Origin of the sequence: Pseudoalteromonas sp. SG43-3 (genome assembly GCF_014164385.1) — a bacterium.
Taxonomy (GTDB): Bacteria; Pseudomonadota; Gammaproteobacteria; order Enterobacterales; family Alteromonadaceae; genus Pseudoalteromonas; species Pseudoalteromonas distincta.
On the sequence record NZ_JACJFC010000010.1, the window covers coordinates 115343 to 173013 of the forward strand.

At 38.8% G+C, this 57671-nt stretch carries 51 protein-coding genes and 1 pseudogene (1 of these 52 cut by a window edge); 29 read left to right on the forward strand and 23 right to left on the reverse strand.

Annotation, left to right across the window (positions count from 1 at the left end):
* Nucleotides 1–123: 123 nt before the first annotated feature.
* The 7 genes from parC to H5157_RS11410 form a co-directional block, all read right to left on the reverse strand.
* Nucleotides 124–2418, reverse strand: a complete 2295-nt coding sequence (parC, locus tag H5157_RS11380) for a DNA topoisomerase IV subunit A (RefSeq protein ID WP_182724704.1) — start codon at nt 2416–2418, stop codon at nt 124–126.
* Between the two features lie 10 nt (nt 2419–2428).
* Nucleotides 2429–3523, reverse strand: a complete 1095-nt coding sequence (locus H5157_RS11385; RefSeq protein ID WP_024605067.1) for a sorbosone dehydrogenase family protein — start codon at nt 3521–3523, stop codon at nt 2429–2431.
* 29 nt (nt 3524–3552) lie between these two features.
* Nucleotides 3553–5442: a DNA topoisomerase IV subunit B gene (parE, locus tag H5157_RS11390; RefSeq protein WP_002961961.1), complete on the reverse strand. Its 1890-nt coding sequence runs from the start codon at nt 5440–5442 to the stop codon at nt 3553–3555.
* Between the two features lie 107 nt (nt 5443–5549).
* Nucleotides 5550–6110 (reverse strand): YqiA/YcfP family alpha/beta fold hydrolase, encoded by a 561-nt coding sequence (locus H5157_RS11395; protein ID WP_002961960.1) that lies wholly within the window; start codon nt 6108–6110, stop codon nt 5550–5552.
* Nucleotides 6095–6880, reverse strand: coding sequence for a metallophosphoesterase (locus H5157_RS11400; RefSeq protein WP_182724705.1), 786 nt, complete (start codon nt 6878–6880; stop codon nt 6095–6097). The genes H5157_RS11395 and H5157_RS11400 overlap by 16 nt, the downstream gene beginning before the upstream one ends.
* The gene (locus H5157_RS11405; protein ID WP_002961958.1) at nt 6867–7325 is read right to left on the reverse strand and encodes a DUF1249 domain-containing protein; all 459 of its coding nucleotides are present in this window, start codon (nt 7323–7325) and stop codon (nt 6867–6869) included. The genes H5157_RS11400 and H5157_RS11405 overlap by 14 nt, the downstream gene beginning before the upstream one ends.
* A 26-nt stretch (nt 7326–7351) precedes the next feature.
* Entirely contained in the window at nt 7352–7978 is a 627-nt protein-coding gene (locus H5157_RS11410) for an NUDIX domain-containing protein (protein ID WP_002961957.1), read from the reverse strand.
* A 151-nt stretch (nt 7979–8129) separates the two neighbouring features.
* On the opposite strand from H5157_RS11410, the gene tolC reads away from it, so the two are divergent.
* The 3 genes from tolC (at nt 8130) to H5157_RS11425 (ending at nt 11140) form a co-directional block, all read left to right on the forward strand.
* On the forward strand, nt 8130–9485 hold the full coding sequence (tolC, locus tag H5157_RS11415) for an outer membrane channel protein TolC (protein WP_002961956.1): 1356 nt from the start codon (nt 8130–8132) through the stop codon (nt 9483–9485).
* 111 nt (nt 9486–9596) lie between these two features.
* Nucleotides 9597–10526 carry an LpxL/LpxP family Kdo(2)-lipid IV(A) lauroyl/palmitoleoyl acyltransferase gene (gene lpxL / locus H5157_RS11420; protein WP_182724706.1) on the forward strand — a complete coding sequence of 310 codons (930 nt, stop codon included), beginning with the start codon at nt 9597–9599 and terminating at the stop codon, nt 10524–10526.
* A 41-nt stretch (nt 10527–10567) separates the two neighbouring features.
* Nucleotides 10568–11140 carry a toxin co-regulated pilus biosynthesis Q family protein gene (locus H5157_RS11425; RefSeq protein ID WP_002961954.1) on the forward strand — a complete coding sequence of 191 codons (573 nt, stop codon included), beginning with the start codon at nt 10568–10570 and terminating at the stop codon, nt 11138–11140.
* 50 nt (nt 11141–11190) lie between these two features.
* Here the strand turns inward: H5157_RS11425 and glnE are convergent, their stop codons facing one another.
* Nucleotides 11191–13986, reverse strand: coding sequence for a bifunctional [glutamate--ammonia ligase]-adenylyl-L-tyrosine phosphorylase/[glutamate--ammonia-ligase] adenylyltransferase (gene glnE, locus H5157_RS11430; RefSeq protein WP_165723829.1), 2796 nt, complete (start codon nt 13984–13986; stop codon nt 11191–11193).
* 77 nt (nt 13987–14063) lie between these two features.
* On the opposite strand from glnE, the gene H5157_RS11435 reads away from it, so the two are divergent.
* The 6 genes from H5157_RS11435 (at nt 14064) to ruvX (ending at nt 18491) form a co-directional block, all read left to right on the forward strand.
* On the forward strand, nt 14064–14957 hold the full coding sequence (locus H5157_RS11435; RefSeq protein WP_002961952.1) for a hypothetical protein: 894 nt from the start codon (nt 14064–14066) through the stop codon (nt 14955–14957).
* A gap of 65 nt (nt 14958–15022) precedes the next feature.
* The gene (locus H5157_RS11440) at nt 15023–15523 is read left to right on the forward strand and encodes a hypothetical protein (protein WP_082007357.1); all 501 of its coding nucleotides are present in this window, start codon (nt 15023–15025) and stop codon (nt 15521–15523) included.
* A gap of 68 nt (nt 15524–15591) precedes the next feature.
* The gene (rsmE, locus tag H5157_RS11445; RefSeq protein ID WP_002961950.1) at nt 15592–16326 is read left to right on the forward strand and encodes a 16S rRNA (uracil(1498)-N(3))-methyltransferase; all 735 of its coding nucleotides are present in this window, start codon (nt 15592–15594) and stop codon (nt 16324–16326) included.
* Between the two features lie 54 nt (nt 16327–16380).
* Nucleotides 16381–17331 (forward strand): glutathione synthase, encoded by a 951-nt coding sequence (gshB, locus tag H5157_RS11450; protein ID WP_002961949.1) that lies wholly within the window; start codon nt 16381–16383, stop codon nt 17329–17331.
* Nucleotides 17332–17446: 115 nt separating this feature from the next.
* Nucleotides 17447–18004 carry a YqgE/AlgH family protein gene (locus H5157_RS11455; protein WP_002961948.1) on the forward strand — a complete coding sequence of 186 codons (558 nt, stop codon included), beginning with the start codon at nt 17447–17449 and terminating at the stop codon, nt 18002–18004.
* 37 nt (nt 18005–18041) lie between these two features.
* Nucleotides 18042–18491, forward strand: coding sequence for a Holliday junction resolvase RuvX (gene ruvX / locus H5157_RS11460; RefSeq protein WP_002961947.1), 450 nt, complete (start codon nt 18042–18044; stop codon nt 18489–18491).
* Nucleotides 18492–18565: 74 nt separating this feature from the next.
* Here ruvX and H5157_RS11465 read toward each other — a convergent pair whose 3' ends face one another.
* The gene (locus H5157_RS11465) at nt 18566–19702 is read right to left on the reverse strand and encodes a PilT/PilU family type 4a pilus ATPase (RefSeq protein ID WP_002961946.1); all 1137 of its coding nucleotides are present in this window, start codon (nt 19700–19702) and stop codon (nt 18566–18568) included.
* Nucleotides 19703–19711: 9 nt separating this feature from the next.
* The gene (locus H5157_RS11470; RefSeq protein WP_024596218.1) at nt 19712–20752 is read right to left on the reverse strand and encodes a type IV pilus twitching motility protein PilT; all 1041 of its coding nucleotides are present in this window, start codon (nt 20750–20752) and stop codon (nt 19712–19714) included.
* 2 nt (nt 20753–20754) lie between these two features.
* Here H5157_RS11470 and H5157_RS11475 point away from each other — a divergent pair, with 2 nt between their 5' ends.
* The 8 genes from H5157_RS11475 to H5157_RS11510 all read left to right on the forward strand — a co-directional run bounded on the left by H5157_RS11475 (nt 20755) and on the right by H5157_RS11510 (nt 27782).
* Nucleotides 20755–21468: a YggS family pyridoxal phosphate-dependent enzyme gene (locus H5157_RS11475; protein ID WP_182724707.1), complete on the forward strand. Its 714-nt coding sequence runs from the start codon at nt 20755–20757 to the stop codon at nt 21466–21468.
* Between the two features lie 17 nt (nt 21469–21485).
* Entirely contained in the window at nt 21486–22307 is an 822-nt protein-coding gene (gene proC / locus H5157_RS11480) for a pyrroline-5-carboxylate reductase (RefSeq protein WP_039488316.1), read from the forward strand.
* A 26-nt stretch (nt 22308–22333) separates the two neighbouring features.
* Nucleotides 22334–22867 carry a YggT family protein gene (locus H5157_RS11485; protein WP_002962568.1) on the forward strand — a complete coding sequence of 178 codons (534 nt, stop codon included), beginning with the start codon at nt 22334–22336 and terminating at the stop codon, nt 22865–22867.
* A 60-nt stretch (nt 22868–22927) separates the two neighbouring features.
* Nucleotides 22928–23371 (forward strand): DUF4426 domain-containing protein, encoded by a 444-nt coding sequence (locus H5157_RS11490; protein ID WP_182724708.1) that lies wholly within the window; start codon nt 22928–22930, stop codon nt 23369–23371.
* 4 nt (nt 23372–23375) lie between these two features.
* On the forward strand, nt 23376–23975 hold the full coding sequence (locus H5157_RS11495) for an XTP/dITP diphosphatase (RefSeq protein ID WP_039488314.1): 600 nt from the start codon (nt 23376–23378) through the stop codon (nt 23973–23975).
* Nucleotides 23972–25108, forward strand: a complete 1137-nt coding sequence (gene hemW, locus H5157_RS11500) for a radical SAM family heme chaperone HemW (RefSeq protein WP_002962575.1) — start codon at nt 23972–23974, stop codon at nt 25106–25108. Before H5157_RS11495 ends, hemW begins: the two co-directional genes overlap by 4 nt.
* Nucleotides 25109–25187: 79 nt before the next feature.
* Complete coding sequence (locus H5157_RS11505) at nt 25188–27023, forward strand: DUF885 family protein (RefSeq protein ID WP_182724709.1); 1836 nt, start codon at nt 25188–25190, stop codon at nt 27021–27023.
* A gap of 90 nt (nt 27024–27113) precedes the next feature.
* The gene (locus tag H5157_RS11510; protein ID WP_182724710.1) at nt 27114–27782 is read left to right on the forward strand and encodes a hypothetical protein; all 669 of its coding nucleotides are present in this window, start codon (nt 27114–27116) and stop codon (nt 27780–27782) included.
* On the opposite strand, the gene H5157_RS11515 is transcribed toward H5157_RS11510, so the two are convergent.
* Nucleotides 27765–28208, reverse strand: coding sequence for a hypothetical protein (locus tag H5157_RS11515; protein ID WP_182712849.1), 444 nt, complete (start codon nt 28206–28208; stop codon nt 27765–27767). The genes H5157_RS11510 and H5157_RS11515 overlap by 18 nt on opposite strands.
* Nucleotides 28209–28216: 8 nt before the next feature.
* Nucleotides 28217–28933 (reverse strand): SIMPL domain-containing protein, encoded by a 717-nt coding sequence (locus H5157_RS11520; RefSeq protein ID WP_182671393.1) that lies wholly within the window; start codon nt 28931–28933, stop codon nt 28217–28219.
* A 114-nt stretch (nt 28934–29047) separates the two neighbouring features.
* Here H5157_RS11520 and H5157_RS11525 point away from each other — a divergent pair, with 114 nt between their 5' ends.
* Nucleotides 29048–31717 carry a bifunctional acetate--CoA ligase family protein/GNAT family N-acetyltransferase gene (locus H5157_RS11525; RefSeq protein ID WP_039488310.1) on the forward strand — a complete coding sequence of 890 codons (2670 nt, stop codon included), beginning with the start codon at nt 29048–29050 and terminating at the stop codon, nt 31715–31717.
* Entirely contained in the window at nt 31717–32670 is a 954-nt protein-coding gene (locus tag H5157_RS11530) for an ion transporter (protein WP_182692458.1), read from the forward strand. The genes H5157_RS11525 and H5157_RS11530 overlap by 1 nt, the downstream gene beginning before the upstream one ends.
* A 16-nt stretch (nt 32671–32686) precedes the next feature.
* On the opposite strand, the gene H5157_RS11535 is transcribed toward H5157_RS11530, so the two are convergent.
* Genes H5157_RS11535 through H5157_RS11545 form a run of 3 tightly spaced genes read right to left on the reverse strand, consistent with a single transcriptional unit; the run spans nt 32687 to nt 37834 of the window.
* Entirely contained in the window at nt 32687–37189 is a 4503-nt protein-coding gene (locus H5157_RS11535) for an EAL domain-containing protein (RefSeq protein ID WP_182724711.1), read from the reverse strand.
* A 25-nt stretch (nt 37190–37214) separates the two neighbouring features.
* The gene (locus H5157_RS11540) at nt 37215–37616 is read right to left on the reverse strand and encodes a GNAT family N-acetyltransferase (protein ID WP_182724712.1); all 402 of its coding nucleotides are present in this window, start codon (nt 37614–37616) and stop codon (nt 37215–37217) included.
* A 14-nt stretch (nt 37617–37630) separates the two neighbouring features.
* Nucleotides 37631–37834, reverse strand: a complete 204-nt coding sequence (locus H5157_RS11545) for a DUF3283 family protein (RefSeq protein WP_002962585.1) — start codon at nt 37832–37834, stop codon at nt 37631–37633.
* Between the two features lie 119 nt (nt 37835–37953).
* On the opposite strand from H5157_RS11545, the gene H5157_RS11550 reads away from it, so the two are divergent.
* Nucleotides 37954–38652, forward strand: coding sequence for an ABC transporter substrate-binding protein (locus H5157_RS11550; protein ID WP_182724713.1), 699 nt, complete (start codon nt 37954–37956; stop codon nt 38650–38652).
* Here the strand turns inward: H5157_RS11550 and H5157_RS11555 are convergent.
* Entirely contained in the window at nt 38649–38894 is a 246-nt protein-coding gene (locus H5157_RS11555) for a DUF1289 domain-containing protein (RefSeq protein ID WP_008170756.1), read from the reverse strand. The genes H5157_RS11550 and H5157_RS11555 overlap by 4 nt on opposite strands.
* A 105-nt stretch (nt 38895–38999) precedes the next feature.
* Nucleotides 39000–40133, reverse strand: coding sequence for a 1-acyl-sn-glycerol-3-phosphate acyltransferase (locus H5157_RS11560; RefSeq protein ID WP_182724716.1), 1134 nt, complete (start codon nt 40131–40133; stop codon nt 39000–39002).
* 389 nt (nt 40134–40522) lie between these two features.
* Between H5157_RS11560 and H5157_RS11565 the strand changes: the two genes are divergently transcribed.
* Both H5157_RS11565 and H5157_RS11570 read left to right on the forward strand, forming a co-directional pair.
* Nucleotides 40523–41467, forward strand: a complete 945-nt coding sequence (locus tag H5157_RS11565; protein WP_182712855.1) for a D-2-hydroxyacid dehydrogenase — start codon at nt 40523–40525, stop codon at nt 41465–41467.
* Between the two features lie 185 nt (nt 41468–41652).
* Nucleotides 41653–42033 (forward strand): DUF3192 domain-containing protein, encoded by a 381-nt coding sequence (locus H5157_RS11570; RefSeq protein ID WP_024596200.1) that lies wholly within the window; start codon nt 41653–41655, stop codon nt 42031–42033.
* A 68-nt stretch (nt 42034–42101) separates the two neighbouring features.
* On the opposite strand, the gene H5157_RS11575 is transcribed toward H5157_RS11570, so the two are convergent.
* From H5157_RS11575 to H5157_RS11585, 3 genes and pseudogenes are all read right to left on the reverse strand, one after another.
* The gene (locus tag H5157_RS11575; protein ID WP_024605076.1) at nt 42102–43001 is read right to left on the reverse strand and encodes a diguanylate cyclase; all 900 of its coding nucleotides are present in this window, start codon (nt 42999–43001) and stop codon (nt 42102–42104) included.
* Nucleotides 42985–46794 carry a PAS domain-containing hybrid sensor histidine kinase/response regulator gene (locus H5157_RS11580; protein WP_182724714.1) on the reverse strand — a complete coding sequence of 1270 codons (3810 nt, stop codon included), beginning with the start codon at nt 46792–46794 and terminating at the stop codon, nt 42985–42987. The genes H5157_RS11575 and H5157_RS11580 overlap by 17 nt, the downstream gene beginning before the upstream one ends.
* Before the next feature lie 51 nt (nt 46795–46845).
* Nucleotides 46846–47103: pseudogene (locus H5157_RS11585) on the reverse strand (PhoH family protein); the annotation flags it as partial.
* An 85-nt stretch (nt 47104–47188) separates the two neighbouring features.
* On the opposite strand from H5157_RS11585, the gene H5157_RS11590 reads away from it, so the two are divergent.
* From H5157_RS11590 to H5157_RS11620, 7 genes are all read left to right on the forward strand, one after another.
* Complete coding sequence (locus tag H5157_RS11590; protein ID WP_008113382.1) at nt 47189–48679, forward strand: site-specific integrase; 1491 nt, start codon at nt 47189–47191, stop codon at nt 48677–48679.
* Nucleotides 48663–51434 (forward strand): hypothetical protein, encoded by a 2772-nt coding sequence (locus H5157_RS11595; RefSeq protein ID WP_182724715.1) that lies wholly within the window; start codon nt 48663–48665, stop codon nt 51432–51434. Before H5157_RS11590 ends, H5157_RS11595 begins: the two co-directional genes overlap by 17 nt.
* Nucleotides 51431–53515, forward strand: coding sequence for a hypothetical protein (locus H5157_RS11600; protein WP_008113384.1), 2085 nt, complete (start codon nt 51431–51433; stop codon nt 53513–53515). Before H5157_RS11595 ends, H5157_RS11600 begins: the two co-directional genes overlap by 4 nt.
* Nucleotides 53512–53976, forward strand: coding sequence for a hypothetical protein (locus H5157_RS11605; RefSeq protein WP_008113385.1), 465 nt, complete (start codon nt 53512–53514; stop codon nt 53974–53976). The genes H5157_RS11600 and H5157_RS11605 overlap by 4 nt, the downstream gene beginning before the upstream one ends.
* A gap of 222 nt (nt 53977–54198) precedes the next feature.
* A complete protein-coding gene (locus H5157_RS11610) occupies nt 54199–54576 on the forward strand; it encodes a MerR family transcriptional regulator (protein WP_008464133.1) in 378 nt (125 codons plus the stop codon).
* Nucleotides 54577–54636: 60 nt separating this feature from the next.
* Entirely contained in the window at nt 54637–55026 is a 390-nt protein-coding gene (gene merC, locus H5157_RS11615; RefSeq protein ID WP_008109712.1) for an organomercurial transporter MerC, read from the forward strand.
* Nucleotides 55014–55232, forward strand: a complete 219-nt coding sequence (locus tag H5157_RS11620) for a GDCCVxC domain-containing (seleno)protein (protein ID WP_008109710.1) — start codon at nt 55014–55016, stop codon at nt 55230–55232. Before merC ends, H5157_RS11620 begins: the two co-directional genes overlap by 13 nt.
* A 22-nt stretch (nt 55233–55254) precedes the next feature.
* Here the strand turns inward: H5157_RS11620 and H5157_RS11625 are convergent, their stop codons facing one another.
* The 3 genes in view from H5157_RS11625 to qatC are tightly spaced (at most 51 nt apart) and all read right to left on the reverse strand, a layout consistent with a single transcriptional unit that may run on beyond the window.
* Nucleotides 55255–55794, reverse strand: coding sequence for a manganese efflux pump MntP family protein (locus tag H5157_RS11625; RefSeq protein WP_008109708.1), 540 nt, complete (start codon nt 55792–55794; stop codon nt 55255–55257).
* A gap of 51 nt (nt 55795–55845) precedes the next feature.
* Nucleotides 55846–56577 (reverse strand): Qat anti-phage system TatD family nuclease QatD, encoded by a 732-nt coding sequence (gene qatD, locus H5157_RS11630; protein WP_008109706.1) that lies wholly within the window; start codon nt 56575–56577, stop codon nt 55846–55848.
* A protein-coding gene (qatC, locus tag H5157_RS11635) for a Qat anti-phage system QueC-like protein QatC (protein ID WP_008109704.1) crosses the window boundary here: on the reverse strand, nt 56574–57671 show its 3' portion. It continues 237 nt past the right edge of the window; the window shows 1098 of its 1335 coding nt (coding positions 238–1335); the start codon falls outside the window, past its right edge; the stop codon is at nt 56574–56576. The genes qatD and qatC overlap by 4 nt, the downstream gene beginning before the upstream one ends.

A 57671-nucleotide genomic window follows, 5' to 3' on the forward strand; every position in this document is an offset into this window, starting at 1 on the left:
TATTTTGTGACACAGACGAGTCAATAGCGCACAAGTGTACGCTGAAATATGCAAGCTCTTTATTTTAAAACAAAAACGGCCTGCAAATGCAGACCGTTTTTATTTATACAAAAAAGTAATTGGTTACTCTTCGTTAATGGCTTCTATTGGTTCATCATCTTGTGGGGTTAGCTCAACAACGGCTTCGTCAACACGCTGTAAGCCGCGCGGTAGTTTATTACCCCTACGCCCTCGCTCACCATGATAATGCTCTAAATCAGATGGTTTAAGCGTTAGTTTACGCTTACCAGCATGAAGCGTAACACTGCTTCCTTGTGGCACAACAGCAAGCACTTTTACAAACTCTTCACGGGCTTGTACTTTAGCTCCAGGAATAGAAATAATCTTATTCCCTTTACCTTTGCTAAGTTTTGGTAAGTCACGTAGCGGGAATAAAAGCATGCGACCTTCGTTAGAAATAGCCATACAGTAATCACTAGCAACATCGTTCACCCTAATAGGAGAAAGTAATATTCCACCCTTAGGAACACTTACCAGCGCTTTACCATTTTTATTTTTACTCACTAAGTCTTTAAAGTCGGTAATAAAGCCGTAACCTGCATCTGACGCCATAAGCAATACTTGCTCGTCTTCACTCATTACCACGTGCTCAAAATTAGCACCTGGTGTTAAGTTAAAACGACCTGTCATTGGTTCACCTTGGCTACGCGCCGAAGGCAGACTGTGCGCATCGGTTGCAAATGCCCTCCCTGCTGAATCTAAAAATACAGCAGGTTGATTGCTCTTACCCCGAGCCGAGGCTCTAAAGCCATCACCTGAACGGTAATTTAAGCCTTGTACATCTAAATCATGGCCTTTACCAACGCGTGCCCAGCCTTTATCAGATAGCACAACAGTGACTGACTCTGATGGAATTAAATCTTTTTCGTTAAGTGCTTTCGCTTCTGAGCGCTCAATCACTGGCGAGCGACGATCGTCACCGTACATTTCAGCGGCTTCTTGAATTTCTTTTTTAAGCAGTGTCGACATACGACGTTCTGAGCCCAAAATTTGCGCTAATTTATCACGCTCTTTGGCTAGTTCATCTTGCTCACCGCGAATTTTAAACTCTTCAAGTTTTGCTAAATGACGAAGTTTTAATTCTAAAATAGCTTCTGCTTGCGTATCAGTTAAATCAAAGCGCTCCATTAATACAGGCTTTGGTTTGTCTTCGCTGCGAATTATCTCAATCACTTCATCGATATTTAAAAAGGCTGCTAATAAACCTTCTAAAATATGCAAACGTGCTAATACTTTATCTAAACGATACTGCAAACGACGACGCACTGTTTCGCGTCTAAATGTTAGCCACTCACTTAAAATACAGCGCAAGTCTTTAACTTGCGGGCGACCATCTAGGCCTAGCATGTTTAAGTTTACGCGGTAATTTTTTTCAAGATCGGTGGTTGCAAATAAGTACGCCATTAATGGCTCAGCTTTAATGCGGTTTGAGCGCGGAATAATTACAATACGCGTTGGATTTTCGTGATCTGACTCGTCACGTAAATCAGCAATCATAGGTAATTTTTTAGCGTTCATTTGCGCTGCAATTTGCTCAAGTACTTTACCACCTGAACATTGATGCGGCAGCGCTGTAATAACAATATCGCCATGCTCTTCGGTGTAAACCGCACGCATTTTGATAGACCCACGACCGGTTTTATATATTTTATGAATATCGGCTTTTGGGGTAATTATTTCAGCATCTGTTGGGTAATCTGGTGCATGTACAAGCTCAAGTAATTCTTCAAGCTCTGTTTTTGGTTTATCAAGTAATAAACAACATGCGCTAGCCACTTCACGTACGTTATGTGGCGGAATATCTGTTGCCATACCTACGGCGATACCCGTTATACCATTGAGTAAAATATGCGGTAAACGAGAAGGCAATACTACAGGTTCATCCATGGTGCCATCAAAGTTTGGCGTCCAATCAACAGTGCCTTGGCCAAGCTCTTTAAGCAGAACTTCAGAAAACTTAGATAAACGCGCTTCGGTATAACGCATTGCTGCAAACGATTTAGGGTCATCTGCCGCACCCCAGTTTCCTTGTCCATCTACCAAAGGATAGCGATAAGAAAACGGCTGCGCCATTAATACCATAGCTTCGTAACAGGCACTGTCGCCGTGTGGATGGTACTTACCAAGTACGTCACCCACTGTACGGGCTGATTTTTTGTACTTAGCGTTAGCTGACAAGCCCAGTTCGCTCATCGCATAAATAATACGACGCTGTACTGGTTTTAAACCATCACCTACATGCGGTAGGGCACGATCCATGATTACGTACATGGAATAATTTAAATAGGCGTCTTCGGTAAAACGCCCCATTGTTTGTTGCTCAATTCCTTGCATTAGCAAGGTATCTGTATCACTCATTAAAGCTTACCTAGTTTTTCTTATAGCTTACACGGTAGATTACATTGGCGTAATCATCGCTTACTAACAGACTGCCGTCACCTAATTCTGCAAATGCAACAGGGCGTCCAAATGTTGTTTCGTCTTTCATAAAGCCAGTAATAAATGGCGTATATTTAGTTACGCGACCTACTTCGATTGTTGCTAGGCCTACTTTATAGCCTGACTTTTTAGAACGGTTCCATGAGCCATGTTCAGCAACAAATAATTGTTGCTTATAACTTGCTGGAAATTGCTTACCGTTATAAAAATGAATACCTAGTGGCGCTACATGCGCTGGAAGTGCAAGTGCTGGCGATGTGTAATCGGCAATGTTTTTACCTTCCCCAAACTCAGGGTCAATAATTGCGCCGGCATGAACATATGGAAAGCCAAAATGCTCACCTTCTTGCGTTGCACGGTTTAACTCATCAGGCGGAATATCATCGCCCATCATATCGCGACCGTTATCACTAAACCATAAAGCTTGAGTAGCAGGATGAAAATCAAAACCCACTGTGTTTCTAACGCCTTTAGCTATTGTTTTTATTTGTTTTGTTTCTACATTAAGGGCAAAAATACGACCAAAACGCTCATCCTCAGCACAAATATTACACGGTACACCCACCGGAATGATTAATTCTCCCGTTGGTGCAAAACGTAAAAATTTCCAACCATGATGACGCTCACTCGGTAGTTTGTTATAGACCACATCAAATTTTGGATCTTTTAATTGGGTATCAATATTTTTAAAGCGAATAATACGATGCACTTCGCCTACATATAAATCGCCATCTTTAATTGCTATGCCAGAGGGCATGTTTAAGCCTTTAGCCACAACAATTTTTTTATCTGCTACGCCGTCGCTATTGTGATCAATAAGCGCATATACGTTGCCCGCTTTACGAGAGCCAACATACACAATACCTTTTTTTGAAACGGCTATTTGACGTGCATTTTCTACATCATTTGCAAATAAACTAATTTCAAACCCAGGTGCTACGGTGAGCTTATCAAGTATATTTTTAGCCATTGCAGGAGCGCTAGTCAGCCCAAGTAACAGCAAACTTCCTAGTAATTTTTTCATTCGTCTCTCCTAGTGTTAGGCACAAGCAATTAAACGAGCGCCTTGTTACCATGATCTTCTAACCATTGACGACGATCAGGCGATCGTTTTTTAGCAAGTAGCATATCCATCATTTCCATGGTTTCTACTTCTTCATCAAGCGTAAGCTGCACTAAGCGTCGTGTATTAGGATCCATAGTGGTTTCACGAAGCTGTAACGGATTCATTTCACCCAGACCTTTGAATCGTTGTACGTTTACTTTTCCGCGTTTTTTCTCGGCTTCTATGCGCGCCAAAATAGCGGTTTTCTCTTCTTCATCTAGGGCGTAATAAACTTCTTTGCCAATATCTATTCTAAATAATGGCGGCATTGCAACATACACATGCCCTGTTTTTACTAACTCTGGAAAATGACGAACAAACAGTGCACATAACAATGTTGCAATGTGTAATCCATCCGAGTCAGCATCGGCCAATATACAAATTTTATTGTAGCGCAGTCCCGACATATCTGTTGATTCTGGGTCAATACCCAGTGCCACTGAAATATCATGTACTTCTTGTGATGCTAGTATTTGCCCCGACTCTACTTCCCAAGTATTTAAAATTTTACCACGTAGCGGCATAATTGCCTGAAATTCACGGTCTCGCGCTTGTTTAGCAGAACCACCAGCAGAATCACCTTCCACTAAAAACAGCTCGGTTCGGTCATTATCGGCAGCACTACAATCGGTCAATTTACCTGGTAATGCAGGCCCTGCAGTAACTCGTTTACGTACGACCTTTTTAGCTGCACGCAAACGGCTTTGCGCGTTTGAAATACATAACTCAGCTAATAATTCTGCGGTATCGGTATGTTCATTTAGCCATAAACTAAACGAATCTTTTACAACACCCGATACAAATGCGGCACATGAACGTGATGAAAGTTTTTCTTTGGTTTGCCCTGCAAATTGTGGATCTTGCATTTTAACCGACAATACGTAACTACAACGTTCCCAAATATCATCCGGTGTTAGCTTTACGCCACGAGGTAGTAAATTTCTAAACTCACAAAACTCTCGCATTGCTTCAAGCAAGCCTTGGCGCAGACCATTTACATGTGTACCACCTTGCGCGGTAGGAATTAAATTTACGTAGCTTTCCGCTATTGATTCGCCACCTTCAGGTAGCCATACAACAGCCCAATCAGCGCCTTCAATTGAGCTTTTAAATTCACCTACAAATGGGTCTTGCGGTAATGTTTCAAACCCTTTAACGGCTTCAATTAGGTAGTCTTTTAAGCCAGTTTCGTAAAACCATTCTTTGGTTTCTTTCGTTTGCTTATTAACAAACTTAATACGCAGTCCTGGGCATAAGACCGCTTTGGCTTTTAATAAATGATTAAGTTTGGTAATTGAGTAGTTTGGTGAATCAAAGTAGCTAACATCAGCCCAAAAACGAACGGTGGTACCTGTATTGCGCTTACCAACAGTACCAATTACGCTCAAATCTTCTACTTTATCGCCATTTTCAAATGCCATTCTGTATTGTTGAGCGTCGCGCCTTACGGTTACTTCTACACGTGTAGATAACGCATTTACTACTGAAATACCTACACCGTGTAAACCACCCGAAAATTGATAGTTTTTATTAGAAAACTTACCACCGGCGTGTAACTTAGTGAAAATTAGTTCAACCCCAGGGATACCTTCCTCAGGGTGAATATCAATAGGCATACCACGTCCGTCATCGCTCACTTCGAGCGAGTTATCTTCGTGGAGAATTACGTCGATACGAGTAGCGTGGCCCGCCATAGCTTCATCGACACTGTTATCGATAACCTCTTGGCCTAAATGGTTTGGGCGTACGGTATCGGTGTACATCCCTGGGCGTCGTTTTACCGGATCTAATCCATTAAGTACTTCAATGGCTTCGGCGTTATAATTTTGATCACTCATAGTTTTTGTCTTTATATCCGCTAAGGCTCTAATACGTTTACTAGTTTTATTGTTATATGCGCTAAAGCGTTAATATAGTAACTAACCTCAGTTCAGGCTAACTAGTTTTACGTGATTTTAAGAAAATCTACAATACTTGCAAAGGTGCGTTCAAATTCAACGTAGCTATGATCGCCACCAAACTCTATCAATTGCTTGCATTGCGAATAATATTTTACTGCGTGTTGAAAGTTCAACACTTCATCGCCTGTTTGCTGTAATAAATACAGTAACTCAGGATGTGCTAATTTATCTACAGCGAGTAATTTCAGCGCCTCAATATGACTGTTATTTAAATCGTAATGATAATCTTGATACGGATTATAATTAGGCCCAAGTAACGACTGTAATAAATTATAAGGTGCGACCGCGGGATTAATGACCACTGCAGGAATTTGATAACGCTGCGATAAATACGTGGCAAAAAAACCACCTAACGAGCTACCTAATAAAACGGTATCTGGCGTTAGTAATTGTTCAAGCTCAATTATAGCTTGTAGGGGCTCGTGGTTTAAGTTCGGTACACAATAATCAACGTCATAGTTTGCCATAAGCTCACCAAAGCGCACAGCTTTATATGATTTTTGTGAACTATTAAAGCCATGAATATAAATTACGCGCTTAGCCATACCACTTCCGTTTTTACTTCAACTTTATCTTTTTTACTCTTTATATTTAGCATTCTGTAAGCAGGCCCTGCATTTTTTTGCTCCCACTTTGGAGTGTATTTTACAAACTGCACTGAACTGGCAGGACTTGCATATATAGGCAAGCCTCTAAAATTTTGTTCATAATCGTTGTGTACATGACCATGAAAAAGCGCAGATACATTATTACTATTAACTAAAATATTTAAAAGCTGTGGACCATTTTCTAATAAGTGCTTATCAAGATAGCCATTTATTGGCAGCGGATTATGATGACAAAAGATAACTTTACTATTATTCGAGTTGACTAAAGTATCAGTTATTTCATCTAAATGCGCGCCAGTAACCCATCCTGCGGGCGTGGGCCCTTTAGAATTAATAAGAAGCAGATCAACCCCGTTAGCAATAATATGTTTAGCCGAATTTATTTTTTCGCCACTTATGCGATTAAGCATTACTATTTCATCATGATTACCTGGCACCCAAAATACAGGGCCAGTGATGTCACTGGCATTTATAAGTTCGCTAAATAATAAGTACGATTCGAAACTATGGTCTTGTGTTAAATCACCACCAAAAATTACGCAATCTACTGGCTGCTCAGCGATGTGTGCCAAAGCTTGTTCAAAATGAGCTGCAGTATTTACATTAAAATATTCACCATTTTTATCTGCAAATAAATGGCTGTCGGTAATATGCGCAATGCACAAAGATGATTTATCAAATGTATATGTATCATCAAACCAAGCCATTATTTACATCCCAATTTAATGTTGCTTGCCCGTGCTCTACACAGGCCACTAACCAGTCGTATAAAAAAGCATTAAGTTGATACTTTTCATCTTTTTGATGCATTTTAGGGTTGGGGTATCCGTACGATGGTTTTATGCGTTGATGGTAATCGTGATGAATAATTTCAGCTACTTTCGCATCATGATACAAGCGAGCCGTTAAATACAGCGGCGCTATCCCTTTAACCATTCCTGTTAGCTGCTTAATTGAAATATCCATAGTGTATTTTGCGCTGCCATCAATTTTTGTAGCAAATTCACTGTTGCCAAGTTTTACTTCACGAATGCTTCCTATATTGCGCTCGCTCGGTAACAACTTTAATAGTCGCACATAGTTATGCTCACAAAGTGTTAAATACTTTGGGAGGCTTTGAATATATCGATTTGTTGCTAATTGTGCTGTCAAAGTTCCGCCATAATATTAGTAAGAGTTTATGCCCATTTGCTTGCCATTTTTTCGCGATTTAGCGCAAGCCACTGCATACAAATAACCGTTGCCGCATTATCCATTTCACCGTTATTGAGGCGCATTAGCGCATCATCAACCGATAAAATATGAGTTTTTATATCCTCGCCTTCAGTTTCAAGACCATATACACCTGATTTCACTTGGCTTAAATCAGCACGCGCTAAATATAAATGTAAGCGCTCAGTTGTACCGCCAGGGCTTGATAGGTATGAAAGCATAAATTCAAGTTCAGTTAATTCAAGCCCTGCTTCTTCATACGCTTCTTTTTTTACAACTGATTCGTAATCCGTACTGCCGTCAGTCATTCCGGCTATACATTCTAGTAGCCACGGCGAGTGCTTACTTTTAATAGCGCCAATACGTATTTGCTCAATTAAAAGAACAGTATCTGATATTGGATCGTAAGGGAGTACTGCAATTGCATCGCCACGTTCTAATATTTCTCGGCTAATTAGCTCTGATTTTCCACCCGCAAAAAGAGCATGTTCAAACTGGTATAAATCAACCTGAAAAAAACCTTTATAAAGGTTTTTTATTGGCTTTAAATTTACATCTTTATGTGTAAATTGAACGAGCTTTTTATCAACCACGTGCCTACCTCCTACTTATCTAAAGCTTTAAAATGCGTTAATATATTCTGTTACACTTGAACATACTGTTTTACTAATTATTTTTTTTGTTATGCAGTAAAACAGGTTAACATGCTTTTAGTACAAAAATTGTCTAAGGACCGAACCCCACATGAAAAAGAACATTCTTGCGGCGCTAGTTAGTTTATCATGCGCATTAGGTGCAACAGCAGTGAAAGCTGAAGATTTACTACAAGTTTTTGAAATAGCGACAGCTAACGATCCTACTGTTTTAAAAGCAAAAGCCCAAGCCGATGCGCAGTCTTACCAAAGCGATTTGGCGATGAGTGCACTATTACCTCAAATTGGTTTAACTATGGGTTATACGAAAAGCGATGCAACGTCGTACCAAAGCGTTGGCGACTTATCTAACCAAGTAAAAGTTGAAAGTGATACAGACCAATTCTCTCGCGGTGTAAGTTTAAGCCAAACATTATTTGATTTAGGTGCTTGGAACACTTTAGATATTGCCGATAAGCAAGCTCTACAAGCAAGCGGCCTATATGATGCAGCTAAACAAAATTTAATTGTACGCGTTGCTGAAGGTTATTTTAACGTATTAAGTGCCAGTGATAACCTTGAATTTGTCGAAGCTGAAAAACGTGCCATTGCACGTCAACTTGAGCAAACAAAACAACGTTATGCAGTAGGTTTAACAGCTATAACAGACGTACACGAAGCACAAGCTCAGTTTGATAACTCAGTAGCCCAAGAAATTATTGCCAGTAATGCTGTAGAAACTGCACGCGAGCAACTTCGTGAGATAACTGGTAAATATCACGAAAAATTAGACTTTTTAAATACAGATACTTTCTCAACAACTAAGCCAACTAAGCGCTCAAGCGACTTTGTTAAAGTAGCTGAAGATAAAAATATCAACTTACAAGTCTCTAAAGTAACGGTTGATATTGCAAAAGATCAAATTGAATTAGCAAAAGCAGGTCATTATCCAAAACTAACTCTAAGTGCAAGTTATGGTGACTCTCTTACAGACACTCAAATAAATGGCGCTAATTTTGATGACCAACCGCGTTCAGACTCAAGCTCTGTTGGGCTTAACTTTAGCGTACCTTTATATTCAGGTGGCGCAACGGTTGCTGCAACAAACCAAGCGCGTGCGTTTTACGTATCAGCGAGCCAAGATTATGAAACAAATTACCGCGCAGTCACTCGCACAGTAATTACATCTTATAATCAAGTTGTTTCAGATATTGCGACTTACAAAGCGCTAGAGCAAGCGGTTGTTTCAGCTCAAAGTGCCCTTAAAGCAACTGAAGCCGGTTTTGAAGTAGGTACTCGTACCATTGTTGACGTACTAGTGAGTACGCAAAATTTATACGATGCAAAACGTAACCTTGCTGATGTGCGTTACCGTTATGTGTTATCTACCCTTCGCTTAAAACAAGCTGCGGGTACACTAACAAGTGAAGATTTGGTTGCTATAAACCAAGGTTTAAAATCAGCTTAACTTTTACAGCTAAACATAATATAGATTTATTCGAAGCCAGCATGTAGCTGGCTTTTTGTATTTTATAGCGCTTAGCGTTAAACTATCGTTTTTATTCTCAGAGAGATTTTTGTGGTCACCTCATCTCCTTTTAAAGCATCTTTTTTAGGCCCTCGATACTGGCTAACGTGGGTTGGCGTTTTATTTTTATACTTAATTTCTTGGCTACCACAAAAGCTACAGCTGGCAATGGGTAAGCAACTTGGCCGCTTAGTCCATAAATTTATGAAGCGCCGTCGCCATATTGCAGAAGTAAATATTAAGCTGTGTTTTCCTGATATGAGCGAAGCAGATCAAAAAGACCTTGTACTCAAAAATATGGAAAACACCGGCATTGCAATGGTTGAAACCGGCATGGCTTGGTGGTGGCCGCAGTGGCGAGTAAAAAGTGTATATGGCTCAATCAAAGGTTTGGAACACTTTGAGCGCGTACAGGCATCTGGTAAAGGTGTTTTATTACTTGTACCTCATATTCTGCATCTTGAAATGGCGAGTCGTGTAATGGGATTAAAATGCCAAGGTTTAGGCTTTTACCGCCCTCACAACAACGCTCTAATGGAATACTTTACAACTAATGGCCGCCTTCGTTCTAACGAATACCTAATTGGCCGAAAAGATGTAAAAGGTTTACTAAAATCATTAAAAAACAAAAAAGTATGCTATTACTTACCTGACCAAGATTACGGCCGTAACCGCTGTGAGTTTGTGCCATTTTACGCCGTCCCTGACACAGCAACGACAACAGGTACTCTTATGTTTGCTGGCAGTAAAAACTGCGAAACTATGAGCTTAATCTCGCGTCGTGACGAAAATGGAAAGTATCATTTAGAGGTAGTACCTGAGCTTGAAAACTTCCCAAGTGGTGATGATAAGGCTGATGTTGCACGTGTAAATCAACGCATGGAACAATCTGTTAATGCAGCACCAGAGCAATACATGTGGCTACACCGTCGCTTTAAAACTCGACCGGATAAAAATACCCCTTCTTTTTACAAAAAGTAATGGTATAACAATAATAGGAACAAATAAGGTGGGTAATAATCATGTGGTTTTGGATTAGACATTTATCATTTGCAGCCGTGCTAATAGCACTCGCCGTATACTTCTTAGTGGGTGATGGTTCTGTATTTGATATTAAAAAATCTAAAAATGCAGCCGCCGAAGGATTATCACGCTTTTACTCCTCCATTCGTAACCAAGTAAAAAGTAATAAAGAACGAGATCAATTTGTTTTAAAACTTAAAACACCAGAACAAACCTTGGATAGAGTATTGGCTGAACGTGCGCGAACAGTAGATCCAATGCCTACAAATTGGACTGGAGAAGTTGAACCTAGGCGCTTTGAAAATGGCACGACTCTTAAAGATGTACTTAATCAATATGCTAAAAACGAGGGGATTGAGCTCTACTGGTACTTAAGTAAAGATTACGTAGTTAAAGATCATTTTAGAGTAGACAGTAACTTTACTTCAGCACTGTACCAAATTGGGCGCGCTATAAATGATGACTTTGAGCATGAGGTTTATACTTACTTTTGCCATAAACAAAGAGCAGCGGTTATTACCGAGTTACCATCAGAATTTGTACGTACAAACTGTTTAAAACTAAAGGTTTAAGGGTTTACACATACAAAAACCCAAGCAAGCGCTTGGGTTTTCAATTCAATTCAATTCAATTCAAAAATACTATTCCAAATATTAGTTACGTTAGTAATATCTTGTAAAAACGTTTCTCGCGGGATCAATTTGCCTTTTTGCTCCAAGCTCAACACGTGATAACACGAGCGGTAATCAATATACGCTTTTATCAACTGCTGCTTTTGCTCTTTAGTAATACAACCTATATTTGCCGCATCCGTTAATATTCTTACGTTATCTGAGTAAACTGTAAGCTGTTCAAACTCGTTTGCGTGTTTAAGTACTAAATATTGCGTAATAAACTCAATATCAGCCATGCCACCAACATCTTGTTTTAAATCAAATTGATCAATATTTCCCTTCGCTAGATGGTCGCGCATTTTTTCGCGCATTTTTATTACATCAGCTTTTAGCACGGTATCATCGCGTTGCTGGCAAAGTATATTTTTACGAATTTGTGAAAAACGATCTATCAGATCGTTTTGACCTAAAATTAATCGAGCCCGAACAAGTGCTTGATGCTCCCACGTCCATGCTTGAGTTTGCTGATAGTGATTAAAGCTCTCTAAATTGATAGCCAATAAACCAGAGGCTCCTTCAGGACGTAATCGTGTATCAAGCTCGTATAAAATGCCCGATGCAGTACGGGTATTAAATAAATGCATTAAGCGCTGAGCGAGCTTTAAATAAAACTGGCGAGAATCTATCGGTTTTTCACCATTAGTTAGGCTTGAGCCATCATGATTATGCACAAACACCAAATCTAGATCTGAGTCGTACCCGACTTCTAAGCCACCTGTTTTACCATATGCAATAACAGCAAAACCTTTATTTTCATCATCTGTGCCAGGGGGCATCCCAAAGCGCTTAACAGTGTTATGCCATGCAATATTAACAGCTTGATCAACAATCGCCTCTGCCAGTACGGTTAAATGATCGCTTACTTTCATTACGTCAAGAACACCGGTTGCATCGGCGGCAGCAATTCGTAATTGATGCGTTTGCTTAAATTGCCTAAGCGACTCCATTTGCAGTTCTAAATCGTCATGCTCTATTCGTAAAAAATACTGTCTTATTTCATCTTTATACGCTGTGAGCGGGGTTGGCTTATAAAGAACTGCGGGGTCTATTAGTTCATCAAGTAATATGGGGTAGCGAGAAATATGCTCCCCTATCCATTTGCTATGACAACACAGTAAAACAAGTTGCTTTAATGCACCTTGGTTTTCGTAAAGCAATTCTAAATAGGCAGTACGCGAAATTATCTTATTAAAAATTTGGCAAACCATTGTGAAAGCTGCTGCACTGGCATTAAAGTCATTTAATTGATTTAGTAAAACAGGCATTAACTTATCAAGAGTGTCACGCCCTCGGTTACCTATATTTACCTTAGACAGCCTTAATTTAAAATCGTTAAGGGGTGCTTGCCATTCATCTCTGGCCTCTTTTAAAAAGCTCACATCACCATGATCCCAAGCACTAATAAATGCGCCTTCACAGGTATCAAGTGGCACGGTTTCCTCGCCAATCACAAGTGCAAACTCACCGTTAACTTGTTTCATCACCTTTTCTATAGTGTTTAAAGTGGCAGAAAAATCAGCTTGTTCTAATAATAAATTTAAGCGCTGCTGATTCAATTCATCATCGGGGAGTGTTTGCGTTTGCTGATCGTCAAATATTTGAAGATACTGCTCAACTTTACGTAAATAAAGGTAATTGCGCCTCAGCTCGCTTGCTTCTTGCTCATCTATAACTTGGTTAAGTGCCAACTCATTTAATGCTTTGAGTAAAGATTGGGTTTGCAAATTAGCCTCTCGCCCACCTCTTACCATTTGCAGGGCTTGCACTATAAATTCAACTTCACGAATACCACCAGCGCCTAGTTTTATATTATTAGTTAAGCGTTTACGGCGAACCTCTTGTGCAATCATTAACTTCATTTTACGCAAGGATTCAATCACCGAAAAATCAATATACCGGCGGTAAACAAACGGCTTTAAAAGCTTAATAAATTCATCCCAATACTTATTAGGAGTGCCAATTAAGCGCCCTTTTAACATGGCGTAGCGTTCCCAGTCGCGCCCTTGTTCTTGGTAGTAATCTTCAATGGCATTAAAGCTCATAACCAAAGGGCCGCTTTCGCCAAACGGGCGTAGGCGCATATCAACTCTAAATACTTGCCCATCACCGGTGGCTTGGTTAAGTGCTGCAATCAGTTTTTGTGCAACTTTGGTATAAAACACTTGGGCCTCAAGGCTTCTGCGGCCACCTTGGGTTTTTGTGCTGCGCGGATACGCAAAAATAAGATCAATATCAGAGGAATAATTTAGCTCCTGTCCGCCAAGCTTCCCCATCCCCAATACCATTAGCGGCATTGCTTGGTTTTGCCCATCAAGCGGTTCACCATTTACTTTTGCCACCTGTGCATGCGCCCATTGGTTGGCGCTATTAATTAGCATGTCAGCCAGTTGGCTTATATAATTAATACTATCGGCAATGGGGTTATTACAGCATAAATCTAAAAAGGCGACTTTAAGCCAGTACTTTTCACGATATTGACGAAGTACTTTATGGCACTGTGCTTCATCAAGGTCAGCTAAATTCAGGTTTTTAAAAGGAGAGTCTATTACTCTATTTTGTATTTCGTCTTTGCATAATAGCCAGGTATTTAAATCAGGTTGTGACTCTAAACTGCGCCAAGCAAAGTCGCTTAATGCTAATAACCTTACAACTTCACTTTGTTTACTTTGCTGCGGGTATAACTGTTCAAAGCGCATCAAGCCAAGTTTTTGTAATTGAATAGGAAGTTGCTTTACGTTACTCATCAATCCTCTCTTTTATATCATCAATAACCGTACTAGAATGATTAAAACCTAGAAAGGTTAACTTAATTAGGATCACCATGTCATATTTGTCTTTATCTAACACTAGTTTTATTGCGATTGCCATTAGTTTTGCGGTTATTTGCATAACTATTTTTTGTTTACGAGTTGTCACTCAAATCAAAGCAAAACAAGCGCTTAAAGATGAGTTAGCGCAACACGACAACTTTGCCATGGGTATTAGTTTTGCATCTGAAATATCGGTTGTTATAGCCACTATAGCCTTTTTATTTGACGAAATAAGCGTAAGCACTGCACAGTCAAACCCGTTAAAAGTATTAATTATTATTGTTCTCTTATTCACTTTTATAAAAGTGGGCCATTTAATTCACAGAAAATGGATACTCCACAGATTTAATGAAGAAGCTGCCATACTAAAACAAAATGTATGTGCTGCATTGGTAGACTCAGGAATGTTAATCGCTAACTGTATTATTGCTCTGGGCTTGTACACGTGGACCCACACGCAAGGGTTTAGCAACTTACTTATTGCTTGCGTTAGCTTTTTTACACTTCAGGGGATGTTTGCACTTGATAGCAAAATACGAGAACACCGTTTTGCAAAAGCAAACCAAGGTGCGTCACTACAAAGTAACTTTAACCTAGAAAATACATCTATTGGTATAAGATATGCTGGAAAATCAATTGGCTTAGCGTTGGCTGTATATGCTGGTTTATCTAGCGCAGCATTTCAAAACGGTAAAATGGTTGAAAACATATTTACACTTGTAATGCATTGCGGTGTAATGTGGATACTACTTTACGGCTTAACGTATGTGATAAAAGTTATCTCTTTACCAAATATTGATACGGCTCTTGAAATAGACCATCAAGATAATATTGGGGTAGCATGCATAGAATTTGCTGTTTTTTGTGCTATAGGTTATTTACTTATTAGTATGTTTTCTCTTTAGACCTTTTTTACTGAAAATACAGCAATTAAAACGTCTGCATTTAAGTAATAATGGTAATTACTTAGATGCAACAAGGTCCTAGCTCTATGCCGCCTGAAATAACGAACTATTTGTTAATTGACATAGACAACGAATTTAGCCGCGCATTTGCCGAATACTATGTAAATAGTAATGGCATAACAAAAGCGAGTACACTTATTGCTGCAGGCAGTAATACCCGCCAATTAGTAAAAATGATGTTTGACGAGCTTATTAAAGACTACAGTTATTGCGATCTTGAAAACGAAATAAGCGTTTCTGAGTTAATTAATTATTTAAAAGATCATCACGATTTACACGGAGTCCTTTTCAATAGCACCGATTATTTACTCGCAAGTGATAAGCAGCGCTTTATTTATAACTCCTTACATGAAGAACGCTTTTTAATAAATCTTGATGATACAGGCTATACACTCAGCCGGGTTACCGACGAGACGTTAACGGAACCTTCGCAAAATCATCACGATATAGCACACACCCCACAAGATTTAATAGATCTCGCCGAACAACTTAATAAAAATAAATAATTGCGCACAGCCCCCAGCTTACTTACCATAGCAATATATATTTTACGCTATGTAGTAAGTGACGCCCTATGCGAGTTCCTCATATTTATCAAACATCGAGTATTGCCCTAAACACCCCTGTAACTTTAGATGACGATGCTGCAGGGCATATTGGCAGAGTGCTGCGCATGAAAGTAGGCGAGCATGTATCTATTTTTAATGGCGAAGGTGGCGAATACCTTAGTGAAATAATTGAGGTAACAAAAAAAACAGTCGTCGTAATGCCATTAGAACTTAACCCTCACGATGTAGAATCTCCACTTAAAATTCATTTAGGTCAATGTGTATCTCGTGGTGATAAAATGGATTTTACAATTCAAAAGTCAGTTGAACTAGGTATTACCGAAATCACCCCTATTTTTAGTCAACGCTGTGGTGTGAAACTAATGGGCGATCGTCTTGAGAAAAAACACCAACAATGGCAAAAAATTGCAATTGCTGCGGCTGAGCAGTCAGGGCGTAATTTTGTGCCAATTATTCACCCACCTATAGATTTAAAACAATGGCTTGCACAACAAACCGATGCAATTAAGCTCACTCTTCACCCTCGTGCTGAGCACAGCATTAAAACCATTACGGTACCTAAAGATGGCGTACGCTTTTTAGTAGGCCCCGAAGGTGGCTTTACCGACGATGAAATGGCACTAACCAAACAACTAGAGTTTGTAGATATTCGCTTAGGCCCGCGCGTTTTACGAACGGAAACAGCCGCTTTAACGGTCTTAAGTGCATTACAACTTCAATTTGGCGATTTAGCTAATTGAAATAACTAAAAGCACCCTCATATAAACAGTAACATTTATAGTAAGGCACAGCGCATGGCAATTAAGTTAGGTATTATTTCAGATCCTATTAGTGGATTTAACATCAAAAAAGACACCGGTTTTGCAATGATGATGCAAGCGCAAGAACGTGGCTACGAAATTTATTATATGGAGATGGACGATTTATCTCTTCGTAAAGGTAAGTCGTACGCTACAGCGTCTAAAGCGCAAGTGTTTAATAATGCAGAAAAATGGTATGAGCTTGAAGAAAAAACCACTATAGCCCTTGCCGATCTTGACGTAATTTTAATGCGTAAAGACCCTCCTTTTGATACTGAATACATTTACGCGACGTATATTTTAGAGCGTGCTGAACAAGAAGGTACGTTAATAATTAACAAGCCACAAAGCCTTCGCGATGCTAACGAAAAGCTGTTTACAGCATGGTTTAGCGAGCATACGCCAGACACACTTGTTACACGTAGCCAAAAACAAATTCGTGAATTTTTAGCACAGCATAAAGACATTATTTTAAAGCCGCTTGATGGCATGGGTGGCGCATCGATTTTTCGCATCAGAGAAGACGATGCCAACATTGGTGTAATTTGTGAAACGTTAACCGAGCACGGCAGCCGCTTCGCAATGGTGCAAAATTACATTCCAGAGATCAAACAAGGCGATAAGCGCGTACTAGTAGTTGATGGAGAAGTTATTCCATATTGTTTAGCGCGAATACCACAAAATGGTGAAACACGCGGTAATTTGGCTGCAGGCGGTCGAGGTGAAGCCCGTCCACTTAGCGAATCAGATTTAAAAATAGCGCAAGCTGTTGCACCAACGCTCAAAGAAAAAGGCTTAATATTTGTAGGTTTAGATATTATTGGCGATAAATTAACTGAAATTAACGTAACTGCACCAACGTGCGTACGCGAAATTGAAGCTGCTTATGATATTTCTATCACAGGTATTTTATTTGATGCAATTGAGCGTAAATTAGGTAAGTAATTACCACAATAAAAAGCCCATTAGTTTAAGCCTTTCATGCAATTAATGGGCTTTTTATGTCAATTTAAATAACTATGCCATACTCAAAGTTCATTAACTAAAAAGGGTGAAATCTATGCAGTCATTAGAAAATCATTTTTTAATCGCGATGCCGTCAATGCAAGACCCTTTTTTTAAACGTGCTGTTACCTATATTTGTGAGCACAATGAAGATGGGGCTATGGGCTTGGTAATAAACCAACCTATTGATGTTACTGTTGGCGAACTTTTAGATAAAATAGAAATTGATAACGACAAAACGCAAAACGCTGCAAAAGTAAGTGTGTTTGCAGGTGGGCCCGTTAAAACTGACCGTGGTTTTGTACTGCACTCTCCCCAATCGGGTTATTCAGCAAGTCAAAAACTCAGTAGCGATATTATGATCACTACCTCAAAAGACGTTCTAGCAAACTTAACCACTGCACAAGCACCAGAGCAGTTTATTATTACACTTGGTTATTCAGGGTGGGAGCAAGGACAACTCGAACAAGAGTTACTTGATAACAGCTGGTTGATCATAGAAGCCGATCCGAAGATCATTTTTGATACCCCCGTTGAAAAACGATGGGAAAAAGCAGTTTCAATGTTGGGCTTTGATATTAGCCAACTCAGCCCTGAAGCTGGTCACGCATAATAGTAACTAACCCTTAGCAAACTTAAACAAGATACACATGACAAAAAAATCGCTTAAGCCGCAAGGCGAACGCACTGTAATGGGCTTTGACTTTGGCACCAAAAGTATTGGTATTGCTATTGGGCAAGAGTTAACCGGCAGTGCGTCTAGCCTTAAGGCTGTAAAAGCACAAGATGGCATTCCTAACTGGGACCATATCGCCGTACAAGTAGCCGAGTGGCAGCCTGACTTAATGGTTGTTGGTTTACCACTAAATATGGATGGAACATCACAAGAGGTTACCTTTAAAGCAAAAAAGTTTGCCAACAGATTGCATAATCATTATGGCATTCCTGTGCAAACACAGGATGAGCGCTTAACGACAGCGGATGCTAAAGCGCGACTTTTTGAAAGTGGCGGCTATAAAAACTTAGGTAAAGGTAACGTAGATAATATGTCTGCGGTTATTATTTTAGAAAGCTTTTTTGAATCTAGTTACGGTGAATAAACTGGCTATATAAACAACCCTTTATACAAATAAAAAAAGCGCCAATTGGCGCTTTTTTATTAATTACTTTTAAATTATTGATCGCTATTTTTATCATCAAGGCCATCAATAGTAACGCCCTGTAAAAAGCCCGCACCTTGTTGTTCGTTATTGCGCAGTTTTATCATTAAGCGTAAATCATTTGGTGAGTCAGCATGGTGCAGTGCATCAGCGTAGTTAATTCGCTGCTGTCTGTACAACTCAAATAACGCTTGGTCAAAGGTTTGCATGCCCATTTCTTTCGACTTAGCCATTGCCTCTTTAATTCCGCCAATATCACCATTTTTAATCAGTTCAGCGACCATTGGTGAGTTAAGCAATATTTCAATAGCTGCAACACGGCTTTCACCATCAGCAGTCGGCACTAATTGCTGAGCAACAATGGCACGTAAGTTAAGTGCTAAGTCATACTTAAGCTTATCGTGTTTTTCTTTTGGTACTAAATGCATAATACGGTCAATCGCTTGGTTCGCATTATTAGCATGTAGTGTTGCAACACACAGGTGCCCGGTTTCAGCAAAGCTTAGGGCGTATTCCATGGTTTCTTGCGATCGAATTTCACCAATCAAAATAACATCTGGAGCTTGGCGTAATGAGCTTTTAAGTGCCGACTCAAAGCTTTCTGTATCAAGCCCTACTTCGCGCTGAGTAATAATACTTTTACGATGCTCATGAACAAATTCTATCGGATCTTCAATGGTCAGTATATGACCTCGTTGATTACGGTTTCGATAACCAATAAGTGCAGCTAGTGAGGTCGATTTACCCGTACCTGTACCACCTACAAATAAGACAAGACCGCGTTTAGACATAATTACATCTGTCAGCGTAGACGGCAGACCTAAATCACTCACATCAGGAATTTGCGTCACAATACGGCGAATAACCATACCTGCTCTATCGCGCTGCCAAAAAGCAGAAATACGAAAACGCCCTTCGTCGGTAGCAATCGCAAAGTTACACTCTTTCGTTGTATGAAATTCTGCTTTTTGCTTTTCGCTCATTGCAGATTCTACTAACTCAAGCGATTGCTCATCAGTCAGTCTATCGTCACTAAGAGCTATTAGCTCGCCGTTTATTTTTGCACTTACAGGTAACTGACTCGATACAAATAGGTCAGAACCCTTTTTCTCAATCATTATGAGTAAAAAGTCGTTTAAAGATAAAGCCATAATAATTTCTTACCCACCAAATTGTGTTTTGTCTTGCGCTTTTTCTTTCGCTGCCGTATTTGTAACAATACCGTGATTAACTAAATTAGTTAAACACTGATCCATTGTTTGCATGCCCACAGACGCACCGGTTTGAATAGACGAATACATTTGTGCAATTTTATCTTCACGAATTAAGTTACGAATAGCAGGGACTGCAATCATAATTTCGTGTGCTGCAACTCGCCCACCACCAATTTTTTTAAGCAGTGTTTGTGAAATTACCGCACGTAAAGATTCAGATAACATTGAGCGTACCATAGCTTTTTCTTCACCTGGGAATACATCAATAATACGGTCAATAGTTTTTGGTGCAGATGTTGTATGTAGCGTGCCAAACACTAAGTGACCCGTTTCAGCAGCGGTCATTGCAAGACGAATTGTTTCTAAATCACGTAACTCACCCACAAGTATTACATCAGGGTCTTCACGCAATGCACTACGTAGCGCGTTTGAAAAGCTATGTGTATCGCGGTGAACTTCACGTTGGTTAATTAAACTTAATTTATTATCGTGAACAAACTCGATTGGATCTTCGATTGTTAGTATATGGTGATGTTTATTTTGATTTATATAATCGACCATAGCGGCAAGTGTTGTTGATTTACCAGAGCCCGTTGGGCCTGTCACTAACACGAGTCCACGTGGGGTATCGGAGATTGTTTTAAAAATATCTGGCGCACCTAAATCATCAAGCGTTAACACTTCACTTGGTATGGTACGAAATACCGCAGCAGGGCCGCGATTAGAGTTAAATGCATTCACACGAAAACGTGCTAAATTAGGCACTTCAAACGAAAAATCCACTTCGAGATTTTGTTCGTAGTCCTTGCGTTGATTATCGTTCATAATATCGTAAACCAGACTGTTTACGTCTTTATCTGCAAGGGCTGGTATATTAATGCGGCGAACATCACCGTCTACGCGTATCATAGGTGAAACACCCGATGATAAATGTAAATCGGATGCTTTGTGTTGCACACTAAACGCTAATAATTCGGTAATATCCATTTATGACTCCACAACTAACTGATAAATATATGGTTACAATAGCAGAACGACTCACATCCGCCTACGCTAGAATTGCAGACGCGGCAAAAAACGCACAGCGAAACACTAACGAAGTTACTCTACTAGCAGTGTCTAAAACTAAACCAAGCGAAGATGTTATTGCAGCTTATGAGCATGGCCAGCGCGAATTTGGTGAATCTTATGTTCAAGAGGCTATAGATAAAATAGCTCAACTACAGTCATATAGCGATATCATTTGGCATTTCATTGGACCTATTCAATCAAATAAAAGTGCTTTAGTGGCTGCCAACTTTGATTGGGTGCAAAGTGTTGATCGCATAAAAATAGCAAAGCGATTAGATTCCCAGCGGCCAGGCGATAAACAGCCTCTTAATATACTTATTCAAGTAAATATAAGCGAAGAAGAAGCTAAATCGGGTTGTAGTGTTGGGCAAATTTCTGAACTTGCCGATTTTATTAACCAATGTGAGCACTTAACACTTCGCGGTTTAATGGCAATTCCGGCTAAAAGTGACGATCTGGATACGCAAATTCAATCTTTTGAGCAATTACAAACTTGCTTTGATAAACTAAAGACCCAATATCCTCAAGTAGATACTTTGTCGATGGGTATGAGCGGTGATGTTGAAGCTGCCATTAGTGCAGGTTCAACCATGGTAAGAGTCGGCACAGACATTTTTGGAACACGAACTTAAAAGGTGATAACAGATTTATGTCAGATAAAAAAATCGCATTTATAGGCACAGGTAATATGAGCTACGCCATTATTGGTGGCATGGTAAAAAACGGCTTTAACGCAAGTAACATAATTGCGACTAACCGCAACCAAGAAAAGCTTGAAAAGGTAGCATTTGATTTCAAGGTGCAAACCACCAGTGACAATAACGAAGCCCTGCGCGATGCTGATGTAATTGTTTTGTCTGTTAAACCACAAATGATGGGCGATTTATGTAAATCGTTTCAAGAGTCGGGCGTAGATTTTAGCGATAAACTGTTTATTTCTGTTGCGGCGGGCTTAACTGTAAAACGTTTGCGTGAAATGCTAGGCCAAGACGTTAAAATGGTACGTTGCATGCCAAACACGCCATCTTTATTAGGTCGCGGAGTATCAGGTTTATATGGTGCGGGCGAAACACCAAGCGAACACGAATTTGTACAACAAGTTTTTGAATGCACGGGCATTGTTGTATGGGTGGAAAAAGAGTCACAAATTAACGATATTATTGCTGTAACCGGCTCATCACCTGCTTACTTTTTCTTATTTATGGAAGCCATAGAAGAAAAAGCAAAAGCGCTGGGCTTTAACGATGAAGACGCTCGTCGCCTGGTACAACAAACAGCCCTTGGCGCTGCCGAAATGGCACTTAGCCAGCCTGATATTAGTATTTCGCAACTACGTTCAAACGTAACATCTAAAGGCGGCACTACTCACGCAGCTGTTGAGCACTTAAAAGACGAAGGCTTAACTAAAACCGTTGGCGATGCAATGGATGCGTGTATTGCGCGTGCAGAGCAAATGGAAAAAGAACTTTAAAACCACTTTTTATTGAAGGTTACACTATGAATGCCATGCAATTTTTAATCAGTACCCTGTTTGATTTGTTTTTAATGGTGGTATTACTGCGCTTTTGGCTGCAGTGGGCAAAAGCCGACTTTTATAATCCAATGAGCCAGTTTGTGGTTAAAGCCACGTCGTTTGCGGTAAAACCACTGCGTAAAATCATTCCGGGGTTTGGCGGACTTGATTTAGCATCTCTGTTGCTGGCATTTATAGTGGCTGTAGCCAAAATTAGTACTTTAATGCTTGTTATATATAATGCGTGGGCAATACAGCCTGTACTTATTCAAGCACTTATAACGGTACTAAAAGAAGGCCTTAATTTAGTATTTTGGGTACTTATTATTCGCGCTATTTTAAGTTGGGTTAGCCAAGGTTATAACCCTATAGAAGCGGTTTTCCACCAGCTTACTGAACCAATGCTAAAACCAATTCGTAAAATATTACCATCAATGGGTGGCTTAGATTTATCAGTTTTAGTGCTTATTATTGGTATTCAGTTTTTGCAAATGCTGCTTATGGATTTTTTAGTCTAATATAGATTTTTTAATTAGAGGCCCAAAGGCCTCTTTTTTATATGTTTTGAGGAATACATAATGAACCGTTTAATTAAGTTTTGTTTTATTGCTTGTTTAGCATTTGCATTTAACGCGCAAAGCGAAGAAATGCAGGGCGCACAATACAAAGAGCTTGGCCCTTGGCAAGTGCATTACATCGCTTTTCCTTCTACTTTTATTCAGCCAAAAATAGCAAAAGCGTATGGCCTTGAGCGAAGCGGATACAAAGGCATTTTGAATATTTCTGTTTTAAAAAATGATGCCGAAAACACAGCCCAAACGGCAAAGATTACAGGCACAGCTAAAAACCTACTTGGCAACAAGCAAACGCTTACTTTTAAAGAAGTAAAAGAAGGTGAGTCAATTTATTACCTTGCCCAAGTTGATTACACCAACGAAGAGATTTTACGCTTTGAGATTGAAATACAACAAAGTAATCAATTTCAAAAATTACAGTTTCAGCAAAAATTTTACGTAGATTAATAACATGACCAAAACTTTAGTACTTGCTACAGGTAACCCTGGCAAAGTAAAAGAGCTAGCTAACATGCTAAGCCCTTTGAATATTAATGTAGTTCCACAGAGCGATTTTAACGTAGGTGAAGTTGCCGAAACCGGCACTACCTTTGTTGAAAATGCCATTATTAAAGCGCGCCATGCTGCTAAAATTACTGGCATGCCTGCTATTGCCGATGACTCAGGTTTGGAAGTTGATGGCCTAAATGGCGCACCCGGTGTTTACTCAGCCCGTTTTGCAGGCCCAGGTGCCAGCGATCAAGATAACATTGATAAGTTACTCGTAGATTTAGGTGATAATCCTATTCGCAGTGCACGTTTTTGGTGTGTACTGGTGTTAATGCGCCACGCAGACGACCCTACTCCGCTTATTTGTAGTGCTAGTTGGGAGGGCGAAATTACGCTCACTCAAAATGGCAACGGTGGATTTGGTTACGATCCTGTGTTTTTTGTAGCAGAGAAAAATTGTACGAGTGCTGAGCTTACAAAAGAGCAAAAAAATGCAGTGAGTCATCGCGGACAAGCGCTGCAAAAATTATTACTAGAACTACAGCAAAAAGGCGGCCTGTGAACCTTCCACCACTGAGCTTATATGTGCATGTGCCTTGGTGCGTGCAAAAATGCCCGTACTGCGATTTTAATAGCCACGGACAAAAAGGTGAAATACCTGAAGCTGAATATGTTCAACACTTAATTGATGACTTAAAAGCAGATTTGCACTTAGTGCAAGGACGTAAAATTCACAGCATTTTTATTGGTGGCGGCACACCAAGCTTATTAACTGGTGCAGCTTATACCCGTTTATTAAATGAAGTCGACAACCTAATTGGGCTTGAAGAACACTGCGAAATCACCCTTGAAGCCAACCCTGGTACAGTAGAAACAGGTCGCTTTAAAGATTACGTAAAAGCAGGCATTAACCGTATTTCTATCGGTGTGCAAAGCATGCAAAACGACAAGTTAAAAGCACTTGGTCGGATTCATGGCAGCGACGAGGCAAACTATGCCGCGCAACAAGCTAAAGAAGCCGGTTTAAATAGCTTTAACCTTGATTTAATGCATGGCTTACCTGGGCAAACACTTGATGATGCTCTGAGTGATTTAAAACAAATAATAGCGCTCGATCCACCGCATATATCTTGGTATCAACTAACTATTGAACCCAATACTCAGTTTGCTTCAAAGCCCCCTACCTTGCCACAAGATGAAACACTGTGGGACATTCAAGAACAAGGGGTTGAGTTACTCGCGCAAGCAGGTTACGTGCAATACGAAATATCGGGCTATGCAAAACCGGGCTATCAATGCCAACATAACTTAAATTATTGGCGTTTTGGCGATTATCTCGGTATTGGCTGCGGCGCACATGGTAAGGTTACTGATGCAAATACAGGGCTTATAACGCGTACCGAAAAGGTTAAACATCCACGCGGCTATATGGATTTAATTAAACCATATATGTATAAAAGCTGGCATGTAGAGCAGGACGATTTAGCGTTTGAATTTTTTATGAATCGCTTTCGCCTTGTTGAGCCTTGCCCAATTAATGATTTTAATAAACTAACAACACTGCCGCTGCAAAGTCAGCAAAGTGCATTAAACCAAGCAATAAATAAAGGTTTATTGACTCAAACAGACAGCCATTGGCAGGTAACCTTAAAAGGTCATCGCTTTTTAAATGACCTGCTAGAATTGTTTGTGTAGCGCTAAGGCACTGCACAACAATATAAAACTAATAAATATAAATCACCCTAATGGGTTTCTAACAACAAAAGGGAAAACAATGCGTAAACTCACTTTTATTGCGGCCGCAGTAAGCGTTGCACTACTTGCTGGCTGCCAGCAAACAACACAACAATCTACTTCAGCCCCTATTGCACAAGCAGTTCAATCACAACAAAGTGAAATAGACAAAGCCAATGCATTTTTTGAAGATACATTTAACCGCGATGTAATGAGCAGCCCTGTATATCAAACATACATGGGGATTAAGCAAGATTACGATAAATGGGACGATGGCAGCGAAGAAAGAAAGCTTAAAGATTTAGCACAAACAAAAGCTGACCTAGTTGCATTAAAAGCAATTAATCGTGATCTATTAGATGATGCAACAAAAGTTAGCTACGACTTAAAAAAACAGGATCTTGAAAGCTCAATTGCTGACTTTAAATGGCGCTACCATAATTACCCTGTGAACCAAATGTTTGGTACGCATTCTATGATCCCTGCGTTTTTAATTAATCAGCACTCAATTAGTAATGTAAAAGAAGCTAAAGACTACATTTCACGCCTAAATGGTGTAACTGGTGTTATTGATCAGCTTATCGTTGATTTAACTGTACGTGCAGAAAAAGGCATCATAGCCCCTAAATTTGTATTCCCGCATGTTATTGATTCAAGCAAAAACATTATTCACGGTGCACCGTTTGAAAAAGGCGATGATTCTACATTGCTTGCTGACTTTAAACGCAAAGTAACAGCGCTTGAAATTAGCCAAGACGAAAAAGACTCGTTAATCAGCGATGCATCAGATGCATTAAAATCGGCTGTTAAACCATCTTACTCTAAGCTAATTAATTACCTAGCGCAGCTTGAGAAACGTGCTGATGATCGCGATGGCGCATGGAAATTACCAGATGGCAAAGCGTTTTATAACAACGCACTTAAGCGCACTACGACAACAGATTTAACGGCTAAAGAAATTCATGCAATTGGTTTATCTGAAGTGACACGTATTCATGATGAAATGCGTGAAATTAAAGATAAAGTAGGCTTTAAAGGCGACTTAAAAGCGTTTATGCAGTTTATGAAAACTGACAAACAATTTTACTACCCTAATGATGCACAAGGTAAGCAACGCTACCTTGATGAAGCCACTGGACTTATTGATACAATGAAAACACGCTTAGATGAGTTATTCATTGTTAAACCAAAAGCTGATTTAAAAGTAAAAGCAGTTGAAGCATTCCGTGAAAAAGCAGCGGGCAAGGCATTTTACCAACAGCCAGCTCCAGATGGTTCACGCCCAGGTATTTACTACGCTAACCTTTATGACATGGAAGCTATGCCAACATATCAAATGGAAGCACTTGCTTACCACGAAGGTATTCCGGGTCACCACATGCAAATCGCTATTTCGCAAGAACTAGAAGGCGTTCCTAAGTTCCGTAAATTTGGTGGTTACACAGCGTATATTGAAGGTTGGGGTTTATACTCAGAGTTCATTCCTAAAGAAATGGGCATGTACTCAGACCCTTACTCAGATTTTGGTCGTCTTTCAATGGAGCTATGGCGCGCATGTCGTCTAGTGGTTGATACGGGTATTCACGCGATGAAGTGGACTCGCCAAGAAGGTATTGATTACTACGTAAATAACACGCCTAATGCAACATCTGACGGTGTTAAAATGGTTGAGCGTCACATTGTAATGCCTTCACAAGCAACGGCTTATAAAGTGGGTATGCTTAAGATTTTAGAGCTTCGTGAAGACGCTAAAAAGCAACTGGGTGATAAGTTTGATATTCGCCAGTTCCACGACGTAGTGCTTAAAAATGGTCCTGTACCACTAAATGTACTAGAGAACTTTGTTAATGAATGGGTAGCAAGCAAAAAAGCTTAAAACCAATTTAAACAATTGCTTTAAATATGAAAGGTCGCATTTGCGGCCTTTTTTGTTTTATAGTAGTAAAAAAGATTTTTGGAAATAATAATGGATTTAAGCATACAACTACTTAATGCGCGTATTTCAAAGCAACAGTTAAATGAGCTCGATAACGACTTTAAGCAGTTAAGCCCTGCTCAGCAAACTTTGCAGCTTAACCATTTATATGACAGCGCCCAACGGTTAAGTGTTAAGTATAACTTTATGCAAAACATAGCAACGCGGATATTAAGCTCTAACACAGCGCCTTCTCCATTTATTAATCAACTCACTAATATTGACGCATTGAGCTTTTTTACCCCTGCGCTGAAAGTAAATAAAGGCTTTTTAGTACAAGATACACAAGGAAATAACGTACTGCACAATGTGTTTAAGCATGCCGATGCTACAAAGCTGCCATTTAACTATGTGCGCTCTTTGATGTTGTTTGAATCAAATGATGAGTTAGCTAAAGCGCTGGCGCAGCCCAACTCTCATGGCTTAACACCGGTTGCCTGCTACATAGCCTATGCAAATAAACCTAGCACACCGGTAAAGTATGAATTTTCAGCTTTGTTAGCATTAATGGAAATAGAGCAAAAACAAAATCCTAACGCTAAACAACAGCTTGCCAACGTAATAAAAAGGCAAAAAGTTAACGAGACCACAATTTTACTGAGCGCCGCTTACTTGCAACGCTCAACGGCGCAAGTTGCTCACTTAATCAAGGCGCTTTAATTCACTCACAACTTCTGTACGCACTCTGTCTATGGCATGTGTAATAGATTGCGCAGCACTTTGGTGATCAACCATATTTGGCCAATTTGTTTGCCAGACCTTTTGTAAGTCTTTTGTTTTTAAATGTACTTCATCAACGGCTAAGTAGTTTAAGTCATGAATTAAGTTAACTTTAACCCAGCCTTTTCTGGGGCTGCCATCTATTTTGTTATTATCGTAATGTGCCGCAAATACAATAAGCTCAAGCTCGGCTAGTTCTTGTAAGATTTGAAAGCTAGCAATGCGTGTATTGTTGTTATCTTCACTTGCCTCCATCCGCCATGCATTATAACTAAAGCCTATAAACGCAAATACTACGCTCGCTATAGCAGTGAAAAAATACGAACGGGGCGCCAGTACAAACTGACCATATTTAGACTCTGACATATTATTTCCTAGTCATTTAAATAATATTCAACACTGGTTACCACTCTTATATTTTTTATTTGCGGTGTGTTTGAATCTCGATTACTGATACTAAATTGCCCTTGGCGAGCTGTTTTTATTTTGCCTAATTTTGAATTAGAGTCTTTAGCAAATTTATTAGCGACTTCACGCGCTTTTTCAGTTGCTTCTTGCACCATCGCAGGCTTTACATCATTGAGGCCAGTAAAGATGTATTCAACTTTTGTTTCGTAGCTATCTTGCACTATTGCGATATCTTGTTTAGCAAGTTGGCTTACTTTACTCAGCGCGTTTTGCACTTTATCTGGCGCAGCAGAATAAACAATAATATTTGAGCGCACTATGTATCTAAATTGTTGATTTTCATTACTGTATTCACGTGCTTGCTTATCAATAACTGACTGGCTACCTATTGTTATTTCATCGTCGTCAAAACCATGGAGTTTTAAAAAAGCAGTTACCGCATCATTTTTTTTCTCAACTCGGCTTACTAATTTTTCAAGGTTATTGTCGGCATCACTAAATTGCAGAGGCCAAATTACCGTATCGGCTATTACTTCTCGCTCGGCCAATCCCTTAACCTGCACAGTACGTTCCATCCCTTTCACACTCAAAGCGGTACTTTTTAAAATAAACCCTAAGCTAATTAAGCCTATACTTAAACAAATAGCCGCTATAACAATGTAAAAACCGGGGTTTTTATTCACAATAATCTCCTTGATTGATATCAATAATAAGCATCGAGACGCTCGAAATAACACAGTAAACAGGGTACATTGAGACTATAAATAACGCAAAATTTAATCAGCCTAGGAAAAACCATGAGCCTTAAGCGTATAACCCAATTTTTTAACCCAAGCTCAGTGGCCGTTATTGGCGCCTCTAACATATCAACTCGGGCTGGTTTTGTGGTTATGCGCAACTTACTTCAAGGTGGCTTTAAAGGGCCGATAATGCCTGTTACTCCAAGCCATAGCGCAGTACATGGCGTACTTGCTTACCCTTCTATTGCTGACTTACCAAAAGTACCCGACCTTGCTGTTATTTGTACTAACAAAAACACCTTAATTGATATTATTGAGCAGCTTGGAGAGCTTGGCTGTAAAACCGCTATTGTTATTGCCGATGGGCTGTCTGGGGAGCAAAAAAGCGCGCTTAAAGCATGTGCTCAAGCCAAGCAAGTTACTTTGCTTGGACCCAACTGTTTAGGCTTGCTGATCCCTCATATTGGTTTAAATGCGAGCTTTTCACATACCGTGGCAAGCCCAGGTAAAATAGCATTTGTATCGCAATCAGCAGCAGTATGCTCAACCATTTTAGATTGGGCTAAAAACAAAGAAATTGGCTTTTCATATTTTGTATCAGTAGGCGATTGCCTTGATATAAACTTTAATGAACTACTCGACTTTTTAGGTCGTGATGCTAAAACCAAAGCTATTTTACTCTACATAGATAACATTGAAGATATTCGTGGCTTTATATCAGCAGCAAGAGCCGCGGCCTTTAGTAAGCCTGTAATTGCGATTAAAACAGGTAAAACAACTGCGGGCGCACTTGCAGCCGAAATTCACACCGGTGGAAAGCAAAGCTCTGACGCTGTTTACGATGCGTTATTTCAACGAGCGGGTATGCTGCGTGTAAATGATTTACGAGAGCTATTTGCAGCGACACAAACACTCGCCATGCATCCAAAATTATTAAAAGTAGAACAACTGACAATTTTAACTAATGGTGGCGGCCCGGGTGTTATGGCTGTTGATGAGCTAATTCAAAGCTCCGGTAAATTAGCAGAACTAAGCATTGAAACCCGAAATGCGCTAAATAAAGTCATTCCACAATCAGAAACCACCTCAAACCCTGTGGACATTTTTGGCGACTCAGCACCTGCGCGTTATAAGCAAGCATTAGAAATTTTACTGCACGCAAAAGAAGTTAAAAACTTACTGATTATCCATACTCCCTCAGCGCTTGCGCCCAGCGAAGACTACGCCAACATTATTGTAGAAACCTTACAAACATTACCCAAAATGGCGCGCCCTTACGTTATAACTAACTTTATGGGTGAAGACGCATCTTACGCCGCCAGAAAAGTGTGCTCAAACAACGCAATACCCACTTATCGTACGCCCGAAGGGGCTGTAGGCGCATTTATGCACTTGGTAACGTATCGTCGTAACCAAAAGCATTTAACGCAAACACCTGAGTCGAACACTGATGACGCTAAAATAAATAAGGTGGCAGCTAGAACCCTTATTAATGAGTTTTTAGATGATGGACAAAGCTACTTACCTACTCATCAGGCAAGCCAAGTATTGAACCACTATGGTATTAAATGCATTCAAACTGAGGTCGCTTACACCCCAACAGAAGCCAAAGAGCAAGCCATAGAGCTTGGTTTTCCAGTCGCATTAAAACTGATTAGTCCAAGTATTGCCTCAAAGTCTGAAGTAGGTGGGGTGGTGCTTAATTTAAACGACGCCAACGAGGTTGAACAAACTGCTTTTGCGATGCTTATCCGTATTAAAAACACTTATCCGGATGCTGTTATTGAAGGGTTTTCATTACAAAAAATGGCGCCGCGAGCAGGCGCAAATGAGCTGCGAATTGCAATTAAAACCGAGCCTAATTTTGGCCCAGTTATATTATTAGGTGAAGCAGGCACCGGCCTTGAATATGCACAAGCCGCCGTTGCTCTGCCTCCACTGAATATGAACTTGGCAAAGTATTTAATTGCCGCAGCGCACGACAAAGGCGTATTAAAGGAGCGCATACTCCCCGAGAAAGTTGATAAGTATCGTTTATGTGCACTGCTAACGCGTATTTCTCAGTTAGTTATTGATCAACCCGATATAAGCTCAATGGAACTAAATCCTATACTTGCCAGCAATGGGCAGTTTTTAGTGCTCGATGCCACTATGACACTTAACCGCTATCAAGCTCAGAGCAATCGTAAGCGCTTATCTATTCGTCCCTACCCTATTGAACTTGTTGAAGTGGTAACACTTAAAAATAACACTCAAGCTACGCTCAGACCGATAAAACCGGAAGATGAACAAGCCCATAAAGTATTTGACGAGTCACTTAACAAAGAAGACAGATATAAACGCTTTTTTGGCGAGCTTCCACAGTTTAACCACGATCAACTCGCTAAAATGACGCAAATTGATTACGACCGTGAAATGGCGTTTATTGTGTGCCAACGCTTTGAAGGTAAAACCCGTACACTGGGTGTGTCTCGCGTCATTATGGACCCCGATAACCTACATGCTGAGTTTGCTATTGTAGTACGCTCAGACTGCCAAGGCTTAGGGCTTGGTCGTATACTAATGAGCGCTGCAATTAATCACTGCAAACGCCAAGGTGTAGAGTCGATTGAAGGCATAACCTTACCAGAGAATACAGGGATGATTGAACTTGCCCGTAAGCTAGGTTTTAAAATTAGTCGCGACTTTGAAGAAGGCAGTATTAACATGGTACTTAAACTTAAATAATGAATGAACCGCAAACTTTACGCCAAAAAATGGCTTGCCTGTTTGAAGGTACAGGTCAATATCAACGTTCAGGGCATATTCTTGATATTGCACTCATTAGCTTAATAATGATTAACGTTGTAGCCATTGTTATTGAGTCAATCCCAAGTGTGGCAGAGCAGTATTACTACGAATTCTTAGTTTTAGAAATTGTATCGGTCGCTATTTTTGCTATTGAATACTTAGCCAGGCTTTGGGCCTGTGTAGATAAAACACAATATGAAGCAATGGAAGGCTCAAACAGTAAACGCAGATTAAAGTATTTTTTATCACCACTTGCGTTAATCGACTTAATAGCGATTTTGCCAAGCTTAATGATGTTTTTATTTCCTCTCGATTTACGTTTTTTACGCATACTCAGATTATTAAGAGTATTTAAACTCACTCGCTACTCACGCGCCATGCAACTACTTTTAAAAGCCTTTAACGATGAAGGTAGTTCATTAATGGCTGCTTTTTTTATAATGGCCGTTGTGCTTATTTTAGCTTCATGCGGAATTTATTTAATTGAGCACGATATACAACCCGATAAATTTGGCTCTATTCCTGCGGCTATGTGGTGGGCAATGGCAACACTAACGACCGTTGGTTATGGCGATGTAGTACCTATAACGCCATTGGGTAAGTTTTTCGGTGGCGTTATCACACTACTGAGCATGGGTATGGTCGCTATTCCTACCGGATTACTGGCGTCTAGTTTTTCAGAACAGATACGTAAACGCCGTCAGTTTTTTGAAGACGCTGTGCACGAGTCAATTCAAGATGGCACACTTAATGACACCCAACAAGTACACCTAGAAGAGCTACGCCATAAGCTAGGCTTGAGTAAACTTGAAGCTAATAAGGCCATTAAAACGCAGTTAAATGAGCATAACAGCCATTTGTTTTGCAGACACTGCGGTAAAAGGCCTTAAACAAGTACTGCTATTATTAATTAAATATATCACTCCAATTGCGATTAATAAGCGGGAGTACTTCGGTATTAGGTACCGGTTTACTAAATAAGTACCCTTGAAAATGCATGCATCCTCGCGCCTTTAAAAAGGCGAGTTGGTGCGAGCTTTCTACGCCTTCAGCTACACATTCTTTACCTAAACTATCTGCAAGCGCGAGTATTGATTGAATAATAGCTTCATCGTCAGAATCTATGCCTATGTCTTGTACAAAGCTTCTATCTATTTTTAATACATCAATAGGAAAACGCTTTAAATAAGTAAGCGATGCGTAACCCGTACCAAAATCATCCATGTACAATCTACAGCCCAACTTTTTAAGTTGTTCCATGCTGTGTAGCGCTTCTTTTGAATCACGCATTAATATTGATTCGGTTATTTCAAAAACAATTGCCTCAGACGACACTCCTGAATTACTTAACGCTTTTTTAATTTCAGGAACAAGATCTTTAAACTCAAAATCAAGAGCCGATAAATTAATAGATAAATACAGGCTAGGTGAGGCTTTTCGCCACTCTTTTAGCTCTAATAAAGCGCGCGCAAAAGTCTGCAGCATAATTTTTGTAATTAGGCCTATACCTTCTGCTGCCACCGAAAACTCTTGAGTTTGCACAAGCTTATTTTCAGGCCAACGCAGCAGTACTTCAAAGCCTTCTGTTTTTTGACTTTCAGCGTTAATGATAGGCTGGTAGTAATTACAAAATTCTTCTTCTTGATACGCTTTAGTTAGCTGAGACTCAAGATGCAGCGCTCTTTGAACATGCTGATTCATCTCTTGCTTATAAAACTGATAACGCCCCTCTAAAGAGTCTTTTGCATGATATAACGCTATACTCGCAGCTTTTAAAAGCGCAGAGCCTTGCTGTGCATCATCTGGTGATATAGACACACCAATACTTAAATTAACGTTTACAACTTGGCCATTAATCGCAATATTTTGATTCACGCAATCCATCAACTTAGTACATATTATAAGTACTTGCTCTATCTGATGAATATCTTCTACTAACACGACAAACTCATCGCCACCAAATCGCGCAACACTATCCGATGCTCGCAAAGAGTACTTTAAGCGCTCAGCAACTTCTTTAATTAGCTCATCAGCCGCTTCGTGCCCTAATGAGTCATTAAAGTATTTAAAACGTTTAATATTGATATGTAACAAAGCCACTTTGCATCCATGCAGTTTTGCTTGTTCAAGGGCGTGTTCAACGCGGTCATTAAATAATGTACGATTTGGCAGCCCAGTTAAGGCATCGTAGTTGGCCAATAGGTGCAGCTCGTTTTCAGCTGATTTTTGTGCGTTTATATCGGTTAAAATAATGACATAACTATTAAGGCGCTGCTCGTTATCGGCCACTGCACTTATTTTCACAAGTACATGACGCGATTCACCATTAGCTAAAACCACACTGTCTTCGCACGAAAAATGCTCCCCAACAGATAGCTTTTGCATAATGCGTAAATAATCAAAACGATTGCTGCGCGATATACCTAAATTTAAAGTCCGGCTAGATAACGACTCAGCGGAGAAGTTAAAGGCGGTTTGCAGTGATTTATTAGAAGCCCGAATATTTAAGTTTTTATCGAGTATAAACACCCAATCACGTGTTTGCTCAAATGCTGCCGTAAATAGTAAAGCGTGTTCTTCAAACACCATCTCACGGGTCATATTTGTATAAGTACCCGCTACTTTTTGTGGTGTTTTATCATCCCACTCAACTACTTTTCCAAAGTCCTTATACCAGCGCCAATAGCCTTTTGCATGGCGCAGGCGGTAGGTACAATTAAAGTAGCCTTTATCGGTAGATAAAAATTCAAGCCACTCTAAGCGAAATAGCTGTTTGTCCTGCGGATGAATTTTAGATAAATATTCATCAAGGCTTACGGTTTCATTTTCGTAGCTTAACTCACTCGCTAAGCGGGGTTGGTAAATGCTTGGGTTGCTCGACTCCCAATCCCAGACACCCGATTCGCTGCCTTCAAGTGCTAATTTTAAACGCGCTTCGCTTTCTTTACTTTCTTTATTTGCTGCCAATAAAATACGCTGAATTTTATTGCGGCGCATAACCCACATAGCAACAAAACCAATAAACAGCATGGCGTAAAGCACCATAAAATAAGGTGCACGCCAAAGCGGATACTTTACTTTTATTTTTAAAATAGCAGGCGAGGTATATTCGCCAGTCAGGGGGTCTTTAGCCCAAACTTTTAATTGGTAATTACCTGGATTCAATTTTGGAAACAATACGCGGTTGTTATTTCGAGTATAACTTTTTTGTCCGTTATCGAGTTGATACTCATAAATAATGCGTTCTTGATTACTAAATGCCATAGCCGAAAATGCCACTTCAAGCCCAATATCATCATGGTTTAACACAACCTCGTTAAGAGGCTGTTTTAAATCAAGCGATAGATCTCGTGACATTAAATCAACTCGCGTAATATTTACGTGATCAATAAGTGACTGGTAATTTTGGTTTTCCATTGGGTGAAAATAAGTAAAACCTTTTAAGCTACCATACGCAATATGGCCATCTTTAAGCTGTACCATGGCGTTACTATTAAACTCAGCAGAGAGTAGCCCTTCTGACGTAGAAAATTGTTGAAAATGAAGTGTTTCTGGGTTTAATCGCCAAATGCCTTTATGGCTACTCATCCAGATCATGCCATCATCATCTAGCACCATATCGTAAAGCAATGTGCCTAATTTATTCTTCTCTAAATCGATTGTATGTACTAATTGATAAGTAGATGCGTCAAGGCCTATCAAGCCAAAATTAGAAAGTGATATCCACAATATATTGTTGTTATCAATTAAATAAGAAAGCACGCTAATGGCTACGTTTTCGTGCTGCTTTGGCACTTTGTAAATCATTTTAAGTGCTAAATCACTTGGGTTTACTTGATATAAAATTCCAGCATTAAAAAATAGTGGCGAGTCTGGCTTATTGCTCAACGCGGGTAAAAAGCCATGAGCTAAAAAGGGTTCAAACTGGTCAAACTGGCCACCCAGACGCGTTATTACTTGAGAATCTATATTGTATATAAATACCCCATGATCTGAGTGCACAAAGTATAGATCGCCATTTGGCATTAGTGTAACGCCATGCACTCTACCAGTAATCAGCTCTTGATCAGCAGGGTTATGCACTTTTGGTTCGCTAACTTGATGCGTTACAGGGTCAAAAATAAATAAACCACGGTTTGTATAAAGCCATAAATTATCTTTATAGGGCGTTATTTCATATACGGTAAACTCAGTGGTGAGTAAGTCGACTTCGTAGTCTTTTAAATAAGCTTTACCAATATTTGTTTTTAAATCAACCTCGGTAATACCGTTATGCGTTGCAAGCCAAAGCTTATCTTTATATTCGGTAATCCCCCAGATAGAGTGATGTGATAAACCATCCCCCCCGAGCAAAGTGCCATCGACGTTATTAAAATGATAGCTGTCGTGAGATAAGTAAAACGCTCCATCAGTCTTAGTCGCAACCCATGTACCACCCGATTTATCTTTAGCCATATCAATAATACTGGTATCGGCAAGTGTGTACTTACTTTTGGCTATTCGAGTATTTTTAATCATCTCTTTTGTGTTTAAATCAAATTTAAACAAGCCTTTGTCGGTAGCTAAATCTATTGTTCCGTGTTCGTTTACTATGCTCCAAACATTTAAATCACTTAGTAATACTTTACTTTTAAAAGGTAAATCTGGGCGTTCAAACATTTTTGATAAGTTACTAATATCAACTTCGTATAAGCCTTGTACCGCCCCTACTAACAACTGTTTATTTTCACCTAATGCGAACGACTTCACATTATTTTGGTAAATATGTTCAGCTTCACCTTTTAAATGCTGTAGAGGTCTAACTTGCTCTGTGGCAATATCAAATACGTATGCACCATGGCTTGTACCTATAAATATATAACCATTGTAGGCAAACAGCTTTCTCACAAGGGTATTTTTATATTTAGCCGGAAGCTCAAAAATAGTTGTTATTTTTCCGGTTGCTATATCAAGCTTTGCAAAATCGCGGCCTCGCCCAATCCAAAGTGTTTTTTTATCAACGGCCACCATACTAAAAACAGACTGATTGATAATTTCTTCTTCACTGGTCGGTTTTTCTAGAAATTGCTGATATGAATCTGTTACGGGGTCGTATCTAAATAGGCCTGCAAGTAAAGAGGCAATCCAAATATGCCCTTGAGGGTCTTGGTAAATACGATCGATGATCGCCTCTTCTAACTCACCATTAGGGCCGTTTATTGGAATAACTTGATAGCCATCATAACGATTAAGCCCGGCCTCTGTCGAAAGCCAAAGGTAACCGTTAGTGTCTATAAGCATTGTATTAACGTAGCTTTGCGATAAGCCTTCGCTTGGAGATAAACGTTTTACTTGTGCCCCTACTTGGCAACTTAGAATAGTTATTAAAACTACAAAGCAACTAATGATCCCATTAACGCATTTACTCATGCTTATTCCATATTATTATTTATTATTATGGGTACTCTAAAGCGACTATATTTCGATGTTTGTAAGTATCAAAAAGTACTTGTAAAGCAAGAGTATATGTTAACACCTGGTTAAAACCAATAGCGTAATATAAATCAGCTACGTTTTCATATGCGAAGGTCTTTATCTCTCTATTTTGCGACTTTAAGAGTGTTGAAAGCAATTGTTTTGCAATCCCTTTACCGCGATGTTCCAGCGCAACAAACATGGTAGATAAAAATAAAAACTCTGTTTTATCTTGTAACCTACATGCTGCCACTATTTCATTATTATAGTAAGTAACCCATACCTTATCTTGTTTATTAGCACGCCCTCTTACGCTGTGCTTTTTGTAAAATTTATTCACAAGTGGGGTTTTTAGTTCATTTAACACTTCAACTTTATACATTTTTATATCGATATTTAGCTAAGCATTAGCGCTAAATACTGTTCAAATTTTTGTTTCAAAACCATTTGCTCTGCCATTGGGCGGCTGTGGATTGTGTTGTAAACTTGCTCTCTCGTTTTTTTATTACGCTTAATTTGATACGCCCAAAAAGACGCTTCATAATCTAACTGAATTTGATATTTTTCTTCACGTGGTAATAGGCATAAATTAAAACTCACAATACTTCCTCATTCGCTTTTAAGATTATTTGATTCCCCCTCTAAACTGGGCAAGAGGTAATCTCCTTGTTATTATACGCGTCTTATTTTATTTATTTCTGTAGTAATTGGAACTGATAATGAATAGACATTTTAGTATCTTGTTATTATTGGTAAATTTATTTTTTAGTGCCTCTTGTTTTAGTCATCAATACAACCTCACTTTTAATCGTCCGCAAAGTACACCTCAAGCTGATTATGCCTTAGAGCTATTAAAGTTAGCATACGCAGATATCGGTTTTAAAATAAATATAATCGATTTTAGTCACCAAAATGCTTTGCTCGCTGCAAATAATGGCGTACTTGATGGGCAGTTAGGAAGAGATGCAAGCGTTGAAGAAAATTACGAAAACTTAATTAGAGTCGATTATGAGCTATTTAAGTTTGACTTAGTATTATATAAAAACTGTTTACCTAACAGTTTAGAACAGCTCGATAGCGTCGCAATTGTTGACGGCTACCCTGTGCAAGAACATTATTTAGCAAGCACACAGTTTGCAGGGAATATTATTAAAGTTAAAAGCATGAATACCCAACTTAATTTGCTTGCTCAGAAAAAAGTACAGGGAGCTTTGATGATTAACTTTATAATGCAAAATAATGAGCTCCCGTCACCTCAAGGCTGTTTTGTAAAAGAAGTATTGAGTACTTATCCGCTTTATCATTATTTAAATAAACGTAATGAAAACTTAGTAGAAAAGCTTAAAATGTCATTAATTAACCTAACTAACAATGGCACTGTGTACGCACTAAGAGCCAAATATGGATTAAGCTTTTAAAAGTCGAACCCTTGCTGCTGCGCCTGCGTGCTTGGCACTGCATTTTGCTGCTTTTTTTGAAGATAGCGCTTGTAGCGCTGCTGGCACAAACTAAGCACCTTCTTTTTTTGGTCGTTCGATAAGGTATTCCACGAAAAGCGCTCATCCCGACTACGATAACACCCTTTGCAATACCCTCTGTTGTTAACTAAGCAAATACTTTTGCAAGGACTTGGAATATCAAATATTTCAATTTGTTGCATGCATAAGTACCGCCCAGTTGAAGAGGAGGTATTAGTATAGCGTTATTTTTGAGCAAAAAAAAAGCAGCAATTTAATTGCTGCTTAGTTTTGTTGAGCTGGGATTATTAATACTCACAGCTATTGGTATTTATCTCTGTTTTACGGTGAAATGGCTTAGCGTACATGGCCAGCACTAACGGTTTTAACTCTTCTGGTACACAGGCTAAACGCTGTTCAAACGTCGCTGTATCTGGAGAGTCTATTACCGCCTCTTTACAGCCACCAGCAATGTAATTACCTGGGTGCAAATAAAACGAATCTACAATTTGCCTATCAATTGTTTTAGCAAGCTCTTCAGCACTATCACATTTAGATTCGATTGGTTGTCCAAATGCTAAATGCACATGCCCTTTAGCTGAACTAAAACCTTCAACAATACTGGCAATATCTTCACCCGCTGCCTTAATATATTCACCATGATGCTGTTTATGATAAAGCTCTTTAGCCTTAGCAATTGCACACGGTTCATATTGATAAGAAATAGAAACAGGCACTATTTTTAACTCTTTAATATAATCGCCAAATTCTTTCTTTTGTTTACGTCCATTTAATTGCAACATTTTTAAAAGGGCAGGATCTGTTTGATCAAAACCGTCTTTTGCACGCCCTTCTTTTTGTGCAATCCAAATAGAATTTCCACCGATTAAAGAGTCATAGATATATGACGATAACTGGGTTAATGCTTTTAACATTTCTTTTGGTGCTTTAGCAGAGCGCTTAACAATGAAACTTTTATTTAAACGCATAAGCTCCGTAATGTAAGGTATTTGCAATAAATTATCGCCAATAGCAATACGCACTGTTTTCATTTTATGCTGATATAAACCCCAATTAACTAATGCAGGATCAAGCACTATGTCTCTGTGGTTTGAAATAAATAAATAGGCCTGATTAGCGTCTAACTGATCTAGCCCAGAAAAGGTAACTTTTGATGTGGTGCGCTTCACTAGTTTATCTAAGTATTGCGCCACTTCATTTTGCACATCTTCAACGGTGCTTACTTTGCCCCATTTTTTGCGTAACTGACTTCTTACCATTGGACGTGCAATAAAAGGCACTGCCGATAAAAAGCGCGGTAAATTATACTTTGCTATTACATCAATAAACGCATCATCGTTAATCAAACGTGTAAGCGACGCCGCAACTTCGTCGTCGTTGTATGGGCGTATATCTGCGTATTTATCTTCTAATTCACTCATTACTACATCTACAATGTTAAAAAACGGCACGCTAAAGCGCACCGTTTATGTCTATATCCGATTATAACTCAGCCAATCTAAAATGCGAAATAACCAAAAAAACGATTTTTTATTTTAGCAACTTGCTTTAAAGCCGAGTTTAATTACCTTCTATGACCACAGGCTTGCTTATAAGTGCAAAAAAACTGATCAGTCTAGCAAAATACCATGTTCTCAATCTGCTAGTGGGCAGACCACTACTACATAGCCCTCTAATCATTTGGTAGTAATAGCATTAACAAAGCCTTTCTTTCGTAGTACCTTAAGCCCATATTTTAGATTTTTGATGGATCGTAAGCCTCTTTTTTACGATTTTAACTCTTTCAGATCCACTTATTTTAGGGCTCATAATGAACATTACTATTCTTGATAACGCAACGTTAGCTAAAACATCTCTTTCGTGTATAGAACAACTTGGTAAATTAACGACTTATGAACTTACCAGCCCAGAGCAAGTTATTGAGCATTGCCAAGGCGCTGATGTATTAATCACTAATAAAGCAGTTTTGAATCGCGATACAATTAGTCAGCTAACACAACTGAAATTAATTTGCGTAAGTGCAACCGGTACTAATAATGTTGATTTAGAAGCCGCTAAAGAATTTGGTATTGCCGTAACTAATGTAGCTGGCTACTCAACCCCTTCAGTTGTTCAACATACATTTTCTTTAATTACTAACTTACTGGGTAACACCCACCGCTATCAGGCGGATTGCCAGCAAGGCGCATGGCAAAAAAGTGAAATGTTTTGCATACTCGATTACAGCTTTAACGACTTGCAAGGTAAAACATTTGCCATTATAGGCGGCGGTACGCTAGGCAAAGGCGTTGCTAAAGTGGCTGAGGCATTTGGCGCTAATGTTATTGTTGCAGAGCGTAAAGGGGTTAAATGTCGCGATGGTCGTACGCCTTTTGAAGACGTCATTAAAACAGCCGATATAATCAGCGTACACTGCCCGCTTACAGATGAAACACGTGATTTAATCGCACTTAATGAGCTTAAAATGATGAAGCCAAGCGCTATAATTATTAATACAGCACGTGGTGGTATTATTAACGAAGCCGACTTAGCAACAGCGCTTAAGCAAAACCTAATTGCTGGAGCGGGTGTTGATGTACTAACTAAAGAACCTGCTGAAACTTCAAATCCACTTGCTAATTACACAGGCAATAACTTATTACTTACTCCACATATTGCATGGGCAAGTACTGAATCTATTGTGCGTTTAATTAATGAAGTAAGTTTGAATATTGCGGCATTTACTAAAGGTGAATCACGCAACCGCTTGGTTTAATCATTTTATTGTAGTAATCAAATAAGCTAAAAAGTGGCTGTTTTTACTAATATATTTAATATTTTATTAGATAAAAACAGCTTAACTCACTTAACAAACTGATTCATAACAACTTATCAATATGGTCTACTCTTTGCTTTAATACAGTTAATAACCAATTAAAAATCTTATTAAGGTAAATAAAAATGAAAAAATCACTTTTAGCAGCCGCTTTAATCGCTCCATTTTTAACAGGCTGTGTTATTGCCGTGTCAGATGGCGAAGCTGAGACTCATTGGGCAGGGAAAAACTCATCAAGCTGGCAAGCACAGCATAAAAATAATCGTGAAGTTATATCGGAGCTAAAAATGGATAGCAGCTATCAGTCTGTTTTAACGCAATTAAAAACGCCTAATTTCACTGAGCTATTAAAAAAAGATGATGATGTATACCAAGTACTTTTTTATGTAACGCATAGCAAGCATTCAGATTCAAAAACAACAAAAGATGAATGTACGCCACTTGTATTTAAAAATGATAAGTTGGTGGGCATTGGTGACACCGCTTTAGGTATGATCACGCAGTAACCAATAAAAAGTAGTTCGATACAAAAACGCCAATATATGAATATTGGCGTTTTTTGTATATTAAGTTTTTAGCGTGCGACTATTCTATCTCTCCCTGCATCTTTAGCGGCATATAAGCCTAAATCGGCCTCTTCTAATAATGCTTGCTCAGCATACACCTTACCACTTTGTGTAGTGGCAATACCTATACTTATAGTGATGTGGTCTGCATTTAATGAAGCTTTATGTTCTATATTCAAAGCATTTACAGCATTGCGTAATTTATTAGCAAACTCCATAGCTTCATGTTTATCAATTCCTGGTAGCACAGCAGCAAATTCTTCTCCGCCATAACGAGCAATAAAGTCACTGCCACGTTCACATTGAGCCGCAAGTGCTTGCGCAACATTCTTTAAACACTCGTCGCCAGCACGGTGTCCATAGCAATCGTTATAGCGTTTAAAGTGATCTATATCCATTAGTAACACCGATAGCGGTGTTCCACTTCGCTTGCTGCGGCGCCATTCTCGAGATAAGTTTTCATCAAGGTAGCGTCTATTTGGTATCTCAGTTAAGCCATCTATCGAAGCTAGCATTTCTAGCAAATCATTTTTTTGCTTTATGAGGAGTTGGTTGCGCACTCTAACGCGAACAATAGAAGGACTAAATGGCTTGGTTATGTAGTCCATTGCACCGAGCTCTAAACCCTTTGCTTCATCATCATGGCTACGATTGGCTGATATAAATATAATAGGAATAGACTGAGTTATTGGGTTTTCTTTAAGCTCCACAAGTACTTGATAGCCGTCAATTCCAGGCATAATTACATCAAGGATTATTAAATCAACTTGCGCTGTTTTTACAAAGGTCAGTGCTTTTTCACCACTTTCAACTAAGAACACGTCGTGCTCTGCTTTAAGTGTTTTTTCAAGTACTAATCTGTTGATTGGATCATCATCCACAATAAGTACTTTAGCTCTTTTCGACATCCCTAACCCCTAGCCCTTTTATAAAAACAATTACCTGTTCTAGCTGTATGATAAGCTCTTGTAGTGTAATCTCAATAGGCTTATTAGTTGTTTTAAGCGTTCTTTCACACAATAAAGCACAATGTGATAATCGTCTAAAACCTAAATTACCTGCTACACCCTTGATACTATGCACTAAACGTACCAAATCATCCTTATTGGTTGTTTCTTCTAGTTGCGATAGCTGGGTTTCACACAAGCTAGCAAACTTATCAATCATCGTATTAAGTAGTTTTTCATCCATACTAAACTGCGTTAAAGCAAATGATTTTTCAAAAAAGCTTGGTTTAACTAAGTTTAAATCAGCAATTGCATCAATAAGTACTTTAGCAACAACCGGTTTAGTTAAATGTTTATTCATGCCGCACTTTAAAGAACGTTCTACATCAGCAGGTTCACAATGAGCCGTTAAAGCAAAAATAGGCAGTTGCTTTGCGTCAAACTGTTGACGAATCAAAGCGGTTGCTTGACAGCCATCTATTTTCGGCATTTGCACATCCATCAATATTAAGTCAGGCTTCAAAACTTGCAATAATCCCATACCAATTGATGCGCTTAAAGCCGTAACAACATTTACGTTTGCTTGGCGCAGAACACTGCTAATTATTTCTAAGTTAAGCTGATTATCATCAATGGCTAATACAAGTAGACCCGATATATCAGCTTTACTTTCAGTTGCACTGTGTACTGCGGCACTTGTATTAACTATAGGCTTTTGCTGAGAGTTCAAACTAAATAGCCTTTGCCCTAATGCCGATGCTTTAACGTGATGCGCAGCTAAGTGCTCGCTTGTCGGTAAATTAAGTGTGTGCTGATGATTAATAATAATTACCGATGTTTCTTTAGCTGATAATGAATCATTAATCGCTTCAACATTTAAAAGTGCAGGTAAGTCAGCTGCATCAATTATTATTTTTTGAGTATTAGAGAGCTTAATTGGGTATTTCAGTACCTCATCTAAATTAATATTAGCAAGTTCGTTATATGCATTTGTCACCTGCTTAAGCTCTTTACTTTGATCAGATAAAATAGCCAATGTATTAGTCGGTAACACTGTGTTTTTAGTGGTATCAACTAAAAAACTAATACTGAAATAAAATTCGCTGCCGTGGCCTTTTTTACTCTTTAAAGCAATCTCCCCACCCATTAACGATACTGCATGTTTAACAATAGCTAAACCTAGCCCAACCCCTTGGTGTATGCGGGTTGAAGATTCATCACCTTGAGTAAAAGCATCGAATAAGCGACTTTGATCAGCTTCATCTATACCCATGCCAGTATCGATTACTTTAAAGCAAATATGCTGTTGCTCTAGGCTATCGCTTTCAATAAGTTCCATTTTTAAAGTAATGGAACCTGTTTTTGTAAACTTAACGGCATTAGTTAATAAGTTACCTAATATTTGCTGCAAACGTATACTGTCGCATATCAAATCAGGTGCTATTAGCGGGTCAATATCAATAACAAATTCAATACCTTTTCCTTCGCACAATGGAGCCGTTAAGCTTTCACAAATATCCACCAGCTCAACCATGCTAAAAGACGCTTGTTTTAAATCGGTTTGCGAACCTTCAATACGTGCAAAATCAAGCATTCTATTAAGCATTAATAACAAGCTTTGTGCTGCATGCTTAGCTTGATCTGTTTGTTGTAATTGCTTTTGCGTTAAGCCTTGCTCTATTAACATATCAAGCAACCCTAAAACAGCGTTCAAAGGAGTACGTATTTCATGACTTAAATTGGCTATAAAGCGGCTTTTAGCTAGGGTTGCTCGTTCGGCATCTAGTTTTGATTTAGTTAATGCACTCACATCCTGAATGTGTATAACATAATAAGCTGGATCGCGGTTTTCATCCCAGACAAGCGATACACTTAGTTGCAACCAGCTTGTTAAGCCCCCTTGAGCAAGCGTTAAATGGTATACGCGTTTTTTGTCATCTAGCAATTGCGCTAAAGTGCTTTTTATTTGCTTCCATTGGGAGTCATCAAATAATGCTTTCAACTGCTCCCCAACGAGTACTGGCTGATCAGAAAACTGCTTTCTTGCTGCTTTATTTACTTGCAATATGGTGTGTTCAAGCGAGAGTAAAACCACGCAGTTAGCCGCAAATTCAATTGCACTTCTAAATTTAGATTCAGATGATTTTAAGGCCAATAATGTTTGTTGCTGCTCGGTAATATCGCGACCAATGCCCATGGTTCCTAACAGGTGTTGGTGCTCGTTATAAAAAGGTGCAATAGTAAGTTGATACGATTTTGTATCGGTTTCTATTCGCTGTTCAACACTATTTCTGTTTTGTAATACTTGTTTTTCAAGCGCATTTATTTGCTGATCATTGTCACCTAAATCATCTACATATTTACCAACTAATGCAGTTTGATCTTTACCGATATACGCCTCAAATGCTTTATTGCATCCTAAGAATGAACCATCAATATTTTTAAAGTAAATAAGGTCTGGCACACTGTTTAGCATAGTGTTGAGTAAAGCTAAGTGGCGCTCTTTCGCTTCGTAACTGCGGCTTAGTTTTTCTGATTGCAGCTGAACTTGGTCGTCCAGAGCTTTATTTGCACTTTGTAATGAATCAACTAACTGTTTGTTTTTAGTAAATACACGCTTCACTTTAGAAAACCAAGGTTGCCAGCTCAGTGGTACTTTGTAATTTAGCTGCTCTTCTTGTTGTGTACCGTTACTCTCAAGGTATGACATTAAGTGAGTCATCGGCTTTATAAAAATGCGCTGACTTAACCAAAAAAACACGCCAAACATAATACTTAAAAATAGCGTTAAAAAAGTAAACTCTAGTAATATCTCATACTTAATTGAGCTTATTAATTGGGGTTTGTGCTCGTAAAATGCGGCGTGAATAGGTAACTCATCCATAGGCTGCATAAAGTAATTACTATCACTAGTTAATACTGTTTTTTGACTCTGATGATCGGCCAAGTCTGGCCAATAATTTTTTAACGCAGTCGCTTGCTCTATTATCTGTTTAGAGCTGGCGATAATTTGATGCGATTGGTTCATAAAAACGTATTCACCACTGTTCGGTGACACCTTTTTTAACCATCCAGAAATTGCTTGAACATCATAAATTAAAATAATGTAATCGGCTGAGCCTGTGCTTCGTTGTCGACCAATAGCAAAATACGAATTGTCATTCACTTTAACAATAGGACTTGAAGTAAGTTTGTTTTGCGCAAATTTTGGCTTAAATTTTCCATTTAAAATTTCAGTAAGCATAAAACTTTGGCTTTTGTTGTGCCTGCTTACATAAGCAAAACCATTATCATCAACATACGCTACAGCAGATAACGACTGCATTAATGCAAGCGTTGTATTAAACGAAGGCCCTAATGTAATAGCCTGCTGCCACTGCATTAATGCCTTAGCAGATAACGCAAACTCACCTTTACCCACTATTTCAGTACTTTGATCAATAAAATGACGATAATAGTAACCATCATATTGATTTATGCCTTCGAGCAAATCTTGGTTTATTTTGGGATAAGTCACTTGCTCGTATAAGTTAAACATGGTGCTAAGTAGATTACTCACCGAGTCCATCCCGTGAGTAACCTGTGCTGAAACATTTGTAAAGTCAGCTTGGCGTTTTTCAACCGTCCGCTCAAGCTTTATATTATATAAGTGCAAGCACAGTAAAAAAGCGACAATCAATGGCACTAACAGCGCAATAAATAATGAACGATAATAATGCTTCAGAGGTAAAAAATTCAATGTACTGCCTGCCATTTGGCTCGAAAATCAATCGATAGACTATCGAGCCAATTTGTTAAGCGCAAGTTATAAATTTTCTTCTGCAAACGACGCTAAGCGACTACGCACAACACCGTTGAGGTTTATTGTTGCGCTGCCTTCAAAGTTTTTAAAGCGCTCTACTATGTACGTCAAGCCCGATGTTACTGGCGTTAAATAGTTACTATCAATTTGCGCCAAGTTACCTGTACAAATTAATTTAGTACCTTCGCCGCAGCGAGTAATAATCGTTTTAAGCTGAGATGCCGTTAAATTTTGGCTCTCATCTAAAATCACCCCCGAATTGATATAATACTATCATACCCTCAATAAACTTGAACAAAAAAGTTTTTACACACATACTCTAGCTAAGAATCAAAGGTGAACGAAAATGATACTTCGAAATACAACAAAAACTAAAATAATTAAAACATCAGTCAACTTTGGAAAAGGAATGTCTTTTCACCTCGATAAATCAGGGCAACCTATTAAGACTGAAAAAGGCATCAGAACTCACTCATATAGGCACGATAAAATAGAACCTAATTTTCCAGTGCTATATCACCCGACTCGCTTCACCGAATGCCAAGAAATGAACTTATTTTTAATGCACCGCTTTGAAGGTCATTTCAGTCTCAAAAAGAATCAAATAGACAATGAGGCTTTTAGTGACGCTTATCATGCCAGCCAACCGGGAAAGCCATTAGATGTTAAGTCTGTTCGCAGTATAGCTAAGCACTTAAAAGCTTTCTTAGATTGGTTGGATAAAGATGATGCATCCTATTTTGAAGTAATAGCTGCACCACTTTCAAAACAATCTGTAGATGATGATATTTCTAGGTTACCTGTGTGGAGATATCACAAACATTTATGTGAAAGAGTCGAAACCAAAGATAAGTCTAAACGCATAAGCTTTAACAGCGCTCAAGAACGAATTAGAGCTGTTAAAGCATTCTATATATGGAGCCATAAGCGCGGAGCTATAGATAGCCTCCCCTTCTCACTTGAATACAAACAGGTACGTATTAAATCGAAAGCTAAATCAGGTGTCAGTTCGTTGTTTCAATTACCTACCAGCAACAATCGTTCTGGGGGCTTATGGAAATGGGTCAGTAATTTGAGCATTCCAAATACATTGAAACAAAAAGAAGACTCACCAGACAAAGGTCTACAACCATATTCTCCAAAAGAACTTAAACAGTTACTGGAGACGAATACAGCTCAAAAAGAGACTTATAAACTTTATTTGCAGTGTGCCTTGTTAGGTGGACTTCGATCTTTTGAAATTTCGGCCATCGACCAGAAAGACCTCTTTAACCCTGATGAAAAAGAAAACGAGAAACGTATTCCAAAATTGAACATTGTACGAAAAGGACATAAGCCAGTGAGATTAACAATAGCGCGAGTTCTAATGAAGCTTTTGTACAATCACACTTTGACAATTCAAAATATGAAGCGACGTACCAAACATGAGACTAATCATGGTATGGACAATAGCGAACATCCGCTTCCTTTGTTTATGAATAGTTCAGGATCGCGGATAAGCGAAGATACACCGGGGAATACTATTTCCATAGTTAGAAAAGAACAAAGGAAGCAGGGATTAGAAATACTATTACGCACATTCCATGACTTACGCGCTACCTTTGCTACTTATGTCGCTAAATACCTAATTGACAAAGGTGAATCAGAAAGTTCCATCCGACAAACACTAATGACTTTGATGAGTCACGAAAGCTTTAAAACAACCAAACGTTACATCGACTTTGCCAAAAGTGTATCAGTGGATGCATACGGAGCGATGTCAGAGTGGGTAAAAGATATCTACGGTGATGTTAACGAATTGCTTATGCGTGAGGCTGAAGATGCTACAGCAAGTTAAAACGCGGAAGTCCAATCGTATTCCTGCTAGATTTAAACCTCATTCAATTGTTCTAGCCGAACAGTTAGACGTTTTATTTAACAGGGCATATGACAAAGAAAGCAATATTAGCACAGGTGACGACACTGCTATTTCAATGAGTCGCTTGCGGAATGCTTGTGTCAGTTTACAGCACATTCTTCCTCTAGCCCTTAATAAGGTTAGTGCAGATACTGCGACATCAATTCAAACTTCGGGATTAAATGCTCTATCAGACTTTGAAATTTGGCAAGAACTGGAATACTTTTGCATTAATGAAATAAATGATGTCAAGCTACCTAGTTATGCTACTCGTATAGAAGAAGCTTTAGAAAACATAGCTAAGTTTCATTTTTATGATAACGCTATCAACGCTCCTTTTAGGCTAGTAAATGGGGCTACTTCAATCGACATAACTAAATTATTCGAACTTGAATTCCATCAAGTAAAAGAGACTCGTAAATTACTAAAAAAATATCTGGACTATCTCGTCCTTCCAGAATTAAGCCTCAAAGATTCTTCTATTAGAGACAACATCCTCAAAACTGCGACTGCTATTATAAATATTTGTCTACATGATACTTTTAAGAATACTGAACGCGTCAAACTGCCATTATTGGCAACATTAAAGGATAGGGAATTCGTTTCATCATTTATATGCAATCACAACTTCCGTACTTTTTTAAAATTTATACTACCCGATGTGTGGGGTAAAGCTAGAGTCAATCAATTTAAAACTGAAGCCGAAGTGATAGGGTATGCACAAAGCATATCATCCAAATTTGGCAATGAAGTTGATGCTTTTTTGAAAAATCAGATAGCAAGCGCTTCGGAAGCTAATACAACAAGAGTTAGATCCTCAACTTTATCATTTCCAAGGTGGTTGAATAGTGCTGGTAGCGTAGCATCACCAATAATTAAGCTGCTTAGTGAGCGTGGAATTCAAGGGTTTGCAGAAAATGGCCTTCAGGGATTTAAATACCTTTATAAGCATTACCAAGAAGAAACTCAAAATAACCAGCAGTTTTTACTGCTACTAAACGCTGCATTGGACCTTTACCACTTTGTTACGGGTGAAAAAATCGCAAAGGAAAGTTTATTACCCTACTCATTGGGCTATTACCTTAAAGAAAGTGACACTACCGAATGGCAGAAGCATGAGTGGGTATATGACAATGCCTATAAATTTTATCAAAACCTAGTCGAATACCATAAAGTTTTTACAAAGCGAATTGATGGCGAGAGCATAGGCATCGTCACTCTCAAAGGTTACATAGGTAGTATGGCTAGAGCATTGAAAGAAAATGCATCATCATTAACAGATGAACAAATGAAGCTTATTGCCAATCATGGGGTTCATGCTTTTGTTGAAAATAACTGTGAGATACTAAAGGCTATAAGAGAGGCAATTCAACTAAAATCAAAACAAGGCGATTTGTCGGTTTTTGTTGGTAATCAATATCAGAGCGCTATCGACAAATTACTATCGTTTTATGGTCTAGATACTATTAAAAGCTTTCCGGTCAACACCGAATTAACTGCACAACATCAAGAGCAACTCTCTCAGAATCAAGATAAGCTCTACTCATATAGAGAAGTAGTAGAATTAGCATATTACATAGAAAAAGGGCTTTCTGAGACCTTACTCACAATTAAAGACAAAGTTACACTTTATGCAGCAAAAGTCATATTGAAAACTGGTTGGAATTCAACTCCTACGCTAGAGCTTGATACTGACGACTTATTTTTCTTTAACACGCCATTACATTCAAGTAAAACTCCTGCTCTTCGTTTATTTAAACGCCGAGCTAATTATCAAACACAATGGCATAAATTTGAAATTAAAGCCGAAGATCTAGAAAAAGAAGGCGTCTTATACGGCGACGTTGTCGAACCAGCAATATTTGATATTAAGGCTGCGACTAAACTTACGTCTATTTACCGCCCTTCTATTGAGAACCTATCAAAAAGAATTTTTGTTTTTCCCAAAGTAAATAGTATTGGAGAAGTAAAGATTCAATTATTAACAGCATCACGTTTCAAGACCACTATAGATAGGATATTGACTGAGCTTGGGTGTGATATCGTATTTAATTCGCAAAAGATCAGAAAATCAGGGCTTAACTACATTTACCGAAAAGTTGCCAAAGAATTTAAGTGGTATCAAAAAGCTGGCAAGCACTCTTATGAAACGTTCTTGCGTCATTATTTAATGCAAGATAACAAAGATGTTGCAATGACAATCAACAGAGCGACAAAAACAATGGCAGACTATTTTGTTCGCGATGTTACCGACAAAGTAATCATTTTGCAGACTCCACCAGAAGACGGTAAAAAAGTCCCGAATGGCACATGCATTAACTCAAAAGATAAATCCGCAGTAGTGGCATTCGAATCACAAAACAGGAAATTATTAGACCAGCGAGATACAAACGAGCATGCATGTGCCGACTTTAACGCATGCTTGTGGTGTCCGTTCTATCGCTGTGTTGCTGACGCATTGCATGTTTGGAAACTTTTGTCATACCGGGATTTTGTTGTTGCTGATATGGAAAACTCAGCCGCAACATTTGACTCTATAACAGAGCAACTGGAAAACATAGAGCAGTTGAAAAATAGGGTTAACGAAATATTAGCTGATATTGCCAAGCTTAATGCTCAAGCTGTGACTGATGGAAAAGAACTATTGAGAACAGAGGGTATTCATCCTCATTGGAAAAACACAGGTTTGCTATGACCAAAGAGATAACTAAAACAAAACTACTTGATATCGCTGTTGTAAAAACACATACAGGTCAAATCACTATAAAACCTTTGGTTCAGGTGTTAGAAGATTTTAAAGTTGATGATACTAGCGCTTTTAATTCGATTGCTTTGTGGGAAAACAGAGCATTGAATATTGCTAAACATGGCACTATTCACTTTGGCGATGACACTTGGATAAGCTATGAAGAAACGCAAAGAAATGTGAATTTTAAAGGTGTTGATGAATTAGCATATCAAATTCGAATTTATTCACTAATTAAACTCACACATGGTGATGTTGTAGGCGGTAAACCTCTAAAAATCTCTACACTTCAAAATGATGTAACGTATCTAAATTTATTTGCAGCCTTCTTAAGACAAAGAGGTTATCACTCATTTCATGAGTTGGAGTTCAAATCTGACTTAGTTATTAGGAATCTCATAAAAGACTATTTATATGAAGTCAGGAAAATAGCTATTTACAGACAATCACACTCATTTACTAAACTATTTGACGTGCAGCGCAGCTTTCGTCTTTTTGGCCCTAAGGTGTGTAGTGTTTTTATTGATGTACTTAACCAACTAAACGAGTTACACCATCCGAGACCAGTCACTTATTCGCACCCTGTCATTCCTACTAAAGTAATGAAAAAAATTCTGAAGTTTGCAGAAAAAATAGTTGAAAACTCTAAGGATAAGATAGAACGATGGCTAGAATTAAATGCACGCTTAATAGATAGTTTAAATGAAGGCTCCGTTGAACCACCGCCCAAAATTAGTACAGGTGAGCTAATAGCAAAACATGTAAGAAACTTACCCGATGAAGTGGAATTCATTCAATTATCCGAAGAATTAGAAGATTTAAAATTAGCCACATACATTAATATCTTGGCCTATACAGGCATGAGATATAACGAAGTACTTACATGCAAGGTTGGCTGTGCCAATTACAAAGATGATATTTATTACATTACGGCAATCATGACCAAAACCGACAACAGTAAGGTTGAGATGGAATGGTTTTCAAACGCTGAAGTACATGAGTGTGTTGGTATTTACGAAAAATATGTGTTCGGTATGCAAGAAAGGGCAAAAGCTGTACTTTCTTCATGCAGAGCCAATATAACAAGTAGTCAAGCACACAACTTGAAAGAAGGGTTAGAAAGAAACCGTCTTTTCGGGGTTTCACATAGTAGCTGTAGTGTTAGTTTTAGCGATGCTGGGCGATTCACAAAATTTGAGGTTAAAAACAGTGAAAACATTGAGCTTTTTGACTTAACTCTAGACGATGATGATATAGCAGAGCTTGAACGCCTTGAATCTAACTACAAAGAAGTTAGAGGAGAGAATAGAGGTGTCCCATACGAAGAAGGCGATACGTTTAGATTAACCGCTCACATGTTTCGACATACGTTGGCCTACTTTGTCATTGCCAATAAATTAGGTGAGCTTGATGATATTAGATATCAATTTAAACATTTAACCAGCCTAATGACGTTTGTTTATACTCGAAGAGCATTTTTGGCCTCAACAACTTTAATTAAAACTACTGAAGAGTTTAATGAGATTTTAATTGACCGTGTTGCAGAAGAGTTAATAGATGAAGCCGAGTCACAATCACTTAAAGGTGGTGCTGGTGAGCAAATTAATAAAACATCTAAAGATCTGATAATAGGTATTACTGATAGTCAAAGTAAAGATTCGACTGTGATTAAGCAGATCCATTTCAGTTCAATTGAAGAACTGAAAAAATTTCTCGTCAAAAATATTAAAAACATACGTGGCTTGCCTACGGGGTACTGCACTGCGGGAGAAGCTTGCAAGATAAAAGGAGCAGGAATCCCTAGTGGCTGTGTGTATTGTGGTAGTAAAATCATTACCAAACGCCACAAGGTCAATTGGCAAGTGATAAAAAAAGATGCGACCCAGAAACTAGAGGCATATGCAGCATCAACCACAGAAGAGCAAGAAGATTACGAGCTATTTGCTATTCACTGGAAAAATAATATAGCAGCAGCTGACTATGTATTAGATGAAGGCAAAGCGCATACAAACCAAGGAGAACAAGCATGAGTAGCGCATATGATGATATAAAACGTGCTTTTGAAGAGATGAAATCTGATGGCAGCAAGATAACCAAAAATGCAGTAGCAACGAGAGCTAAAAGAAATATTGCGAATCTATCTAAAGAAGAAGAAAAATGGGTAAAGTTACGAGAAAGTATTGAAAAAGCTCAATTAACTTGGGAAGAAAAAAATAAAGATAATTTAATAAAACAACTCAGAACAAAGGTAGCCGAACTAAAAAGCAAGCTTGCTAAAGAAAAGCAAAAAAATAATATCGGCACTAAGGAAATCGATAATAAAGATACAAAGTTATTAGTGTTGTTGAGTGAAATGTACGCAGAAATAGATAAGCTCAAACTGATTAATGCCGATTTACAAAATCAACTTCAGCATTCAGGGCAACATACAGAAATAAGAGTGGATACGTCTACTGGTGAAATTATTGAATTAGTTTCAACGAAACAATAGATTAGATGTAGTAGCTCATATCTCAACTTACAGTTTTGTTGATTAGGCTTAGACTTCACCTGACAGGCAGCAAGAGCGAACAAGAGACGGTCAGAGTGATCTGGATATGTGAACTTAATTCTACAAAGAGGACGCTTAGCGACCCCGTTCATGCAATAAAATTGAGTTTAGGCAATCCGCATTAATTGTATAATGATATTTCTGCTTCTAAAGAGTATGTTTATGAGAACCATTGGAAAACTGGCAAAAGATTTAGATATCAATGTTGAAACAATCCGTTTCTATGAGCGCCAAGGTCTGATAGAGCAACCTTTAAAACCAGAGTCTGGTTACAGAATGTATGGCGATGCCCTTACCAGTCAACTCAAATTTATTCTGAAAGCTAAAGCATTAGGGTTTACGCTGAAAGAAATTGAATCGCTTATGTCACTAAGTGACAGTTGCGCTGATATTGAGTCGATGGGGTTGCAAAAACTTAATCTCATTCGTAATAAAATTGCTGATTTACAGCGATTAGAGAAAGTAATTCAAGATATGACAGATTCTTGCAAGGCCAATCAAGACCCTCAATCCTGCCCGGTAATAAATTCACTTAAATAGCTATTGACCCCGTACTTATGTACGGAGTTTATACTACCTTAAAAATTGAGGTAGATAGTTATGATCAATAAAATTCTAGATAAAGTAGGTTCTGGTGGCGTTTGGCTAGCCGCCCTTAGCTGCACAGCATGTTTTCCTGCACTCGGCTCATTGGCATCTGCTCTTGGGTTAGGTTTTCTTTCACATTTTGAAGGGATAGCGGTGAACACCTTATTGCCATTATTTGCTTCACTAGCGTTGTTAGTTAATTTCTATAATTGGTATCAACATCGAGATTCATTGAGAGGCGTTTTAAGTGTCATTGGCCCAATTGCAGTATTGCTGACCCTTTATCCTTTATGGCAATACGACTGGAGCACTTACTTATTTTACTTTGGGATCATTTGGATGGTCGTAATGTCTATTTTAGATATTGTTAAGCCCATTAAGGAACCAGTATGCAAGGTATAGAACTAGAATCTAAAATCACTTGCCCTGAATGTGGATTTAGCAAAGTTGAAACCATGCCTACAAACGCTTGCCAATGGTATTACGAATGCGAAAGCTGTAAAGCACTACTTAAACCGTTAAAAGGTGATTGTTGCGTTTATTGCTCTTATGGAACAGTTAAGTGTCCTCCTATTCAAGAAGGCAATGCATGTTGCTCAGGTAAGTAGCCTAGTATTCGGTGGTTCTGTGTCAACCAAGTAATATCTTAAATGCGATTGCGATTAACACTAAACCACCAAATAGTTCAGCTTTAGATTCCAGCCATACGCCACTTCTTTCGCCGATATTCACACCAATCCAGCTAAAGGCAAACGTCGTGACGCCTATTATCAAGCAAGCTACGGCTATATCTACCTCAAGCAATGTGATTGCATAACCTGCCGCCATTGCATCAATACTGGTGGCAATAGCAAGAACAAATAGCACACGATGAGTAACATTAGCAATATCTTCTTCAATTCCTTCAGATTGGGACTCATAAATCATTTTGCCACCGATAAATACTAGCAAAATAAAAGCTATCCAAGGTGCATAATCTTCAATCCAAGATGATAAACCTTTACCGCTGTAATAGCCTAAAAGAGGCATAAAGCCTTGGAAAAAACCAAAATAAGCAGCGGCTTTAATAAAGAGCTTTTCAGCATTTACTACTTTTTTAGAACCTAAGCCTATGGATACTGCAAACGCGTCCATACTGAGTGCTATAGCTAATACAAATACTTCAAACAAACCGATTAAACCTGAATAAAATTGTTATAAGATTACGTGACGTATAATTAGTTACTTGACTGATGTTAAACACCTAAGATTTACTGACAATTTTTCTATTATCAAAGCCTTATTTTTACACCAAATTTCAGCCAGATATTCAGTAACAGTGCCAACACTTGAAGGAAACAGAATATTCCCCGCCACTTTGGCGAAAGGTCCATCAGTTTCGAGTAGAACTCTATCTTGAGGTATCCACGATATTACTTTTTTAGCTCTGGCTGAAGTTAGCATGGCTGGCCCAATAGAGAAGAAACAGCCTAGCTCGACGGCTTCTAGAACTTGCTTCTTAGTACCTAAAAACCAATGAAGAATAGAAGTACCAGCATTGGGATGTAACTTAAGTTGTTCAAGAACTTCACCAGTCGCGTTAAGACTATGGATAGTTAGTATTTTGTCATCAAAGCCTTCACATTTTTTTAGAATATGCGTGAAAACCTCTAATTGATCATCAAAGTAATCAGCGTAACCTTTTGAGCCATCCAGTCCAATTTCTCCAATATATCTAGTTCTATCAACTAGCTTATCGAATAGTGCTAATTCATTTTTTCTTAGATGAGCAAGTTGAGGGTGAAGCCCCAAGGCCGTCTTACAGTGTTTTATGCCACTTGTTAACTGGACAGTACCTTCAAAAGCTGAAGGCACCGTAGTTACTGATAGCACGTAATAATTACTGCTTTTTATGTCGTTCAATACCTCTTGATGATCTGGATATAAATCAACGTGGCAATGAAGATCCATCATGACGATTTATCCGCTTGGAGAAATAATTCAACCTCTGCCAATCCTCGCTTAATAGTTGATTCTAATTTTTCTCGTATATCTTTTTCTTGTGGTATTGGCCCTGAACTTCGAAGCCAAGAACGATAGTTATCGGATTGTTTCAATCTAATAATGGCAGTTTGAACCGCTTGGAGATCATCGCGAGTATCTTTTTCTTTGATAAGATCTCTCAACCGCTTTGTCTTGTATGGCGCATCTTGTGTAAAACCAGCATGAAAAACTGACGCTCTTCGAATAAGGCAAGGTACACAATGCCCACACTGTTTATGTTCTCTGTGCCAATGACTGCATGAAACACTTAGGGGAACTGCTTTTCTAATTGCGTCTTGATCAACACATTCCGCTAACATTTCACCTTTAGTTTTGAATTGATAGGGGTTTACAAATTTGACATGAAACCCAGTGTCTCTAAGCAAAGATTCAAGCCTGCTTAGAAAATTAGGATGAGTAGTTCTAGTGCTATGGCTACCAATCCGTCTTCTGGTAAGCGGCGGATTTATAGAAATATAGCCATTCTCTGGGACGACAATAGTTTCAATACTGCTATCGCAATTAGCATTTCTTAAGGCTGATATACCAAGTACCGCCATAGCTAGGAAGTTAAAGCTTCTTCCCCTCATACTAATGTCAGTTTTACCTTCTAAGTGCTTAATAATATGGGGAGACATTGAATAGGACAATTCGCCGAATGGCGGGGATAATAATTGCTTAATGTCTTCTTGCTTAGCGCCATCACCACGATAAGCGTGACTAACCAAGAGAGGCTTTAAATCTGATTCTCCGTTCAAAATATCAATTGCACCAACTGCGCTATCAAGACCACCAGAAAAAAGGCAAACAGAGTTGAGTCCAATTAATGATTTTGCTTTTGCTTTCGCTTGCTCACTTGTTTTAGGAGTCGGCATCGGCATAGTTGTTTTTTCAAAAGTAAACAGCCATTGATCGCCTGTAAGAAAGTTGAGCAAAGAACTCAGTTCAGGTTCTACAAAATTCCACATATCCTCATCAGTTACAGGAACATGCAAATGCATTTTTCTAGCCCATGCATTTTCTGC

What these genes read in the sequence shown, in the direction of transcription:
- H5157_RS11555 (WP_008170756.1), bottom strand. Translation starts at nt 38,894, where the DNA reads ATGCAACAAATTGAAATATTTGATATTCCAAGTCCTTGCAAAAGTATT.
- H5157_RS11475 (WP_182724707.1), top strand. Translation starts at nt 20,755, where the DNA reads ATGACTCCACAACTAACTGATAAATATATGGTTACAATAGCAGAACGA.
- H5157_RS11580 (WP_182724714.1), bottom strand. Translation starts at nt 46,794, where the DNA reads ATGGCAGGCAGTACATTGAATTTTTTACCTCTGAAGCATTATTATCGT.
- H5157_RS11485 (WP_002962568.1), top strand. Translation starts at nt 22,334, where the DNA reads ATGAATGCCATGCAATTTTTAATCAGTACCCTGTTTGATTTGTTTTTA.
- H5157_RS11560 (WP_182724716.1), bottom strand. Translation starts at nt 40,133, where the DNA reads ATGAGTGAATTAGAAGATAAATACGCAGATATACGCCCATACAACGAC.
- H5157_RS11570 (WP_024596200.1), top strand. Translation starts at nt 41,653, where the DNA reads ATGAAAAAATCACTTTTAGCAGCCGCTTTAATCGCTCCATTTTTAACA.
- H5157_RS11575 (WP_024605076.1), bottom strand. Translation starts at nt 43,001, where the DNA reads ATGTCGAAAAGAGCTAAAGTACTTATTGTGGATGATGATCCAATCAAC.
- H5157_RS11540 (WP_182724712.1), bottom strand. Translation starts at nt 37,616, where the DNA reads ATGTATAAAGTTGAAGTGTTAAATGAACTAAAAACCCCACTTGTGAAT.
- H5157_RS11550 (WP_182724713.1), top strand. Translation starts at nt 37,954, where the DNA reads ATGAATAGACATTTTAGTATCTTGTTATTATTGGTAAATTTATTTTTT.
- H5157_RS11495 (WP_039488314.1), top strand. Translation starts at nt 23,376, where the DNA reads ATGACCAAAACTTTAGTACTTGCTACAGGTAACCCTGGCAAAGTAAAA.
- H5157_RS11425 (WP_002961954.1), top strand. Translation starts at nt 10,568, where the DNA reads ATGTGGTTTTGGATTAGACATTTATCATTTGCAGCCGTGCTAATAGCA.
- H5157_RS11435 (WP_002961952.1), top strand. Translation starts at nt 14,064, where the DNA reads ATGTCATATTTGTCTTTATCTAACACTAGTTTTATTGCGATTGCCATT.
- H5157_RS11385 (WP_024605067.1), bottom strand. Translation starts at nt 3,523, where the DNA reads ATGAAAAAATTACTAGGAAGTTTGCTGTTACTTGGGCTGACTAGCGCT.
- H5157_RS11565 (WP_182712855.1), top strand. Translation starts at nt 40,523, where the DNA reads ATGAACATTACTATTCTTGATAACGCAACGTTAGCTAAAACATCTCTT.
- glnE (WP_165723829.1), bottom strand. Translation starts at nt 13,986, where the DNA reads ATGAGTAACGTAAAGCAACTTCCTATTCAATTACAAAAACTTGGCTTG.
- H5157_RS11470 (WP_024596218.1), bottom strand. Translation starts at nt 20,752, where the DNA reads ATGGATATTACCGAATTATTAGCGTTTAGTGTGCAACACAAAGCATCC.
- H5157_RS11510 (WP_182724710.1), top strand. Translation starts at nt 27,114, where the DNA reads ATGGATTTAAGCATACAACTACTTAATGCGCGTATTTCAAAGCAACAG.
- H5157_RS11605 (WP_008113385.1), top strand. Translation starts at nt 53,512, where the DNA reads ATGAGTAGCGCATATGATGATATAAAACGTGCTTTTGAAGAGATGAAA.
- H5157_RS11530 (WP_182692458.1), top strand. Translation starts at nt 31,717, where the DNA reads ATGAATGAACCGCAAACTTTACGCCAAAAAATGGCTTGCCTGTTTGAA.
- H5157_RS11455 (WP_002961948.1), top strand. Translation starts at nt 17,447, where the DNA reads ATGCAGTCATTAGAAAATCATTTTTTAATCGCGATGCCGTCAATGCAA.
- H5157_RS11505 (WP_182724709.1), top strand. Translation starts at nt 25,188, where the DNA reads ATGCGTAAACTCACTTTTATTGCGGCCGCAGTAAGCGTTGCACTACTT.
- parE (WP_002961961.1), bottom strand. Translation starts at nt 5,442, where the DNA reads ATGAGTGATCAAAATTATAACGCCGAAGCCATTGAAGTACTTAATGGA.
- H5157_RS11490 (WP_182724708.1), top strand. Translation starts at nt 22,928, where the DNA reads ATGAACCGTTTAATTAAGTTTTGTTTTATTGCTTGTTTAGCATTTGCA.
- qatD (WP_008109706.1), bottom strand. Translation starts at nt 56,577, where the DNA reads ATGATGGATCTTCATTGCCACGTTGATTTATATCCAGATCATCAAGAG.
- H5157_RS11515 (WP_182712849.1), bottom strand. Translation starts at nt 28,208, where the DNA reads ATGTCAGAGTCTAAATATGGTCAGTTTGTACTGGCGCCCCGTTCGTAT.
- rsmE (WP_002961950.1), top strand. Translation starts at nt 15,592, where the DNA reads ATGCGAGTTCCTCATATTTATCAAACATCGAGTATTGCCCTAAACACC.
- H5157_RS11395 (WP_002961960.1), bottom strand. Translation starts at nt 6,110, where the DNA reads ATGGCTAAGCGCGTAATTTATATTCATGGCTTTAATAGTTCACAAAAA.
- H5157_RS11610 (WP_008464133.1), top strand. Translation starts at nt 54,199, where the DNA reads ATGAGAACCATTGGAAAACTGGCAAAAGATTTAGATATCAATGTTGAA.
- parC (WP_182724704.1), bottom strand. Translation starts at nt 2,418, where the DNA reads ATGAGTGATACAGATACCTTGCTAATGCAAGGAATTGAGCAACAAACA.
- ruvX (WP_002961947.1), top strand. Translation starts at nt 18,042, where the DNA reads ATGACAAAAAAATCGCTTAAGCCGCAAGGCGAACGCACTGTAATGGGC.
- H5157_RS11620 (WP_008109710.1), top strand. Translation starts at nt 55,014, where the DNA reads ATGCAAGGTATAGAACTAGAATCTAAAATCACTTGCCCTGAATGTGGA.
- merC (WP_008109712.1), top strand. Translation starts at nt 54,637, where the DNA reads ATGATCAATAAAATTCTAGATAAAGTAGGTTCTGGTGGCGTTTGGCTA.
- gshB (WP_002961949.1), top strand. Translation starts at nt 16,381, where the DNA reads ATGGCAATTAAGTTAGGTATTATTTCAGATCCTATTAGTGGATTTAAC.
- H5157_RS11525 (WP_039488310.1), top strand. Translation starts at nt 29,048, where the DNA reads ATGAGCCTTAAGCGTATAACCCAATTTTTTAACCCAAGCTCAGTGGCC.
- H5157_RS11600 (WP_008113384.1), top strand. Translation starts at nt 51,431, where the DNA reads ATGACCAAAGAGATAACTAAAACAAAACTACTTGATATCGCTGTTGTA.
- H5157_RS11535 (WP_182724711.1), bottom strand. Translation starts at nt 37,189, where the DNA reads ATGAGTAAATGCGTTAATGGGATCATTAGTTGCTTTGTAGTTTTAATA.
- tolC (WP_002961956.1), top strand. Translation starts at nt 8,130, where the DNA reads ATGAAAAAGAACATTCTTGCGGCGCTAGTTAGTTTATCATGCGCATTA.
- H5157_RS11590 (WP_008113382.1), top strand. Translation starts at nt 47,189, where the DNA reads ATGATACTTCGAAATACAACAAAAACTAAAATAATTAAAACATCAGTC.
- H5157_RS11440 (WP_082007357.1), top strand. Translation starts at nt 15,023, where the DNA reads ATGCAACAAGGTCCTAGCTCTATGCCGCCTGAAATAACGAACTATTTG.
- H5157_RS11465 (WP_002961946.1), bottom strand. Translation starts at nt 19,702, where the DNA reads ATGGCTTTATCTTTAAACGACTTTTTACTCATAATGATTGAGAAAAAG.
- H5157_RS11595 (WP_182724715.1), top strand. Translation starts at nt 48,663, where the DNA reads ATGCTACAGCAAGTTAAAACGCGGAAGTCCAATCGTATTCCTGCTAGA.
- H5157_RS11400 (WP_182724705.1), bottom strand. Translation starts at nt 6,880, where the DNA reads ATGGCTTGGTTTGATGATACATATACATTTGATAAATCATCTTTGTGC.
- proC (WP_039488316.1), top strand. Translation starts at nt 21,486, where the DNA reads ATGTCAGATAAAAAAATCGCATTTATAGGCACAGGTAATATGAGCTAC.